The organism is uncultured Duncaniella sp. (genome assembly GCF_910577345.1).
GTDB lineage: Bacteria > Bacteroidota > Bacteroidia > Bacteroidales > Muribaculaceae > Duncaniella.
Genome location: NZ_CAJTMT010000018.1, coordinates 5,103 through 62,773, shown reverse-complemented (window position 1 = coordinate 62,773; position 57,671 = coordinate 5,103). Strand labels below are relative to the sequence as shown.

The window sequence follows — 57,671 nt, the reverse complement described above, 5'->3', positions numbered from 1 at the left end:
GATCTGCACTTCGGTGCGACCAATCTTCGTCTTGGGTACCACGGTTCCATTTTCTCGTCGAAGGTTAACCATGTCGTGACACACATCTTCTCCCACGCTTTTTCTATCGGTGTCAGCGGGGAGTGGCTTTCGGTCAATCCGCGTAAGCCCGTCTCTCCGAATGCCCGCATGATTCATGCGCTCTATTAATCCATCTCCAATCATTCCCCTCCCACTTTTATCAGCGACCGCTATGTCACTCCGCAATAATTCATCTCTCGTGCGCATTCTCGCGCTCATATTTGCCATTCTGCCCCTGACATCCTGTCATGAGGTCAGAGAGTATGCCGATGATCCAAAGGGCAATTTTGAAGCCCTGTGGACCATCATTGACGAACACTACTGTTTCCTTGACCAGAAAGGAATTGATTGGGATGCCGTCCATTCGACATACGCCAAGCGTATCGGTCCGGAAATGACACGCGAGGAATTGTTTCTCGTGTGTGCCGACATGCTTGACGAGCTTCGTGACGGTCATGTCAACCTCTCAGCTCCGTTCAACACCTCCTATTACCGCAAATGGTGGAGCGACTATCCCCAGAACTTCTCGGCGCGTCTCATAGAGGAGTCATATTTCAACTTCAACTATCGCCAGAGCTCCGGAATGCTTTTCGGTATTCTTCAGGACAACATCGGCTACATCTACTATTCCTCCTTCTCGAATCCAATCGGCGAGGGGAACCTCGACAATGTCCTCTATTTCCTCAAAAACACCCAGGGATTGATAATTGACGTGCGCGACAACGGCGGAGGCGATCTGACGAATGTAAAGACCCTTGTGAGCCGTTTCATCTCTGAGCCTACTGTCGTGGGTTACATATCGCATAAGACCGGTCCCGGGCACAATGACTTCTCAGAGCCATACGAAATCACCTACAATCCTGCTGACGTGGGCCGCATCCGCTGGGGCAAGCCTGTCGTTGTCCTCGCCAACCGCTCGACATTCTCCGCAGCCAACAATTTTGTGTCAATCATGAAACTCCTGCCGGGAGTAAAGGTAGTGGGAGCAACTACAGGTGGAGGATCCGGTATGCCATTCTCCTCGGAGCTTCCCTGCGGGTGGTCCGTCCGCTTCTCTGCCTGCTCGATGCTCGATGCAAACCGCGAGAGCACCGAATTCGGAGTCGAGCCAACTGAAGGCTGCGCCGTTGACATGGATCCCGCCTCCGCTCTCACCGGCCACGACACTATCCTCGACTTCGCCCTCACCCTCCTCCAGACCCCGCAGGAGTGATAGCTTCTTAAACTTTTATAATCCGATAGAATCGGATAGGTTTTCTCGCGGTTTTTGAGTATTTTTGCATTGATGATGCGTCATTATAATACTTGACAACCCATCTCCATATCACCAATCCAACCCACCACCTCTTTCCAATCTTATCAACCCGAAAAATGCAACAATTCGTTCATCTCCATGTCCATAGCCAGTATTCGCTTCTTGACGGCCAGGCATCGGTGACAGGGCTTGTCGACAAGGCCCTTGATCTCGGTATGCCGGGATTCGCCCTGACCGACCACGGCAACATGTTTGGCATCAAGGAATATTTCAACTACGTCAACAAACTCAAAGGCAAGTATAAAGGCAAGCTCGCCGACCTGAAGAAGAAAATCGAGGAAGCTCCCGAAGGGGAGGCCGACAAGGTGCGCGAGGAACTTGCCCCCGAAATTGCGAAAATCGAAAAGAAACTCGCCTTCAAACCAATATTCGGCTGCGAGATGTATGTTGCCAAGGGTTCTCTGACCGATCGCTCCGATAAGACCGACAAAGGCCGTCACCTCGTTGTCATCGCTAAGAACCTCAAGGGATATAAGAATCTCATTAAAATCGTGTCGCAGAGCCACACTGAGGGTTTCTACCACCATCCCCGTACCGATAAGGCTGCACTTGCAGCGCATCGCGAAGGACTCATCGTATGCTCCGCCTGTCTTGGTGGTGAGATTCCGCGTCTCATCGCCGAAGGCAATCTTGCCGAGGCAGAGAAGCAGGTTCTGTGGTTCAAGGAGACATTTGGAGAGGACTACTATATCGAACTTCAGCGCCACAAGACCTCTGTGCCCGGCGGAAACCGCGAGACTTTCATAGAGCAGGAGAAGGTCAACCCCGTACTCATCGACCTTGCGCGCAAGCATGGCATAAAGATAATAGCCACCAACGACTCCCACTTCATCAATGCCGAGGATGCGGAGGCCCATGACCGCCTCATCTGTATCTCGACCAACAACTATGTGGCCGACCCCGACCGTATGCGCTACACCAAGCAGGAGTGGTTCAAGTCGCAGGAGGAGATGGCAGCCATTTTCCCCGATCTTCCCGAGGCGCTCGAAAACACACTTGAAATCCTTGACAAGATTGAGATCTATTCCATCGACCATCCCCCCATCATGCCCTTCTTCGAGATTCCGGCAGATTTCGGAACAGAGGAGGAATACCGCAGCCGCATCACCGAGCAGCAGCTTTTCGACGAGTTCACGCAGGACGAGAACGGCAATGTGGTCCTCTCGCCCGAGGCCGCTCAGAAGAAAATCGACAAGCTCGGAGGCTACGACAAGCTCTACCGCATAAAATTCGAGGCTGACTACCTTTCGAAACTCGCCTATGAGGGTGCGGAGCGGCGCTACGGTTCTCCGCTGACTCCGGAGTTGGAGGAGCGCATCCGTTTCGAACTTTACATCATGAAGACGATGGGTTTCCCGGGCTACTTCCTCATTGTGCAGGACTTCATCAACGTGGCCCGTCACAAACTCGGCGTGAGCGTCGGTCCGGGTCGTGGTTCGGCTGCGGGTAGTGTCGTGGCCTACTGCCTCGGTATCACCCAGGTCGACCCTATCAAGTATGACCTACTTTTCGAACGTTTCCTCAACCCCGACCGTATCTCCCTCCCCGATATTGACGTGGACTTCGACGACGATGGTCGTGCCGATGTGCTCCACTATGTAACCGAGAAATACGGCGAGGACAATGTGGCCCACATCATCACCTTCGGTACTATGGCCGCGAAATCGGCCATCAAGGATGTGGCCCGTGTCGAGCAGCTTCCTCTCCCTGAGAGTAACCGCATCGCCAACCTCGTTCCCAAGCGAATGCCCGACGGCCCCGACGGCAAGACTCTCAAGACAAATCTTAAGAACTGCTACCAGTTCGTTCCGGAATTCGCAGCCGAGCTCAACTCCAACAACTATCTCATCCGCGAGACCCTTGAATATGCACGCCGTCTCGAAGGCAATGTGCGCAACACCGGCGTCCACGCCTGCGGTGTCATCATCTGTCGCGACCCGATTTCCGACTGGGTTCCGGTAGCGACTGCCGTCGACAAGAGTGTGGATTCCAAGGAGAACGACAAGATGATCGTGACCCAATACGAAGGTTCGATCATCGAGGACACCGGCCTCATCAAGATGGACTTCCTCGGACTCAAAACCCTCTCGATCATCAAGGAAGCCATATCCAATATCAAGCAGACCTGCGGAATCGATGTCGACATTGACAATATCGACATCAACGATCCGAAGACCTACGAGCTTTACAGCCAGGGAAACACCGTCGGTACCTTCCAGTTCGAGTCCGCCGGTATGCAGAAATACCTCCGCGAGCTCCAGCCCTCGACCTTCGAGGACCTCATAGCCATGAATGCCCTCTATCGTCCGGGCCCTATGGACTATATCCCCGACTTCATTGCCCGCAAGCACGGACGCAGCCCAATCACCTACGATATTCCTATCATGGAGAAATACCTGAAGGATACCTACGGTGTCACTGTCTATCAGGAACAGGTCATGCTCCTGTCGCGCTTGCTTGCCAACTTTACGCGCGGCCAGAGCGACACACTGCGTAAGGCGATGGGAAAGAAACTCATCGACAAGATGAACGAGCTGAAAGGTCTCTTCCTCAAAGGCGGACAGGCCAATGGCCACGACGCCAAGGTCCTCGAAAAGATCTGGGCCGACTGGGAAAAGTTTGCATCCTACGCCTTCAATAAATCTCACGCAACATGCTACTCCTGGGTAGCTTTCCAGACTGCCTGGCTCAAAGCAAACTATCCTTCGGAATACATGGCGGCCGTCCTCACGCGCAACCGTTCGGACATCAATAAGCTCACAGGCTTCATGGACGAGTGCAAGCGCATGAAGATTTCCGTTCTCGGACCCGACATCAACGAAAGTTTCGTTGAGTTCGGTGTCAACTCCCACGGCGACATCCGCTTCGGACTTGCTGCCATCAAGGGTGTGGGTGAGAATGTGGTCAAGGCTATCATCAACGAGCGCAAGACCAACGGTCCCTTCGACTCCATCTATGATTTCGTGGAGCGTGTCCCGTGTTCGGCCATCAACCGCCGCGTGTTCGAGAATCTTGTCTATGCCGGAGCTTTCGACGGTTTCGATGGTGTCAAGCGCGAGGATTTCTTCTATGAGAATCCCCGTGGAGAAGTCTACACCGAGACCCTCGTGCGCTACGGCCAGGCTTTCCAGAACGACAAACACAATGCCGCCATGTCGCTTTTCGGCGACGATGCCGATATGTCCACCGCCGGCCGTCCACCGCTAGTTCCGCAGAAAGATTGGCCCGATGCAGTGAAACTCGAACGTGAGCGTGAGCTTGTCGGGATGTATCTCTCGGCTCATCCCCTCGACCCCTACTACATGGAGTTGACCTACGGCACATGCACCATAAAGGGTTACAACGAGTTTGAGCCAGTCGAAGGTGTCGAGCTGACATTCGGTGGGATGGTCGTTGATTTCACCAGCCGGCCCGCCCGCAACGGCGGACAGTTCGGTATTCTGAAAATCGAGGACTACACCGGAAGTGCCGAATTCATGCTTTTCGAGCAGAACTACATCAATTTCCACAACTACGGTGTCCCCGGCACCCCGATTCTCATCAAGGGACGCTACGAAAAGCGTTTCCCCTCCTCGCCTGTGCGTTTCAACATCCTGAGCATGACTCTCCTCAACGACGTTAAGGGAAAACTTATCCATTCGATAACCATCGACCTCCCGTCCGACAAGATTACCCAACACGTCAAGGAACTCATCGAGGAAGAGATCAAGCGCGAACCCGAGGCCAACGGCGAACTGACATTCCGCATATTCGACCCCTCCATCAACCGCTCCCTCCACCTCCGCTCCAACCGTCGCATCCCCATCTCCCGCAAACTCGTCGACACCCTCGCCGAAGAAGACATCAATTTCAGCATCAATGACTGATATGTTATAAATCGATATAACCGGTTAAAGAATCAATGATTATACGACTTCTGATTACCATTGTATACATGACGGTCGTCCTATCAGCCCTTGCCTTCGATTTTGCAATCGAAGCAAGGGTTTCTAATCCTGCGCTTGAAGGCATGGAGGTGAAGCTGCGCAATGATTTCCATGGTTATATGGACTCAGGGAAAATCATTGATGGAAAGGTGGTGCTGAAAGGGAATACTTCCTATAACTCATACGCCACTATTCATTCGAAAGCTCCCGATAATCGTAACCTCAGTGTTGGGGTTGTCGTGAGGCCCGGTCTGACAGTCATCAATCTGGAGAATGACAGTGTGGTATCCGGAAGCCCGCTTAATGATAGTCTGCGCGCCTATAGAAATCAAGTTACAGGTATTCTTTATGAAGAAGTAATGCCTTTGCTGAAGGGGATTATCAAAGATAATGCCGACAATGGTATAGGAGAGGTAATGTTAGGCTTATACATGAATTATTGTTCTCCCGATGAATGGGATGAAGTCCATGCACTTATTAGTGAAGAGATGCGCACCAATCCGTCAATTTTCATGGCAAACTCTGTGTTTGGGCGTATGCGCGACACATGGATTGGAAAAAACTTTATCGACATTGAAGGAAAAGATCTTGATGGCAGAGATGTCCGCTTGTCTGATTATGTCGGTAAAGGTCGTTATGTTCTCATTGATTTTTGGGCGAGTTGGTGTGTCCCATGCATACATGAGGCCAAAGAACAGCTTATACCTCTCCATGAGAAGTATGCCGGAGACCCACGTTTCATGATACTTGGTCTATCTATTGAGAAAAGTGTTGAAAGAATTGCCGATGCGGTGTCACATAACTCATTGCCATGGCAACAGATGGTCGCTACCGGGAAGAATCCGATGGGTGTTTATGCGTTCTCATCCATTCCACAACTCATGCTAATCGCTCCTGACGGCACAATCATTTCGCGCAACATACCTACTCACCGTCTCCTTGATACTATTACGCGTCTTTTGGAAGAATAGCGGGAAATCGGTTGTTTTCTTGAAGTAGGCCGTTTTTCAGGCTGTAAAGTAATTTTAACCCAATTTTTGTTGCGGGATGGGTGTGGGATGAAGAATTCTGACTATCTTTGCGGGGCGGATTCGCACCCCTTGGGGTTCTGCCGCTTGAAAATGGATTGAAACAGTCTTAAATTTTGATTGAATCACTCTCAAAATTCTAAATTAATATATCTTTAAAATACTAACTATCATGACTTTCACTGATCAGAACGTTCACGACATCATCGCCTCAGGCAAACCCGTAGTAATCGACTTTTGGGCAACATGGTGCGGCCCCTGCCAGCGCATGACACCCATTGTTGAGGAACTCGCTGAAGAATATAAGGACACCGTTGTAATCGGCAAGTATAACATCGAGGAGGAAAACGACCTCACCACTCAGTATCGCATCATGTCAATCCCCACCATCCTCTTCTTCAAGAATGGTGAGCAGATCCGCGACCTCCGCCTCGCCGGTGCTCAGCCCAAGGAAAATCTCGAGAAGCAGATCAAAAAGCTCATCGAGCTTTAATTGGCTTATGGAGCCTTGATGGAAAGGCACATAAGGACAAAAAATCAGAAGGGACATAAGGATTTTCAGTCAATTGAATCGCTGAAAATTTCTTATGTCCCTTTTGGTTTTTTGCTCTTTATTTTCAGTAGCTTTGGTTTCTGTGGCAGGGTGATTCTTGACCGAAGAGATAGGAGGGACGGTAGCCTCCGAAGTCAATCACTATTTTCTCGAACACTATGCCCGGATCAAGCGGAGAGAGGGTGAGGAGCAGGGGACAGTCAGTGTTTGCTTCCGCAGAGTTGGCGTTACGGACAGCCGGGGAGACCGGTAGGGTGACAGTCTTTTCCACTACGCGGCGGGCTACGGTGGGATAGAAGATATCGTAGATATTCTCGGGCGCTTCGTTTAGGTCGGAGTTGAAATTGACTGTGATGCTTTCCCCTCCGTCAAAACCGACCTTGTAGCGATGGCCTTCGAGACGGGAGAATGCGAGAGTTGATTTGACAATGACATGTACTTTCACGCTGTCTACGTCGGCAGGAAGCGAGAGGGAATAGGAGAGCGAGGCACCATCAAGGGGTGCGGTGTAGGGCATTACTGCGAGAGCACCAAGAGTCCTGCCGACATCGGGGAGGAGCGTCCAGCGTCCGTTGCCCTTCTCCGGTTCGGTTGTGGAATAGATGTGAGGGGCCTCGATGATGACACAGCCATTGGAGGGAGAGAATTGATAGCCGGAGAGTGGGCGGATGGAGGAGCTGCCGGAGTTTTTGGAGTTTTCAGGCTTTTCGGGGTTTTCAGGCTTTTCGGACGAGTCGGACAGGTCAGACTTGTCCGACAGGTCTGAGATTGAGATGGGTATCCGGCGGATCTCCGGGAGGGTGTCGCGCTCGAATGAGTCATTCCATGAGGTGTAGCCGATGTGTTTTTGGGTCATCATGCCATCCCATTTGCCATTGGACATCACTTTGTTGTAGGTGTGCATGAGTTCGGCATCTCGGGCGAAGCAGCGCTCCGTGCGGTCGGCCCATTCGTTTGCCTCGGGAAGTCCGAGGCTATGAAGCCGGTGGTTCATGGCTTGGGAATAATACATCTCGTAGAGATTGCCCATCAGTTGCAGGGGGAACAATATGAGTTGCATGTAGGCATCTCGTGAATCTTCGGGCAGTGTGAGATACTGGCGGAGGGCTTCGGCTTCGAGACGTGCGTAATCGTCAGTGACGCGCTGCCATTCGCCATCTTCGAGCGAATAGGTGTTACGGTCAAGCATTTCCGGAGTGCCACGGCCATTGTATTTGCATAGTAGATTAAATATCCGCGCTGCTTCTGCTGCCTGACTTTCACCGAACTGCTGCGCGAAGAAGTCGCGGGGGTGGTCGAGGATGTCGGCTGCGCTGTGGCGGTGGGGATTCCATGCCATGTCAAGGAAGAGGGTGATGGGATATTCCATCGGCTTGAGGTCACCGACGTTGAGAATCCACAGGCGGTCCACACCGTAGTCGTAGGTGAGTGTCATCTGCTCCCACATATTCTGTATGGGTGTGCAGTTGAGGAGTTTGCTGTTGCGCGGAGCACCGACATAGTCGACGTGGTAATACATTCCCCAGCCTCCGGGATGCTTCCGCTCCTCATCGTTTGGCAGACGGCGCACGTTGCCCCAGTTGTCGTCACAGAGAAGGAGGGTTACATCGTCGGGCACACGCATCCCTGCATCGTAGTAGTCAAGTACCTCTTTGTAGAGCGCCCACACCTGCGGAGTTTCGGAGGCGGATCGGCCTGTCTCTTTCTTTATTATCTTACGCTGGTTGGCAATGACGGATTCGAGCAATTTCACGTCGGCTTCGGCACTCATGGCCTCGTCGCCATCACCTCGCATACCGATTGTCACCACATCTTCCGAGCCTTTCATGCGCCGTATGCCTTCGGCAAAGAAGCGGTCGAGGACAGTGCGGTTGGTCGAGTAGTTCCACGCACCATAGTCCTTGCGGTGACGTGCCCATTCCTGATGGTTGCGGGCCATAGGTTCGTGGTGTGAGGTGCCGATGATGATACCCATCTCGTCGGCTGTGCGGGCATTGTCCGGGTCGTCGGCATAGAAGGCCCATCCCCACATTGCCGGCCAAAGGAAGTTGCCGCGCAGACGGAGGAGGAGTTCAAATACGCGCGAGTAGAAGCGGTGGTCGCCGTAGCCGGTTCCGTAGGTGTTCTTCACCCAGCTTGTCAGACACGGAGCTTCGTCGTTGAGGAATATGCCACGGTAGCGGACGGCAGGTTCACCGGCTGTGTAGGTGCCGCGGGCGATTGAGAGGTCGGAGCGGTGACGGACCGGAACATCGGCCCAATCATACCACGGTGATACGCCAAGCTGCTCAGAAAGCTCATAGACACCGTAGATGGTTCCGCGGCGGTCGCTTCCGGCTATTACAAGGGCTTCATCCATTCCGGGGAAAGGATTGGAGATGGTGGTCATGACATATTTTTCGGTCTTGCCTTTAAGTTGTGAAGCATCTAATTTGCCTGCTTTGACGAGCTCCAGGATAAGCGGATTGTTGATGGTACCGACAATGATTTTGCTTTTACCATCAGGATTGCCGCTCACCTGAGCCTTGTTGCCGCATACACGGCCAAAGTCATCGGCAAGATTGTTGACGGCTATACCTACACCTTTTGCATCGTCAGAAGCCACGCAGATGCCTGTCGGGATGGAATTGGCGATGAGGGTAAAATTGTCGGGTGAAGGCGTTTCGGAAGTGATTCCCTTATGATCAAGGGCTGAGAGGGAGAATGGAGTGACGAAGAGGAGGGTACCGGCTATGCCATGTCGGAGCAGATGGATTGGACTGTGGGTCATGGTGGGCTGGATTGTGATTGGTAATTAGCTTAACGGCAATGCTTTGATTGCGATATGCAAAGATAATGCTTTGACATGGTTTTCACGGTTGATTATATGGCAAAATATGTTTGCTTATGTCGCAAATGAGTTTGTGGATGTAACATCCCCGAAGGTTGGGGATGTGTCACCCATACAACATACAATAAAAATATTGTAAAAGTGTATAAAATGCCCTCGAAAATCTATGTAAAAGTGTGGTTCTCTAAAAGTGTAGTTCTCTATAGGAAAAGCTTTCTTCTCAGTCGGTCAGGTCTATCTTCACCGGGCAGGCGTGGGGGTTGGAGATGATGAATTGGGCGTGGCCGTTGAAGGCGGGGATGGTGAAGGATGAGGGGGAGGTGCCGGTGGCGGGACGCTCTACGCCACGGAAGGCCGGGTCACCGTTGCCGGCTCCGAGTAAACGCATTCCGCAGGGGTTGACGTTTTCATCTGTCGAATTGTTCTGCTCTCCGAATGAGATGGTGACGGGATTGCAAGCATCGGGGACGAAACGGCCTTTGGAGTCAACGAGAGAGACGTTGATGACCTGCACTCCATCATGGGAGTAGGCATATTCAGGGATGGCCCTGACGGCCTTGCCTGTGGTCTCGATTCGCTCGGTCATCACCCGCTTGCCGTTGCGGTAGCCACGCGCCTCGACGCGTCCCGGTTTGTAGACGGTTTTCCATGAGAGATGTCCGTTGCGGGCCATCGGTTTGCGCCCGAGATTCTTGCCGTTGACAATCAGCTCAACCTCGTCCATGTTGGAATAGACCCAAAGGTCAATTTCCTCTCCTTCGTGACCACGGAGGTTCCAATGGGGGAAGATGTGGAGGACAGGTTCACCGGTCCACCATGATTTCAGATAGAAGGCCTCGTCCTTCGGGAAACCGCAATAGTCGAGCAGACCGAACTCCGAACCTGTGGCCGGATATTCGAGAGGATTCGGTTCGCCACGGTAGTCAAAGCCTGTCCAGTAAAAGAGTCCGGCGAGCCATGGGCGCTCGTCGTAGAACTTCCAACCGCGACTGATGCGGTTGATGCAACTGTCTTTTGAGTCAGGGATGCGGTTTAGGGAGGCCATACGGCCATTTTCACGGTCGTCGAAATAGATGCCGCGCGTTCCGCAGCCCGAAGTCTCCTCCGAACCGTAGGCACAGCGCTGAGGATAGTCGCGACGGTGCTGCTCGACGGGATTCTGGAGGATATAGTTGTAACCGGCAACATCTGCGGGAATAACCGGTGTGGGGCCTCCGCTTGTGGCGACGGTCATCGGGCGTGTCGGGTCGAGACGGTGGGCAATGTCGCGGAGTTCGCGGACGATGCGTTCGCCCTTGTCGTTCCACTCAACGCCCCACTCCTCGTTGCCGACACTCCAGAGGATAACGGAAGGATGGTTGCGGTCACGGTCAATCATTTTGGCGAGCTGACCGACATGGTAATCATTTATGCCAAGCAGACGGTTCTCCTCGACAACGAGTATACCGAGCGAGTCGCAGGCGGCAAGCACCTCTGGAGTCATGGGATTGTGGCTTGCGCGGTAGGCGTTAACTCCGTATTTCTTCAGTTCTTTCAGACGGTAGATATTCACCGCCTCGGGAATCCCGGCCCCGACACCTGCATGGTCCTGGTGCATGTTGACACCCTTCAGCTTGACGGGGCGGCCGTTGAGGATAAATCCACGGTCCGGGTCGAACTCCACGCGGCGGAAACCTGTGACAATTTCCTCGCTGTCGGTGTCACGGTCATCATTGAGAGTAAGGTGAAGTGTATAGAGGGCCGGATTGTCGATGTCCCATTCGGTGAGCGAGGAAGGTGAGAGTGTAAGATTCCATGCGGACTCACTTTCGGCTGCGGGAATGTCGGTCAATGAGATTGTCTTCTCTGCCACTTGTCTGCCGGAGGGGTCGGTAAGGGATGCGGTCAGAGTCCATTTCTCGGGCGCCGTAGGGGTTGAGGAATGGAGTTTATTGCTGACGCGGCCACTGACGTTGACTGTCGGCGTTCCTGCAGAGGCGGGATGGTAGGTGACAGCGACGGAATTGGGAGTGATATGGCGTGCAGGGCGTTTGTCGAGCCACACATGGCGATATATACCGCCCCCTTCGTAGAACCATCCCTCTTCGAGAGTGGCATCGGAGCGGACGGCAAGGACATTGTCACCGTCAAAGTTGACGTAGGGGGTGATGTCGTAGGTCTGTTGGGCATAGCCGCTCGGCTCGCCGCCGAGATAGAAGCCGTTGACCCACACTCGGCTATCGCGGAATATGCCGTCGAATGTCAGCGAGATGCGTTTGAGCGAGTCGGATGCGTTGATGGGCAGGTGTTTCCGATACCATCCGACAGAAGTGGCAGGATATTTGTAGCCCACGGTTTTGTAGCCGTGGCTGTGGCTTGCCTCACGGGCAAAGGGGAGGTCGACCACGAAATCATGAGGCAACTGCACTTCGGCCCACGCTGAATCGTTGAAGTTCACGGCGTAGGGACCGGCATTGTGGATTGATGCGGCTTTGGTTAGATAGTTGAAGTATTCTGTTCCCGTACCAAAATCCTTGGCCGGATCGGTATTACCGAAAGCAAAGCGCCAGTTGTCGTCGATATTTATCCGCTCAGCAGTTGCGGAAAGCGCACAGGTCAGGCAGGCGAGGATGAGATAGCGTTTCATGGTCGGAATGTAGGTATGTATTAGTCCTTTTGTATCAGATAGCCGGAATTTCTTCCGGGCCGGGCAAAATAATAGCCGTGGCTCAGTCGTCGTAGGTGACGGGGAGGACGCGGCTGATACTGTGGTCGAGTGATATGAGGGTTTCTGTGCCGACAACGCCGGGAATCATCTGAATCTTGTCGTTGAGGAGCTCCATGAGATGCTCGTTGTCGCGGGCAAAGAGTTTGATGAGCATTGAGTAGGGTCCGGTGGTGAAATGACATTCCACGACCTCGGGGATTTTTTCAAGTTCAGGGACGACTTCGCGATACATTGCGCCGCGCTCGAGGTTCACGCCGATGTAGGTGCATGTGCGGTAGCCCAACACTTTCGGGTCGACTAGGTAGCCGGAGCCGGTGATGACGTTGAGGTCGATCATGCGCTGGATGCGCTGATGGATTGCTGCACGCGACACACCACATTCCTGTGCCACATCCTTGGAGGCAATGCGGGCGTTGCGCATGATGATTTCGAGGATTTTCCTGTCTAAATTATCAATCTTTTCCATGTTTCCTTGCTCAAAAAAGTCTTTCCGTCAAGCAGGGTGATAAAGGCACTACGTCAAGCCTCCTCAAACTTCCAACCCTTTGCATCTGAAGCGCGCGGAAAGCATATTGTCAAATTTTAGTGGCAAATATACATAATTTTCGGCGATTAACAAACAAATTGTCAATAAATTGCCAATTATCGACAGGAAACTTCTCAGTTTTATTTCATTGACTGCATTTCGACGAGGCGCGTATAGTAGCCGTTGAGGGCGAGAAGCTCCTCGTGGGTTCCGCGTTCGACTATCTCGCCTTCGTGGAGCACGCAGATGAGGTCGGCGTTCTTGATGGTGGATAGGCGGTGGGCTATGACGAGGGTTGTGCGGTCCTGCATGAGGCGTTCGAGTGCCTCCTGAACAGATTTCTCACTCTCGCTGTCGAGGGCCGAGGTGGCTTCGTCAAGGATAAGGATGGGGGGATTCTTGAGGATGGCGCGGGCGATGGAGAGACGCTGACGCTGACCGCCTGACAGACGGCATCCGCGGTCGCCGATGTTAGTCTCGTAGCCCTGCTCGGTTGCGAGGATGAATTCGTGGGCGTTGGCAATCTTGGCAGCTTCGATGACCTGCTCCATTGAGGCGTTTTTCACGCCGAAGGCTATGTTGTTGAAGATAGTGTCGTTGAAGAGGATGGCTTCCTGATTGACATTGCCCATGTAGCTGCGGAGTTCATGGACGCGGAGATTGCGGATGTCGCAGCCGTCGACGGTGATGCTTCCCTTGTCGATGTCGTAGAAGCGGGGGAGGAGGTCGGCGAGGGTAGATTTTCCGCTTCCGCTCTGCCCGACAAGTGCGACGGTGCTTCCGGCAGGGATGTCGAGGTCGATTTCCTTGACCACGGGGAGGGTCGGGTCGTAGCCGAAGGTCACGTCTTTGTAGTGGATATGGCCTTTGAGGTCCTTGATTTCATCCGGTTTGGCGGGATCGGTGATGGGGTTGGTCGCGGCAAGGATAGCATCGACGCGCTCCATTGCGGCAAGACCTTTCTGGATGCTGTAGACGGCTTTAGAGAGGTCCTTGGCAGGATTGATGATGCTGTAGAAAATCACCATGTAGTAGATAAAGGAGGCGGCGTTCATACCGGAGGTGCCGGAGAGGATGAGCGCGCCACCGAAGCTGAGGACGATGGCCACGGTCAGTGTGCCGAGGAATTCGCTCATGGGGTGGGCGAGTGACTGACGGCGCTGGACTGAAGCGGTGATGTTGAAGAAACGCTGATTACCGTTGCGGAAGCGGTCCATCACCTTGTCCTCGGCATTGAATGCCTTGATGATGCGCAGACCGCCGAGGGTTTCCTCGATGTAGCTCATGATGGTGCCCCACTGCTGCTGTCCCTGGAGCGACTTGCGTTTGAGTCGCTTGCCGACACGGCCCATAACCATACCTGCGATGGGGAGGAGGAGAAGGACGAAGATTGTGAGCTGCCAGGAGATGACAATCATCATGCCGAGGCAGACGATAATCATCACGGGGTTTTTGAATAACATGTCGAGCGACGACATGATGGAGTTTTCAATCTCGGCCACGTCGCCTGTCATTCGGGCCATCACGTCGCCCTTGCGTTCGGAGGTGAAATATGATATCGGGAGGGAGATAATCTTGGCGTAGACGAAGTTGCGGATGTCGCGGACGATACCGGCGCGCATCGGGATGACGTAGTAGAGGCTGGCGTAGGTGGTACCGGTCTTCAAGGCTGTCATCACGACAAGGAGGGCTGAGAGGACCACGAGGGTGCCGATGGGGCCCCAGTCGGAGATGCACTCCTGGGTTGCCCAGTAGAAATTGTTGATAGCCACATCCTTGAATGAAGCCGAGCCTAAGGGCATGAAGCTGTAGGATGCTTCCTTGACCTTGAAAAGCATCTCCAGGATGGGGATGATGAGGGCGAAGGAAAATAGGGTCAGGAATGCGGCGAGGAAGTTGAAGAATATGTTGAGGAAGAGATATTTCTTGTAGGGGGGGACGAACCTCAGAAGGAGTTGGAAGAATTCTTTCATCAGCGGTGGGGCTATATTTGCGATTTAGGTGGGGAGGAGGGTGAGCGGGGTAGGGGGACAGTGGCGCGACAAGCGACGGTGGTATGGATGCCACCCCGGTTGCAGCGGTAACAACGAAAGCCTGCGCCGACTTTTTGAAGTTGAATTCAATGTGTCAGAGCAGGCTGTATGAGATATGACCGACCCGGATCGGCAGACTGATTATTCAGCGGGAGTCTCAGTTGCAGGGGCCTGTGCGGGAGCTTCAGCGGGAGCCTCGGCTGCGGGTGCGGTGGGAGCGGCAACGGGTGCAGCTTCGGGAGCGGCGGTGTTGAAGTCGCCGGGGACAACCTGCTCAGCGGGAGCGGCAGTCACGCGCGAAGCGTTAGCGTTGATTGCGCGGGGCATAGCGAATGTTGCAAGAATCGAGAGGAGGCAGATTGCTCCTGCGAGTGACCATGTGAGTTTCTCAATGAAACTGTTGGTGCGACGAACACCCATGATCTGGTTTGAACCTGCAAATGATGATGAAAGGCCACCGCCTTTGGACTTCTGAACGAGCACAACGCAGATAAGGAGTATCGAGCAGATGAGCGTCAGGATGATCAATACGATATACATAGTTAATTTGATGGTTTATTTTGTTCGCTTAGGCTCGAATTGAGCATCAATTTACGCAGAAAACGCAATTGGTCTGCAAAGTAAACACTTTTTTTTGGATTATTCAAACTCAAACTGTGAATTATTTCAAAAGCCTTGTCGTAACGGCGCCTGCGGATGTAGATTTTTGCAAGACTTTCACTCAGAGAGGTATCGGCCACCGGTTCTGTCACGACTGCGACGGGATGGTCGGCAGGGGGAGTGACGACGGTGGGAGCGGAATCCTCGGGCAGGTCGGATTTGTCGGGCAGGTCGGACCTGTCAGACTTGTCGGACTCGTCGGACTTGTCAGATTCGTCAGACTCGTCAGGCTGGTCCGATGGAGTGGAGGCTTGGTTGATGAAGGCTTCAATCAAGGTGTCCTGGAAGCTCTGGACCGGTGGGGTAGCGGACCGGGTGTCGGAGGCGTCGAGGGCGTCGAGGGCTTCGTGTTGTTCACGCTCCTCGCGGGCGAGAAGTGCGGAGTAGTCGGCGGTTGGGTGGAAAATGAGCCGTTCGAGCAAGGCATCTTCCTGCGGAGATGAGTGGCCGTAGGTTGAGAGGAAGGTGTCGATGACCTTTTCAGTCGTTACGGCAGCTTTTTTCTCGGCAGGGTAAAAGTTGCGCCATGTGTCGCGTTCCGGATCCGAAAGGGCTGCGAATGCGGCAGGGTCGGGAGCGTTGAGCGCAATCTGTCCCAAGAGTTTACGGCGTGTTTCGGAGGGCAACACGCTCCCTTCGCGCTGCATCATTGTGAGTGCGGGGAGTGTGAAAAAGGGATAATCTTTCATAAGCCGCTCCACGTCGGAAAGGCCGACCGGAATTTCAGGGTCGGCAAGCGCACGAAGGTAGCGGTTGAGAGCTTCATCCATTTTATGGGGGTGAGTTTTGAGTTGTTAGTTTTGAGTTGTCAGTTGTTAGTTGACAGTTTTGAGTTTTGAGTTGATAGTTTTGAGTTGATAGTTTTTAGCTTTTGACTTTTGACTTTGTGAGGGCTGGAGTTGTTGATGCGGCAGAAGTTATGGTGACGGTTAACTCACAACTCACAACTCACAACTCACAACTAAAAACCCACAACTATCTTACCAATCGCCGAGGGTGGCGTTGAAGATGAGGTCGACGAGTTCCTTGGAAATCTCGTTACAGAGCTGGTCCTGCACGTCCGTGAGCATTTCCGAACTGTCGAAGTCGCGGTAGGCACTGAAGGTCTGGTTGATGTCCTTGCCTTCAGCCTTGTTGTCAGTGTATGTGACCTTGACCTGGATGGTCAGTCGGGTGCGCGATGCGTAGGCATTCTCCGTGACGGCCTGAGGTGAGAGCTGATAGCCTGTAATCTCGCCTTCGAGCTGCAGGTCGGCGTTTGGAGTGTCGACGGTGCGGAGGCGGGTGTTTCGGGAAATATAGTCGAGAAGTTCGTTTTCAAACGTCTGTTGAAGAGGAGGGTAGACGAGCGCCGCACGGATGGGGAAGTTGGAGACATAGATGGTCTTGTAGACCGTGTAGTCAATCGCCGCACCATTGAGCTTGTAGCTGATGCGGCAGGCTGCCAATCCGCAGCAGAAGAGCAGGACGAGCAGAGAGCTGATTATATATTTGATGCGAAATGCTTTCATGGAAGTACAAAGTTACAACTTTCTTGAAAAAGTGCCAAAAAATACCTAACTTTGCAAGTCGTGAAAGCGCAAGTTAAGGATTATTATGAAATGAGCCTTGCGAGACGCTTGCGGGGTGGTTTTCACGATGCCATCCGAATATAGCAACTGCGGGATTTCGCGTCCCGATTACATCTCTCACACCATGAGTGAAACAGACACCAATCTCATAACTTCCCCCTACCGCCGTGGTGCCGACGACGGCTTTATTTTCGGCCTCTATCTGACGCTGATGTTTTTCGGACCTATTTTAGCTCCGAAAATGGCACTGTTCAGCTTGCTCTCGCTCCTGATGATGGTGGGGGTGCCGGTGGTGATTTTCTTTTTCATCCGGCGCTATGACCGTCAGTTGCAGGAGTGTGCCACATTCCCGATGATGTGGATGCTCGGAGTGGTCATCTTTGTGTGCGGAATGCTCATCGCGGGTGCGCTGATGGTCATCTACATGCAGTGGATAGCGCCCGACTTCGTTCTGACTCAGCTTCAAGGTGTGGTCGAGCTTGGACGGCAGGCTCCCGGGACGGCTCTCGCCGAGGCAGCCGACATTGCCTCGCAGATGATCGAGGCCAATTTCATCCCGTCGCCGATAGCTATCGTGTCGGAACTGATTATGGCTGCTATCGTGAGCGGTTCGCTGCTCTCGATTCTCATAAGCTCGTTTTTCGCGCTGAAACACAAGACATCGCGCCAGCGCCGCTCGAACAACTGAACAAAACTCTTCTCATCAAAACCAACCCAAGAACCAAAACAATCTACAAAGGACAACAATGGATATATCAGTGGTCGTTCCCCTCTACAACGAAGCCGAGTCGCTCCCGGAGCTTGCAGCCTGGATTGAGCGCGTCATGACTGACCACGACTTCTCGTATGAAGTAATTTTTGTCGACGACGGAAGCACGGATGATTCATGGAAAGTAATCAACAAGCTTTCCTCCAAGAATCTCGCCATCCACGGCATATCGTTCCGCCGCAACTATGGCAAGTCGCCGGCTCTCAACACCGGTTTCAAGGCCGCGCAGGGCGATGTGGTGATAACTATGGATGCTGACCTTCAGGATTCGCCGGATGAAATCCCCGATCTTTATCGTATGATCATGCGCGACGGTTATGACCTCGTGTCGGGCTGGAAGCGCAAGCGCTACGACCCCCTGTCGAAGACCATCCCGACCAAGCTTTTCAACGCTACGGCCCGCAAGGTGAGCGGAATCAAGAATCTGCATGATTTCAACTGCGGTCTGAAGGCCTACAGGCTTGAGGTCGTTAAGCACATCGAGGTCTATGGCGACATGCACCGCTATATTCCCTATCTTGCCAAGAATGCGGGATTTACCCGTATCGGCGAGAAGGAGGTGCATCATCAGGCACGCAAATACGGCACGACCAAGTTTGGCCTTGACCGTTTCGTGAACGGTTATCTTGACCTTGCCACTCTCTGGTTCACCGGAAAGTTCGGAGCGAAACCTATGCACTTCTTCGGCCTTCTTGGGTCGCTGATGTTTATCATCGGTTTCATTGCTGTGATGGTTGTCGGGTTTGGTAAGCTGTGGGCTATGGCTCACGGTGAGCCTTACCGTCTTGTGACCGATTCGCCTTATTTCTTCCTTGCGCTGACGATGATGCTTCTCGGAACGATGCTTTTCCTGACGGGGTTCATCGGTGAGCTGATTGTCCGCAATGCTCCGGGCCGTAATCACTACGAGATTAAGGAGCGTATCGGAGTCGAGGAATGATGAAATCCTCTTTGGTTCTGAAGGGTACAGAAGGACATAAGGTCAGAAGTGACAGAAGTTTTTTCGGTTATCTGATGTCAGTTGATGTTCACTTTCCCCTTTCCCTTTTCCATTTTGGATGAGCTGATGTAGAAATATTAATAAGAAAATAGATAAGCAAGTATATAAAAATAGATTAATAAGAATATGAAATCAAACGCATATCCTCAATTATACCGTCTTGCCGAGCAGCGTTATTCTTGCCGTGCATATTCGGACCGTAAGGTTGAACGTGACACTATCCTTACAGTGCTTGATGTGGCGCGCCTTGCTCCTTCGGCTTGCAACCGTCAGCCTTGGCTTTTCCTCGTGGCTGAGTCGGAAGAGAAGCGTGAGGCTATCCTTGGCAGCTACGACCGCGAGTGGGTTCGCACGGCTCCTTCGTTTATCGTTGCGTGTGGTCTGCACGATGAGGCATGGCACCGCGGATGTGATGGCAAGGATCATACGGATGTGGATGTGTCCATTGCAGTGGAACATCTCTGTCTGGCTGCCACATCGCTCGGTCTCGCAACATGCTGGATCTGCAATTTCGATCCGAAGACTCTCAGCGAGGCTTTCGAGTTGCCCGAAGGTGTGGAACCGGTTGCTGTCATCTCCATCGGCTATCCCGCTGATGGCACTGAAGCCCCTGCTAAAAAACGCAAGGAACTCGACGAGATAGTTAAGTTTTGTTGACAAAGCAGCTTTGTCAAAGTATAGAGGGTAAAGTATAGAGTATAGATAATAGTTTTGAGGGAGAGGCCGGCAAGTGTAGGATTCGCTGCTGATAACTCAAAACTCATAACTGACAACTCCCAACTCAAAACTCCCAACTCAAAACTGACAACTGACAACTCAAAACTAACAACTCAAAACTAAAAAACTCTGAAAACTTTCTTCCATATAATAGTCATTGCAGTGTGCTCATGGATTGTCGTGAGTGCTTGCAGTAATGTGGGCTGTACGGAGAATCAGAATTCCGTGCCGTTGGCAGGATTTTATTCCATGTCGACCAAACAGTCCATCATGCCCGATTCGATAGCTGTCGGGGGTGTTGATGCGCCCAACGATAGTCTGCTTCTCGGCCCCGGGACCCGTGCTTCGCAGGTCTATCTGCCTTTCCGCTCTACGCGGCCATCGACGGAGTTCTATATCCAGTACAAACAGAAGAGCCTCGACTACCCCTGGCTTGTCGATACTTTGAAATTCGACTACACGGCCACTCCATATTTCGCATCGGAGGATTGCGGTGCGATGTATCACTATCTCATCACGAGTTTCACCTATACACGCCATCTCATTGATTCCGTGGCGGTGATCGATTCACTCATCACCAACATCGACATTGAGTCGATTCAGATTTTCTTCCGCACTTCCGATCCTGACGAGGGTGATGACGGTTCGGGAGATGACAATACCGGCGGAGATAATGAGGGCGGTGACGGCGGAGATGACTCCGGAAACGGTGGTGAGCCCGCAGGTGACGGCGGCGAGGCTTGAACTGACAGGTTTGAAAAACGATAGAAATGATCAGAACCCTACATAATATATATTCCATACTCGCGCCGTCGGCAAGACTGCTGGCGCTGCTGATAGTGGCCGCGGTCGGTCTGCAGATGTCGGCCCAGCGACGTGTGACCCCCGTGCAGCCCTCCGCTCCCGGCACCACTCCTAACGTGGAGCGGGAGAAGAAGATTGACCGCAGCCGACTGGTGGAGATGCCGGATGCCAACGGAAATGTGGTGCTTGTCGACACTGTGACCGGCAAGGAGTTTGTCGACTCGACTCTGCTTGCTGCACCTCCGAAGATGGAGTATCCGTTGCTTCATGAAGTGATTGTCGGTGTGAATCTCTGGAACGCCCTGATGCGCGCCACCGGTGCCCACTATGGACTCGGTGACGTATGGGCTGAGGTGAGTCTCCACAACCGTTATTTCCCGTTTCTCGCAATCGGTTTCGATAACTGCAACGACACGCCCGACGATATGAATTTCACGTTCCGAACTCCGGTGTCGCCCTACGTCAAGATCGGTGCGTCGTATAATTTTTTCTATAATTCCAATCCTGATTATAAGTTGCAGGTGGGAATGCGCTACGGTTTCACGAACTATAAGTGGGGAGTGGATGACGTGACTGTCGATGAAGGATATTGGGGCGATCCGTCGCATTTCACAATTCCTGACCAGAAGTCGACGGCCGGTTACTTCGAGCTTACCTTCGGACTGAAGGTGAAGGTGTTCAAGTCGTGGTCGCTCGGATGGAATATCATCTACCATTCAATCCTCCACGAGACGAAGAGTGCGGTTGGTAAGCCGATGTTTATTCCCGGCTATGGCAAGCGCGGATCGACCATGACAGGAAGTTTTTCGCTAATGTATACCATTCCGCTAAACAAAAAGAAAGAGCCGGAGGTTAGTAGTTTATAGAGCGAGCTTGTCAGCTCGCTTAGTATAGAGTATAAAGTATAGAGTATAGATAATAGTTTTGAGTTTTTAGTTTTGAGTTTTTAGTTTTGAGTTTTTAGCCTTTGGCCTTTGGCTTTTAATTTTAGCTGATGGCATCCGGCAGATAACTGCTTGTGACCTGCAATTCAAGGCTGACCACCGCAACTCCCAACTGGCAACCCGCAACTGACAACTCAAAACTGGCAACCCACAACTCAAAACTAACAACTCACAACTCAAAACTCCTACCCCTCCCTAAAAACTCATCACATGATCGAAAGAATTGTAATCATTGATAATGTTGACCCGGTCAGTTTTTACGGTGTCAATAACTGCAATATGCAGCTTATACGCAATCTCTTCCCGAAGCTCCGGATGGCTGCTCGCGGGTCGGTGATCAAGGTCATCGGTGATGACCATGAGACTGCTGAGTTCGAGAAACGCATCAAGGAACTGGAGGAGTATTGTATCAAGTACAATAAGCTTACCGAAGAGGTGATTCTCGACATTGTCAAGGGTAAGTCGCCCGAGACTCCCAAGAATGATGATGTCATCATCTACGGTATCAACGGTAAGCCTATCAGTCCGCGCAACACCAATCAGGCTCTCATGGTGAAGGCCGTGCGAGAGAATGATCTTACCTTCGCGCTTGGCCCTGCGGGTACCGGCAAGACATATCTTGCGATAGCCCTCGCGGTGCGCGCGCTCAAAAATCGTGAGGTGCGCAAAATCATCCTTTCGCGTCCGGCTGTCGAGGCCGGCGAGAAGCTCGGTTTCCTTCCGGGTGACATGAAGGACAAGATTGACCCATATCTGCAACCGCTCTACGATGCGCTGGAGGATATGATTCCGGCGGTTAAGTTGAAGGAGTACATGGAGACCAACGTCATCCAGATAGCTCCCCTCGCGTTCATGCGTGGCCGTACGCTTAACGATGCGGTCATCGTTCTCGATGAGGCGCAGAACACCACCGTGCAGCAGATTAAGATGTTCCTCACCCGTCTTGGCATGAATGCCAAGATGATAATCACCGGCGATGCTACGCAGATTGACCTTCCCAGGTCAGTCACATCGGGTCTGATTCAAGCTCTGAAGGTGCTGAAGGATGTGCCCGGTATCGGCAGAATCGAGTTCGGAAAGAAGGACATCGTCCGCCATGCCCTCGTGCAACGCATCGTCGATGCCTACAACCTCTTCGACAAGGAGCAGCAGGAGGAAAAGAAAGAAAACACCCCTTCGGAGGAAGAATAAACCTCCCTTGCCACGTCCTCCGTCTATGCGATGGAAGGGCACATAAGGACAAAAGGGCATAAGAAACATAAGATTTTTTCAGCTATTTGTTTGGTTGAAAGTTTTCAGTCGAAATATTGACAGAAAAGATTTCAGCTTCACGATAAACTGAAAAAATCTTATGTTTCTTATGCCCTTTTGTCTTTATGTACCCTTCTTTGTGTACCCTTCTTTGTCTTGATGTGCCTTTCCCTCAAACACGAGGGCGTGGGATTAGAATTCGGAGAAGCAGTAGGGGAGGAGGGATTTGACGGAGGGGAAGATGAATATGCGTTCTTTGCCTGCGAGGAGGACCGGGACATCTTCTCCGGCGAGGGTCTCATATTCAAGGAGCACCTGACGGCAGGCTCCGCAGGGTGAGATGGGGGATTGGAGCTCATTCCCGTCAGTTCCGCGGGCTGCAATCGCTATGGCTGTGAAGCGTGCGTCGGGATAGGTCGAATGGGCATAGAAGGCGCTTGTGCGTTCGGCGCATGTGCCGGAGGGATAGGCGGCGTTTTCCTGGTTGGAGCCGCTGACAATCTCACCGTTGGAGAGTGCGATGGCTGCGCCGACGTGAAATTTGCTATAGGGGGCATAGCTGCGGTATGTGGCCTTGCGCGCTGTCGTGACGAGCTCTTGCCAGAGGGGGGAGAGTTCGTCGAAATGCGCTTCCTTGACGGGAATTACGATGTCGAAAGTTTTCATTGGTCAATTATATTGTTGGTAAGAATTCTTGCCGGTGGTTGCGAGATTGAGGAGGTTGCGGCAACCGTCTTCGAGAAGGTCGAGGACAAGCTCGAAGCCCTCGGAACCTTCATAGTATGGGTCGGGGACATAGTCGTAGCGGGCTCCTTTAGAGAAGAATGCAGCCATAGGGATAACCTTGCGTGCAGCCTCGACCGATGGAGCGAGCTGACGGAGATTGGAGGCATTGGAGGCATCCATAGCCACAATCAGGTCAAAGTCGTTGAAATCCTCGACGTCGACCTGACGTGCGCGGTGAGTAAGCTCCAATCCACGCTGACGGGCATGGACACGCATACGGCGGTCGGGGAGGTCGCCGATATGGTAACGGCCGGTTCCGGCAGAGTCAATGACCCAGTTGGCAGGCTTGTCTTCGCGCTCGACGAGGTCGCGCATGATACCTTCGGCTGCGGGTGAGCGGCAGATGTTGCCGAGGCATACGAAGAGTACGCGCAGTGGCCCTTCATCCTTGCGTGAGGCTATGAGTTCGCTGATATGTCGTTCGGTATTCTTGTCTGTCATGACGGTTGTTTGGTTTTGAAGGTGATTTACGGAGAGAGGTGGAGTCGGGAGATTTACAAAAGTAATAAATTTAACGCTTAAGTCCGAGGAAACGTTGAAAAAAGCGTCTCCGCAGCCGTTGTGGCTTGCAGAGACGCCTTCAGTTATAACTACTAACCTTCGGGTTGGCTTGAAGATGTCAGAGGGAGGTTTTCAGACTGCCTCTTAGTCTTCAAGATCCTTGGGGATGGCTACGATGCGGAGTTTGCAGTCGCGGATGAATTCAAGGATGTTGTCGCGTTCTGGAGTAGGTTCCACGTCGGCTTCGATACGCTGGAGGGCGTTGAACACCGATGTGCCTGTCTGATAGATGTGGCGATAACACTTTGCGATGTCGTCGATGCGCTCCTCCTTGATGCCCTGACGGCGGAGGATTGTCGCGTTCACACCGAAATATGCAGTCGGGTTGTGGGCCATGATGCAGAAGGGGGGCACGTTGCCGGTGATGCGGCAGCCACCCTTGACGAGCACCCAGTCGCCGATGCGGGAATTCTCATGCACGACCACGCTTGACGAGAGAATGGTACATTCGCCAATCTCGACATCGCCTGCGATGGACACGTTGTTGCCGATTACGTCCTTGCCCTTGAGGTGGGAGTCATGGCCGACATGGGAGTTGGCCATGAGGAAGGAACCGGAACCGATGCGTGTGCCGCCTTCGGTGTTGATGCCACGGTTGATGATGACATTCTCACGGATCACCACATTGTCACCGACGAAGCAGTAGGTGAAACCACCTTTCCAGCGGAAATCCTGAGGGTCGGCTCCGACGATGGCTCCTTGATAGACCTTGCAGTTTTTGCCGAGGCGGGTGCCGCGGATGATGCTTGCAAAGGGCATGATGACAGTGTTGTCGCCGATTTCCACGTCCTTGTCAATGTAGGCGAAGGGATGGATGGTGACGTTCTCGCCGATTTTGGCCGAGGGGTCGATATGTGCTTTGTCGCTAATCATGATGGTTGGTTTAAAGGTGTTAGCAGATTGTAAGAGTGTGTCTAAAAATAAATGTTAACACGAGGGCGACCAATCTTTGAGAGATTTTTTCTTAACGATAAGGGAGTGTGGCCTTTGCCACTCGACCGCAGAGTTAAGAAAAAAGCGCCAAAGAGTGGTCGTGCAGGGTTATCAATTATCAATTCACACATATTTAATTAATGATTCTAAATTTATCGATTACATAGAATATGTCTGTGAAAGTTACCTCAGCCTCCCGTCTTTCGGGTGTATTTTGTGCTTTGTCTCAGTCGTGTACATCAAGTACACTCCTTCAACTGCAGCACAAAATCCTCTCCGAAATACGGGACCCTCGTATTAACATTTCTTTTTGGACACACTCTAATTATCGGCCGCCGCCAAGGTTCTGGTAGAGGTTGATGATCGAACGGGCGGTGGTGAGGTTTGTAGTGATCTGTGCGGTCTGGGCAGCAAGAAGGTTCTTCTGGGCAGTGAGGACTTCGAGATAGGTTGTCGAACCGTCGAAGAGGAGGAGTTCGTTGGTGATTTCAACCGATTTTTCGAGATTCTCTACCTGAAGGGTGAGCCACTGTTGCTTCTGTACGCTCTTCTCATAGACGGTCATGGCGTCGCTCACATCGGCGGCAGCGCTCATGATGGTGTATTCGAAGTTGTTGAGGGCCTGCTGCTGCTGAGCCTTTGCCGCTTCAAGACGGGCGATGTTCTGACCGCGGGCGAAAAGGGGAGCGGTGAGGCTTCCTGCAAGCTGGATGAACCAGTCGCCGGGGTTCTGCACGAATGAGCCGAGGAGGTTGGTGAAACCACCGTTGGCAGTGATGTTGATGCTCGGGTAGAAGGCTGCACGGGCGGAAGCTGTCGAATAGAAGGCCGAGGCAAGCGACATTTCAGAGGCGCGGACATCAGGACGGACAGCAAGCTCGGCCATGGGGATGGCTGTGCGCTTCATGACCGGAACATTGATGGATGCCTCGGGGGAGATTGTCCACTTCTGTGGCATCTGATTGAGCAGGAGCGACATGGTGTTGTTGGCCTCGTGGAGCGACATTTCGATGTCGGTGATGGAAGCCTCGATGCTGTAGTACTGGGCAAGGCTCTGGACAACGGCATCCTCTCTCAGACGGCCGGCTTCCTTGAGGTTGCGCATCACCTGAACGCTCTCTTTCCAGAGTTCGGAGGTCTCGCGTGAAAGTTTGAGTTGTGCTTCAAGAGCTGCAATCGAGTAGTAGCACTGGGCGACACCTGCGATTATCTGCGAACGTACAGCCTGCTCATAGGCACGGGCCTGAAGCTCGGCAGCCTGTGCGCCACGCTTGGAGTTGAGGAGTTTGCCGAACACGTCGATTTCCCAGTTGACGGCGAGAGGGAGCTGGTAGGTCCAGTTGAAGTCGTTGCTTGCATACTTGGCGCCTGCGCCGTTGGGCGAGAATGTGAGCGAGGGGAGGTAGCTCAGTTTGGCACCCTTGAGCTGAGCGTGGGCGATGTCGACGTTGAGCTTGGCGTTGCGGAGGTCCTTGTTGGCAGCGAGAGCGCGGTCGATGAGGTCGACGAGAGCGGGATCGGTGAAGACTGCGCGCCACGAGAGATTGCCGAATGCAGTCGAATCGTCCTGAATCTTAAGAGCCTCGGCATACTCCTTGACGAGTTGACTGTCGATTTTCTTAGCGTCGTATTTTTGATAAATCCCGCAACCGCTGAGCGCTGTCACGCTCAGTCCGGCTGCAAGGATAAGTGAAAAATTCTTGATTTTCATTGAGTGGGATGTTAACTGATGAAAAACAGTTGGAGGATTGGTTTAGTGGGAGGGAGTGTACTGCTCGATTTCGTTCTCGATGCCTTCATTGTCGGTGTCTTCCCACTTGAGCGGAGTAATCTTCTCCTGAATCTTCTGGAAGATGACGAAGAGGGCAGGCACGATGAGCACCTGGAGAATCATACCGATGAGCATACCTCCGATTGAACCTGCACCGAGGGCGCGGTTACCGTTTGCACCTGCACCTGTCGCGAACATCATCGGGAGAAGACCGATAATCATCGCAAGCGAGGTCATGAGGATAGGACGGAGACGGGCGGTGGCACCCTGGATGGCGGCATTGACAATCGACATACCAGTGCGGCGGCGTTCAACAGCGAACTCAACGATAAGGATGGCGTTCTTGGCAAGAAGACCGATGAGCATGATGAGCGCGATCTGGAGGTAGATGTTGTTGGAGATGCCGAAGATCTGGGCGAAGATAAATGTGCCCATGAGACCGAAGGGAATCGAGAAGATAACGGCCCAGGGGAGGATGTAGCTCTCATACTGTGCCGAGAGGAGCAGGTAGACGAAGAGGAGACAGAGGCCGAAGATGACGGCTGTTGTCGAACCTGCGCCTGTCGAAGCCTCCTCACGGGTCATACCGGAGTACTCATAGCCGAAGCCGGCAGGAAGAGTCTCGGCAGCGACGCGCTCGATGACGGCAAGACAGTCACCGGAGGTGTAGCCGGGAGCGGGCTGACCGGTCACGGAGATTGACTGGAACATGTTGAATCGGTTGAGAAGGTCAGGACCGTAAATCTTGGTCAGGGTGACGAAGTTCGAGAGCGATGCCATCTCCTTGCCGTTGCGCACCTTGATTGACGAAAGTGTCTCGGGGCTTACGCGGGATTCGGGGTTGGCCTGCATCATCACACGGTAGATTTTACCGAAACGGTTGAAGTTGGAGACATACATACCGCCATAGTAACCCTGAAGCGTGGTGAGGATGTCCTTGGGCGAGAGACCTGCCTGCTTGGCCTTTGCAGCGTCGATGTCAATCATGTACTGCGGGAAGGTCGGGTTGAAGGTGGTGTAGGCCATCTGGACCTCAGGCTGCTGGTTGAGTTTTGCGAGGAAGCCCTGGACAACGGCAAAGAAGTCGTTGATGTCGCCGCCTGTCTTGTCCTGCATCTTGAGCTCGAAACCGTTGGTCATGGAGTAACCGGTAATCATAGGGGGAGCGAAGATCATCACACGTCCGTCCTTGATGGCCGATGTCATGCCGTAGAGCTTGCCGAGGATTGCGTCGGAAGTCTGAGTGGCTTCCTTACGGTCTTCCCAGTGTTTGAGCTTGAGGATGAATGTACCGTAGGTGGCACCCTGACCGGCGAGGAAGCTATAGCCTGAAATTTTCTGGCGATACTCGATTTCGGGTACCTGTGCGAGGATTTTGTCGAGTTGGTCAAGGACTTCGTCGGTGCGTTCCTGTGAAGTTCCCGGGGGCATGTCGACCATACAGAAGAGCGTACCGGTATCCTCGCTCGGAACGAGGGTGGATGTTGTGATGCTCATGAGCCATACGAGGATTGCGACAGCTGCGGCAACGATGGCAAATGAGGTGATCTTGTGGTTGATGAAGAATGTGGTGAGTTTGTTGTAGAGTTTCAACACGCGGTTGAAGCCCTTTTCAAATCCCTGGTGGAAACGCTTGTTGAAGATGCCGAGGATGGTGATGACGGCAACAACGGAAGCGATGATGAGCTGGACGGGGTGTTCGGTGTTGTACCAGCCGAGTACCATGAATGTGATGGTTGCGGCGAGGAAGGCAAATGTCACCAGCGGGGGCATGTTGAGGGTGAAACGACGTTTAGCCTGACCCTTGACAGCATCGGCTGCAGCCCCGTAGGCTTTGCCCATGCGGTCCTTGAGAGAGGAGTTGTCGTCGTGACCTTTGAGGAATACCGCACAAAGCGCCGGTGAGAGGGTCAAGGCGTTCAAGGCCGAAAGACCGATGGCGATTGCCATGGTGAGACCGAACTGACGGTAGAACACACCTGTTGTTCCCGACATGAACGACACGGGGATGAACACGAGCATCATGACGAGGGTAATCGAGATGATGGCACCGCCGATTTCGCCCATCGCATCGATTGATGCCTTTCGTGCGCTCTTGTATCCTACGTCAAGTTTGGCATGGACCGCCTCGACGACCACAATCGCGTCGTCGACCACAATCGCAATCGCCAAGACGAGAGCCGAGAGAGTGATGAGGTTGAGCGAGAACCCGATGAGGTTCATGAAGAAGAAGGTACCCACGAGAGCCACGGGGATGGCGATTGCGGGGATGATGGTGGAGCGGATATCCTGGAGGAATACATATACCACAAAGAACACGAGGATGAATGCCTCGATGAGGGTCTTGATAACCTCGTGGATTGAAGCGTCAAGGAAGTCGTTGTTGTTCATCGGGACTGCGATGGCGAGACCTGCGGGGAGGTCTTTCTTCATGCTGTCGACCACCTTGAGACAGTCGTTGATGATCTGGGTTGCGTTGGAGCCTGCTGTCTGGAAGACGATACAGCTTGTTGAGGCGTAGCCGTTGAGTGAGTTGGAGAAACCGTAGGTCACACGTCCGAGCTCGACATCTGCCACGTCGCCGAGGCGGAGTACCTCGCCGGTGGGCTTGGCCGAAACGACGATGTCCTCGAACTGTTCGGGGGTCACGAGACGGCCTTTATACTTCATTGTGTACTGGAAGCTCTGGTCGCCCTGTTCGCCGAAGGCACCGGGGGCAGCCTCGATGTTCTGCTCGGCGAGAGCGTAGGAGATGTCGGTCGGGATGAGTCCATACTGTGCCATCACCTCGGGCTTGAGCCAGATACGCATCGAGTAGTCGGCACCGAAGCTCATGACGTCGCCCACACCTGACACACGCTGCAACTGCGGAATCATGTTGATTTTGGCGTAGTTGTCGAGGAACTCCTGAGTGTAGTTGCCCGATTCATCGTAGAGAGCCACCATGAGGAGCATCGAGGTCTGACGCTTCTGGGTGAGCACACCTACCTGGGTAACTTCGGCCGGGAGGAGGTTCTGGGCCTTTGCCACACGGTTCTGGACGTCGACGGCTGCCATGTCGGGGTTGAAGCCCTGTTCGAAGTAGACAGTGATGTCAGCCGAGCCGGTGTTGGTTGCGGTTGATTCCATGTAGGTCATGCCTTCCGCACCGTTGATTGATTCTTCAAGAGGTGCAATCACGGAGTTGAGCACGGCCTGCGCGTTTGCACCGGTATAGGTGGTTGACACGCGGATTGTCGGCGGTGCGATGTCAGGGAACTGGGTCACGGGAAGTGCGAAAAGTCCGATAAGACCCAGAAGGACGATGAAGATTGAAATCACCGTCGACAGCACCGGCCTGTTGATGAAAGTATCTAATTTCATTACTGATTCTTTATTCGTTGTTCAGCCGGAGGTTGGAGGTTGGAACCGGCTGATAGAAATGTGAATGAATTAATGTTTTTTATTTTGCTGCGGGAGCCTGAGCGGCTTCAGCGGGAGCCGCATCGGTCTTGGGAGCGACGGGGTTGATGGTCATGCCGTCCTGAAGTTTGGTGCCGACACCTTCGATGGCGATGCGCTGGCCAGACTGGAGACCGGTGTTGACCACGAAGTTCTTGCCATCGTTGTTGGCTTCAACAGTGATAGGGGTTGAAACAACCTTGTTGGAGTCGTTGACAACATAGACGAAGCGACGGTCCTGAAGCTCGAATGTGGCCTTCTGGGGGATAACGATGACAGCTTCCTTGTTGTCGGGAAGGATTATCTGGCCTGTGGCACCGCTGCGGAGAACGCCGTTGGGGTTGTTGAAGAGGGCGCGGACGCTTGAAGAACCTGTAGCGTTGTCGATGACACCCGAAACGGTGGCAACCTTGCCGGTGTAGGGGTAAATCGAGCCGTCGCTCATGCGGAGCTGCACTTCGGGCATAGCCTTGATGGCGGCATCCATTGTACGCTCTCCTTCACCGACAAGGTTGAGGAGGTCGTTCTCGGTGAGCGAGAAGTAAGCGTAGACCTGAGAGTTGTCGCTGACAGTTGTGAGGGGCTGGGCCGAAGAGGGTGAGGCGAGCGAACCTTCACGGTTGGGGATTGTGCCGACAACGCCGTCGCTGGGAGCGGTCACAACTGTGTAGGCGAGGTTTTTCTGAGCGGATGCCAGAGCTGCCTTGGCGTTGGCGAGCTGAGCCTGTGCCTGTGCGAGAGAGTTCTGGGAGAGCTGATATTCGTATTCGCTGATGATGTTTTTGTCGAAGAGTTTCTTTTTGTTGTCGGCAGTCATTTTGGCTGTGTTGACAGCGGTCTGGGCATTGTTGACAGCGGCTTTGGCCTGGTCAACGGCAGCCTGGAATGTAACCTGGTCGAGAGTGAAGAGGACTTGTCCCTTGTGGACACGCTGTCCTTCGTCAACATGGACTTTGGTGATGAATCCTGTCACCTGGGGACGGATGTCGATGTCGGTCTTACCCTTGATGGTCGCCGGGAATGTAGATTGCAGATCAGCCGACTGTGGAGTCAGGGTAATTGTTGCGATTTCGGGTGCGGGGGCCTGCATTTGCTGCTGCTGTTTCGAGCATGAGGGAAACAAGGCCACGGCTGCGAGCATGATTCCAATGCCGCTTTTCGATAACGCGATGGATTTCATTGTCATTCTTTTCGTTACTAATTATACCTATTTTTATATTATTTTCGGGAATTTAATATGCAAAGTTACCAATGATTTGGGCAATAAGCGAAAAATGTAACAATAAAAAATGTAAAATTAGCGAAAAGCCCCTCATTTGTTCTGTTTTTGACCAATTGAAAGAGGACGGTGACATTGAATTTATGACGTTATTCCGTATAGTTAGCGCTTCTCTGAGCTGATTTACCCGAAGGCTTTTAAGCAGGGTGAAGGATTTTAAATGGGTGGCCGACGGCGATTTGTCGGCTTAGTAAATTCTCCTTACCTTTGCACCCCGAATCAAATAAATCAATCATCATGGCCACTTTCTTTCAGAAATTGCGCGGGCTGACGAAGATGCCGACGTTCCACGTCCTTCTTGCACTCAGTGCCGCCCATTGTCTTAATGATTTGCTCCAGTCGGTGATCACTGCGGTCTATCCCATGCTCAAGGCTGATCTGGGAATCAATTTTGCCGAAATCGGTCTCATCACGCTTGTCTATCAGCTTGCGGCTTCGATTTTTCAGCCGGTTGTGGGCTATGCCTTTGACCGCCGTCCCTTTGTGTGGAGTCTGCCGATGGGTATGTGTTCCACTGCCATCGGTATCGTGCTTTTTGCATTCTGCACCACCCTTACCGGTATTCTTGTCGCTGTTTTCATGGTCGGAATCGGTTCGGCCACACTCCATCCGGAGGCATCGCGCATCACTTCGCTTGCAGGCCGTCAGCGCAGGGGCTTTGCCCAGTCGGTCTTTCAGGTTGGCGGAAATTTCGGCGGTTCGATCGGTCCGCTGCTCGTCGCGCTTATTGTCGCACCCCACGACCGCCGCTATGTGGCTTTCTTCCTGATTTTCGCTTTCATCTGCTTCTGGGCCATGAGGCCAATCTGCCGTTGGTATGCAGGCTATCTCCGTGACCTCCGTTCGCGTGAGGTCCGCGAGGAGCATAAGGCTCATCTGCCTCTGTCGCGCGCATATACTATATTTACTATATGCGTAATTATCGTGCTGATTTTCTCGAAGTATATCTATATGGCGAGTCTGTCGAGCTACTATACTTTCTATCTTATCGACCGTTTCGGGGTGTCGGTGTCGCTTTCGCAGGTGTTTCTCTTTGTGTTTGTTGTCTCGACTGCAGCCGGTACCCTTGTCGGAGGCCCGGTCGGTGACCGTTACGGCCGCAAGGCTGTGATATGGGTGTCGATTCTCGGCACAGCTCCGTTCTCCTTGCTCATGCCTCATGTCGGTCTGGCAATGACGGTGGTGTTGAGCTTCTGTGCGGGCTTCATGCTGTCGTCGGCTTTCCCTGCCATACTTCTTTATGCCCAGGAACTTCTTCCGACCAAGCTCGGTATGATTTCGGGTCTGTTCTTCGGCTTTGCTTTCGGCGTGGGTGGTATCGCATCGGCTGTGCTTGGTGATTTTGCTGACCGATATGGCATCGAGGCCGTCTACAATTTCTGTGCCTACACTCCGCTGCTTGGCATCGTCGCTGCTTTCCTCCCGAATCTTAAGAAAAAATCGCTCCCGGCTTAATCTACTCAATGTAGAACTGCCGGAAGGCACATAAGAATAAAAGCACTGCCGGAAGGGTACATAAGGACAAAAGGCCAGAAGGGACATAAAATTTTTTCATCATTTCGAAGTTTTGTTATTCATATTCTTCGATTGACGGAAAAACTTATGTCCCTTCTGGTCTTTTGTCCTTATGTGCCCTTCTCTTATTTGCCCTTATATGCAATGGTTGGGGTTAGAAGAGGCGTTGCTGGCCGGTGAGTTCGTCGCGGATTTCGTCGTCGCTGCGTTCGGGCTCGATAGCTGGAGTGCCCGAGGGCTGATCGCCGGGATTGTCGCCGTTGCCATCGGTCGAGGCGGTGTTTTCAGAGCCGGATGTTTCGTCGTCATCATCGTTCTCGTCCGTGCTGACAGGTTCGAGTTCGGTGATGGTGTCTATTTCGAAGGTGGTTAGGCGCTTGCCTTTGGCCTTGAATGATTTGACAGCGATAAAGTCCTTGGCCACTACCTCCATAGCCGGACGGAATGAGTCGGCACCTCCGAAAGTCACCTCCACGCGCAATCCAGGCTCGTCGCTGAGCAGCAGGAGCTGCGATTTCTCGTTTTCGCCGAGATAGCGCTGCGTCTTGGCCGACGGTTCAAAGGTGAAGCGTTTGATATAGGGGAATTTCTGGTCGGCATCGTTGAGAATGGCGGTCCAGACTTTGTGGGGCGCGAATTTCTCGATGCGTAGGATATTGTCGGGGTAGTGGTTTGATGCGTCGAAAGTGGAAGTATAGTATTCGCCGTTCTTCTGTATGACCAATACAAGGTCGCCGCTGTTGAATTCGCCGAGATAGTCGCCGCGTCCGTCATAGTTGAGGCGCATGACATCCGGGTCGAACCACACGTCGCGTCCACCGAGGGTCGAGCGTCCGGCTGCTTTGAGCGAGAAGCGGTGTACTTCATTGCGGGTGACGATATTGCCCATGGCACTGCGCCCCTTGATGGCAAGTTCGGAGAAATCGACATCAAACTGAAGGGTTTTCAGGCGCAGTTTGGGTTTGAGGGTGACTTTGACAACCTCGGCTTCACCGTTATGATTGACAGTGAACCAGCAGACGCGGCTGCCCGGCTCACCGGGGGTCAGGTTGTACTCCTTGTCGCGGGTGATACCGGTGACGAAGAAGCGTTTCATGTAGTAAGTGCCACCCTTGCCGTTCTGGTAGATGACATTGTAGACAGTGCGCTTGTCGTTGCGCTTGAACACGTCGACATGTATGATTCCTTTGCCGACAAACATCTTTTCCTGCACCTTGACCACTTTGTAGCGGCCATCCTTGTAGAAGATGATTATGTCGTCGATTGAGGAACAGTTGCAGAGGTATTCATCCTTCTTGAGCGAGGTGCCGATGAAGCCTTCTTCCCGGTCGATGTAGAGTTTCTCGTTGGCTTCGGCTACGGAGGCTGCCTGGATGTTGTCGAAGTTGCGGATGACGGTCATGCGCGGGTAGGCATCGCCGTATTTGTATTTCAGATTCTCGTACCAGCCGATGGTGTAGGCGGTGAGGTTGTCGAGCTTAGAGTTGAGGTCGGCTATGCGCTCATGGTAGGCGGCTATCTGTTCCTCACACTTGGCCACGTTGAATTTCAGGATTCGGCCCATCTTTATCTCGAAGAGACGGGTGATGTCATCGTCGGTGATTTCGCGGATGAAGATGTCTTTGAATTTTTCGAGGCGGCCGCGGATGTGGGCTATCGCCTGTTCGCGGTTCTCGCTTTCCTCATAGCCCTTGTCCTTATAGATTCGTTCCTCGATGAAGATGCGTTCGAGTGATGCGAAGTGGAGCTGCTCGCGCACTTCTCCGAGCTGTATTTTGAGTTCGGCTTCAAGGATGTCGCGGGTGCGGTCTACGTTGTGGCGCAGGACGTCGCTTACGCCGATGAAATGGGGCTTGTTGTCGGAGATGACGCAACAGTTGGGTGAGATGGACACCTCGCAGTCGGTGAATGCATAGAGCGCGTCGATGGTCTTGTCGCTCGATGTTCCGGGCAGGAGGTAGACGATCACGTTGGCGGTCTGTGCGGTGTTGTCGACAACGGAGCGGATCTTTATCTTTCCGGCTTCCTGGGCCTTGACAATGGACTCGATGAGCGTCGCGGTCGTCTTGCCGTAAGGGATTTCAGTGATGGCGAGGGTCTTGTTGTCGATTTTCTCGATTTTGGCACGGATTTTCACCACGCCGCCACGTTCGCCGTCGTTGTAGCGCGACACATCAATCGAGCCTCCGGTGAAGAAGTCGGGGTAGAGGGTGAATTCCTCGCCACGGAGATAGGCGATGGCTGCGTCAATGATTTCGTTGAAGTTATGGGGGAGGATTTTTGATGAGAGACCTACGGCGATACCTTCGGCGCCTTTCGAGAGAAGGAGGGGGAATTTTACGGGGAGGGTTACTGGCTCTTTCTTTCGGCCGTCGTAGCTGAGGGTCCATTCGGTGACCTTGGGATTATAGACCACGTCGAGGGCGAATTGCGAGAGACGGGCTTCGATGTAACGGCCTGCGGCGGCACCTGCGCCTGTGAGCGTGTTACCCCAGTTTCCCTGTGTCTCGACGAGGAGTTCCTTCTGACCGAGTTGCACGAGGGCTTCGTAGATTGACGCGTCGCCGTGAGGGTGAAACTGCATGGTGTTGCCGACGATGTTGGCCACTTTGTTGAAGCGACCGTCGTCGAGAAGTTTCATCGAATGGAGTATGCGTCGCTGCACGGGTTTGAGGCCGTCCTCGATATTGGGGACGGCGCGCTCAAGAATCACATAGCTCGCATAGTCGAGGAACCAGCTCTGATACATGCCGCGCAACTGATGGCGGATTGTGTCGTTGGTCGTGTCGACTATAATCTTGGGGTCGAAGTTTTCGGAATGTCCGGGTGAATTGTTTTCCGGCACAAGGCCTTCGTTATCCTCCATGGCATCCGTAGGAAAGGTGTCCTCGCTCATAAATCATTGTTTTTCTATGGCAAAAGTACAAAAAAATCCTCGTTTTTCCTATAGTTTGATTTTTCGGCGGAAGGATGTCTTGTCGGTCGGCTGTCTGATTGTGGCAAATTGCTACGAAAAGGTGCTGTTTTCGCCCAAAAACCATCAAGTTTGCTTTAAAAATGACGATAATGCTAAAAAATATGTTAAAATCAAGCATTTTGTTGCTGAAAAATTTGTGGGGTATGCGGAAAGTGCTTAACTTTGCAATGTGTTTTTCATGGTATTAGATTTAAGGTTAACTAAGATTGGTTGTCGAGAGACAATCAATTCTTTTTTTATACCTACCCGAATGGAGTTTTGGCTTTTGGCTGTGGGATGAGTTAATTTTTTTGAATCTTGAGTCCGGGTGGCGGTTGAGGAGCGTTATAATTGTTATATTGCTGAGGATTGACTTTAACTGTTGGTGGAATGTGTTTAAACTATAAGTGAAGGATTTAATCCGTCAGTGAATTTTATGTAATCTATTAATGAAATGCTTTAACTTTTATGGAAATGCGCTATCTTTGCAAAAAGATGTGTGGTATTCACCGATTAACAACTAAAGATTATGACTCAGCTTGTATTGAATATTTCCGACCCCTCCGTGTTGCCCACACTGAAAAAAGTGGTCAAGGCTTTCAATGGTGTCTCCATCGCACCGGCCAAGAAGAAAGCCGTGGCTTTGGCCAAGAAGGAAAAGAAGGCTAAATGTGGCCTCGATGAAGCCCTCGAGGATGTGAGGGAGGGGAGGGTCTCAGGTCCTTTTGATTCTTTTGACGAACTTTTGGCGCATGTGATGAAATGAGCTATTCAGTCCTTACAACTAAAAGGTTTGACAAAGCTTTAAAGAAGTGTGTCAAACGTGGCCTTGATTTATCTAAATTGAAGACCGTTTATGAATTGCTTAAGGAATCCGGTTCTCTTCCTCCTCAGTATCGTCCTCATAAGCTCTCGGGTGACTATGATGGCTGCTGGGAGTGTCATATCCAGCCTGATTGGCTTCTGATATGGGAGCAGAACGATACTGAACTGGTGTTGCTGATGCTCGACACCGGCTCGCACAGCGATTTGTTCGGTTGATCAATCGCCAGGTTTGTTTTATTGGCGGATTTTATATTTCCGGTTTTTATTTCTATGCTGTTGCGGACGCTTTGAAAAGCGTCCCTACAGGGCGACCGCTTGTCTGTCAATTGGCTATGTTGGATGGGTGGGTGTATGAGAAAATAAATAAGGAGTCCGGTTTGTGCCGGACTCCTTATTTATTGGAGATTGTCTATTTTTTGATGGTTGTCCCGGAGGGATAACCTCGTTCTTGACAAGTGATATTACTTGTTGATGAACTTCTTGCCGTTCTGGATGAGGATGCCCTTGTAGTCTTTGGTCACACGCTGGCCGAGGACATTGTAGATGGGAGCATCGGGGTTGAGGGTGTCGTCAGCTATGATGCTGTCGATAGCAGAGTCGCCACCCTTTGCAGTGAATTCGAAACCATAGAGGCCAACCTGGCTCTTAGTGTTGAATACATAGTATGTTTTGTCAGCTTCTACGGGGAAGGTCAGATAACCGAGAATCTGACGATTCTGAGTGATGCCGTTAGTGTGTTGGATGACATAATCTTCGGGCATCTTGCCTACGTTGAGATATTTGGCATCGCCGTCGTCAACATTGCCTTCAAACACAAATCCGGTGTTCTGATAGAAAATCGCTACGTCGATGTCTGTGTTGGGGATAGGCTGTTTGGTTGCAGCGTCTACGATATAGGTGGGATTAGCATTCTTGTTTCCAAAAAATGCAATTTTAAGTGAACCGGCGGAAGCTACATCAAATTTCCAGTATGCGCCCTTTGCAGGCATGTCCATTCCGGGTTCCCAATAGGAGCCAAAAACGCGGTGAGCTGTTCCATTATCTGTTTCCTCATCGAATTCCCAATGGAGTGCTTCGGGATTGCCCTGACCCATGAGGTATTGAGAGAATTGAGGGGTGCATCCCTCAACAATGAGAGCGTCATTACCGTCTACAGAACCTTTAAGTTGCCATGCGCTGGCAGCGGTTTCGATCTTCTTGTCACCATTGGGGGTTGATTCACCGGTCATGGTAACGCCGTTAACCTTCACTACGATAGTCGAAGTTTTGAGTGAAGAAGGAATAGAAGTGTCAGGAGCATCAGCTGTGCCACCCCCATAGATACCTTGAGTCAGGGTTTCGAGAGTTGCGTTTTCAAGGTTATAGTCGGCTGCTTTCCAGATTTCCTGGGCGTTTACTGACCATGCCATGCAAGCCACGGCTGCGAGAGTAAAGATTTTCTTCATAAAAATAAAATTTAAGGATGAATGGTATTATATTTTGTAAAAGTTAGTCGGATAAAACCTCTATATTTTTCTTTGGGCTCCGGAGGACGCCTTTTTTATGAATCGTGGTAATTATTGTATTTTTGATGCGGGCAAAATTACAAAATATTTTGAAAATAAAACTCTTTTTCAGCTTTTATTTTCAATAGTTTCGAAATTTATATGATTTTATCTGATGACAGGGGACTTATTGTACCATTCGGATATTTGTCCGGCTTGCCTTGCCGGTCTTGTCAGCTTTCTCGGTCCTCTTGCTCCTCGCTGAGACTGGAGAGGAGGCCGGTGGTTGAATTCATGATATAGCCTGCGACGCGCACATCTTTTGCCATCAGTGGATGGTTGCGGATGAGGTCGACGGTTTCAGCAACGGCATCGGCTGTGTTGGTGAAGCCGTGAAGCCAACTGTTGAGGTCTATGCCACAGTGGCGCATGAGTGAGATATGTTCTTCGTCAATACCGCGTTCGCGCATGAGGTGGAGCATCTCCTCGGCATCCATGCCCTGCACTCCGCATCCGGTGTGGCCGATGACCATGACTTCATTGACTCCAAGCTCGTAGACAGCCACAAGCAGCGAACGCATGGTGGAGTCGAAGGGGTTGGTGATTGTGCCTCCGGCATTCTTTATCATCTTGACATCTCCGTTCCTGAGTCCGAGGGCTGCGGGGAGGAGTTCGACCAGGCGGGTGTCCATACATGTCACGATTGCAATGCGCTTGTCGGGATACTTTGAGGTCTCGAAGCGGCGATAGCCTTCAGAGGCCACGAATTCGCGGTTGAATTTGATAATTTCGTCAATCATAGTTGTAAGTGATAAGATTCTATTTGCTTGTCAGCCCTATCGGACGCTTTGGTCAAATAGGGCTGACGGGAGATAGTCAATATGTTTAACGGATGTATCAGAGGAAAATTGTCACGAACATGTAGAGGCAGTGGGCGATTACGGCAGCGAAGATGCCTCCGATTGTGTGAGCGAGGATTGCCTTGGTTGTGAGTTCGCGATAGCCGAGCGAGTCGAGCATGGCGGTGTGGGTGCTGAGATAGCCGCTCCAACACATTCCTATGGCGGTGAATACGGCTATGGCGTTTCCGTCAATCCATCCCTGCGAAATGAAGTTGGGGACAAGGCTGAGGGCGGCTCCGACGGCACCGAGGGCTGTGATGGGGAAGGCAACGAGGTGCGGGTCTGTGAAACCGAAAAGCCATTCAAACACGATGTTGATTTTCTGGGCAAGCCACGGGAGGAGTTCCACGCCTTCGTAGGCGCCGCCGGTATATTCGCCTGATGCCGATGCACCGAAAGTGAGGATCATCACGAGAGTGGAGATGATGAGCACACCAGGGATGATGGCGATGCCGACATCGACACCTGTGCGTCCGCCGTCAAGGAGGGCGTTGAGAATACGGATGGGGAGCGATTTTGTTTCTGCTTTCTCAGCCTCTTCTTCGGCGATTTCATCGTCTATCACATTCTCAGTCTCGAAATTCGGATAGGCTTTTATGACGAAGCGCTGCATGAGTCGGGTCGACACGATGCAACCGCAGGCCGCACCTATGAGGCCGATGAATGGAGCGAGATAGTAGCCCTGTCCGACCATGAAGACCATCACAAGCAGTCCCATGCCGAAGGCTGTTCCGAAGTTGGTCAGTGAGATGTATTGGAATTTCTTGAAGTAACGGCTGAAACGCTTGTCCTGAGAGAGCGATATGATGGCGGGGTTGTCGCTCAGGAAGGTCATGACCGCACCGAGCGAGGCCACGCCCGGCAGACGGAACAGAGGACCCATGAGGGGGCGCAGAAGCTTTTCGAGCAGGCTGACAACGCCGAATTCCACAAACAGGCGTCCGATCGCACCGGTGACAACGCAGATACCCATGAGGTAGAAAACGGTGTTGATGAGGAGGTCATGCGCGGTGTGCATGATGGTGTTGAGCATGTTGGGAAGTCCCATGACCGAGCCGAGATAGTAGAACAATCCCGTTACTATCAGTAGACAGGGCACACCGGTCGGGATATAGCGCGAGATTCCTCCACTGCGCTTCTCCGGTTTGGCAGGAGCGGCTTGTGGCTGCGGTTCGTTGACATTCATAGGTGTTTCCATGGGTGGGTTGTGTTTGTCGTGGTTGATTCAGATGATATTATTTGCGTTTGAGCGAGAGGATGTTCATTGTCCACTTGACTCCGAGGTCAAAAAGGACTGTCTTGTCTTGCATGACATCGGCAGTATTGGCGTTTGTGCCTGTAGAGTAGTAGCAATTCGCATGTACGCGCAGGGTATGGTTGGAGTTGGCGAGCGGGAAGTATTCGAGTCCTCCGCCGACCATAGTCATTTTGGTGCCGGAAAGGACACAGAGGTCGGCATCTGTCGTAGTGGCGTTGCGGTCGTAGGTTCCCTTGACGTGGAGGTTCCATTTAGCCGTCGGACGATAAGAGAGTTCAGCCATGACGGACCAGTCTTTGAAGAAGAAGGCCTGACGTGAGGCCGCGCGGTTCATGAGGTCAAGTTCGAGTGCTACCTTCCCGAATGAGAAGCGGTTGCCAAGGGCAAGATAAGAGATGTAGCGGTCAGGAGCATACTCGATGAGGTTGGCCGACCAGAGCGATGAGTATATGCCGTGGGTTGAGCTCCACATCAGGTTGTAGGCATACATGTCGCGGTAGTCAGAGCGGAAGAAAGGACTTTCGCAGAACTGAAACGACAGACGGTCGGAATCAGTAAGCCTGTAGGCTGCCGAAGCTCCAATCTGGTAGCATGGGATGTTGTTCCAGAACACCGAGCAGCCATAGAGGTCGATGGGCGCGCGGTCATATTCCCAACCGCCGATGGCCACAACCTGCTTTCCCGCCGAAAGTGACCAGCGGTTGATGTCGTAGTTGAGATAGACCCAGTCGGTCGCGTCGAAGAAAGAACCGTCGTTGTGGTTCTTGTTGAGGCGCTGTCGCCATGAATAGGACAGGTTGCCGGTGATGTTTCCGTCGACGCGTATGACGAGATACTTGCCTTCGAAACCGGTGTTGTCACTGACGGTGTGACCGTCATTCCAGTCACGTTGGTAGTCAAGACGGGCATCCACGTCGAGACGTATGATCTCGTCGCGGTTGTCGGCCCCCATAGCCGAAGCAGTGCACAAGGCCATGAGCATGGCTGTGCAGAAAATGGATTTCATAAGAAAATAAGGTTAACTATATGTGATTATCAGGGTAATCAGTGAAATCGTGGTAAGGATGAAATGGGGAGAAAGAGGAGAGAGGGCGGTGATAGAGGGATGATTAGAATGCGGCGGGTTTCATGGTGAGGCCTGTGGTTTCCTGAAGGCCGAAAAGGAGGTTCATGGTGTGGACAGCGTTGCCGGCTCCACCTTTGAGAAGGTTGTCGATGACGGCTGTGATGAGCACTTTACCGTCGATTTTGTCGAGATGGATGATACATTTGTTGGTGTTGACCACATCCTTGAGGTCAGGAATCTTCGAGGTGATGAAGGTGAAGTTGTGGTCAGAGAAATAGTCCGAATACAGTTTGATGATTTCGGGAAGTTCAAGGGAGCAGTCGAGATAGCTGACAGCCATGATGCCGCGCGAGAAGCAGCCGCGCATCGGGAGGATATGTATCTTGGAGTTGAAGCTTTGCTGCATTTCCTTGATGGCCTGAAGAATCTCGGGCATCTGGGTGTGGGCGAAAGGACGGTAGACGACCATGTTGTCGTTGCGCCATGCATAGTGGGTCGTCGGACGATGTTCGGCACCTTCGCTTGTGGCTCCCGTGATGACTGTCGTGTGGATGTCGGAGTTGAGCAGGAGGTTCTTGGCGAGAGGCATGAGCGAAAGCTCGACTGCCATAGCAACACAGCCTGGATTGGCCACATGCTTGGCTCCGCGCACCATTGGCTTGCGGTTGAGTTCCGACAGGCCATAGACAAAGTCATGCGTCCCGTCCTCGATGCGGTGGTCGCGTGCGAGGTCGATGATTTTCAGGTCTTCGGGGATGGTGTGGGTTTCGATGAACTCCTTGGTCTTCCCGGCGGGACGGCAGCAGAAGAGCACGTCGATGTTCTTCAGATCGAAATTGCTTGAGAAGTTCATGTCAATCTCGCCGTGGAGTCCTTGATGGACATCGACGATGCGCTGCCCTCCGACCGTGCGGGAGTGGACCCATTTGAGCTCCACATCAGGGTGATTTATGAGTATGCGGATGAGTTCGCCGGCTGCATAGCCCGAACCTCCGATGATTCCTACTTTTATCATGGCAAAGGAGATGGTGGTGGTTTTAAGGTGAAGGATGGATGATTTATGGTGTAAGCGCAAAAGGACATCAGGAGAGAAGACGGCATACATTGCATATCATGTATGTCCGTGCATTCCGGTCCTTATGTCCTTTTGCGTCTGTCATTGTCTGTTGATGTCTGTTCAGGCTTCGGGGAGCTTGATGGCTTCGATGCCCTTTTCGATGCGTCGGATGGTCTCGTCGCGTCCGATGAGCTCGGTTATGTCGAAGATATGCGGACCTTTACATTCGCCGACGAGGGTCAGACGGAAGGCATTCATGACATTGCCGAGATGGTAGCCTTTGGATGCCACCCAGTCGAGGACAATCGGTTCGGCAGCCTTGGATCCGAAATCGGGGAGCGAGCGGAGCACTTCGATGAGTTCGGTAAGGATGGCGGGTGTCTCCTCTTTCCAGCGCTTTTTGATGTCCTTCTCGGCGTAGGTTTCAGGTGCATTGAAGAAGAATTTTGCCTGATCCCAAAGCTCTGCGACGAAGTTCACGCGGCCCTTGACGAGTGAGATGACCTTTGCAATGTATTCGTCGGAGAAGTCAGCATCGTTGACACCGTGGGCCTTCAGTACTGGACGGAAGAGGCCGACGAGTTCTGCATCGGGTGTCATCTGGATGTATTCGTGATTGAACCAGCGGCCCTTGTCGAAGGCGAACTTGGCGCCGGAGCGGGAGCAGTGGTCAAAGGAAAATTTGGAGATAAGCTCGTCCATCGACATGATTTCGGTGTCGTCGCCGGGGTTCCAGCCGAGGAGGGCGAGGAAGTTTATGACAGCTTCAGGAAGATAGCCCGACTCACGGTAGCCTGATGAGATGGCACCGGTCTTGGGGTCGGTCCATTCGAGGGGGAATACGGGGAATCCGAGGCGGTCGCCGTCGCGCTTTGAGAGTTTGCCTTTGCCGTCGGGTTTGAGCAGGAGTGGCAGGTGGACGAAGTCGGGACGAGTGTCGGCCCAGCCGAAAGCTTCGTAGAGAAGCACATGGAGGGGAGCCGAGGGGAGCCATTCCTCACCACGGATGACGTGGGATACTTCCATCAGATGGTCGTCGACAATATTGGCGAGATGGTAGGTGGGGAGGTCGTCGGCGCTCTTGTAGAGAACTTTGTCGTCAAGAATCGACGAGTTGATGGTCACCTTTCCACGGAGAAGGTCGTTGACCTCCACGTCGCGTCCGGGTTCGATAAGGAAGCGGACAACGTATGGGGTGCCTGCGTCCATGAGGGCCTTCACTTCCTCGGCGGGGAGCGAGAGGGAGTTGCGCATGTTCATGCGTGTCGAGGCGTCATACTGGAAGTTGGGAGTGGCGGCGCGTGCAGCCTCAAGCTCTTCGGGGGTGTCGAAAGCGATGTAGGCGCGTCCGGCATCGAGGAGCTGCTTGACGTATGTACGGTAGATGTCGCGGCGCTCGCTCTGCTTGTAAGGGCCGTAGGCTCCGCCTTCGCGTACACCTTCATCAATCTTGATTCCGAGCCATGCGAGGGCCTCGTTGATATAATCCTCTGCTCCGGGGACGAAGCGGTTCGAGTCAGTATCCTCGATGCGGAGAATCATGTCGCCGCCGTTGCGACGGGCGAAAAGATAGTTGAAGAGAGCGGTGCGCACACCACCGATATGAAGCGGCCCCGTAGGGGAGGGGGCAAAACGTACTCTGACTTTGCGGTCCATATACAATATATATAACTATTATGTCGATAAGTGACGGATTTATTTATCTGACGACAAAATTATGAAAAATTTTTGCGAGATGCAAAAAGGCCGAGGAGGAGTTCTTTGATAATAAATGGAAAAGTTGTAAATTTGTCCACGAAACCATAAATTATACCCTTGAAAAATGGAGACTTCACAGCCCTACGTCCCGGAACCGGCCATCCGCCGTCTGCCATGGTATCTCGCCTGTGTGTCGCGTCTGAGAGCGCAAGGGGTGGAATATGTCTCGTCGACAGCCATTTCCCATCAGCTCAATGTCGATGCCTCGCAGATAGCGAAGGATCTGTCGTATCTCAACATCAAGGGTAAGACCCGCATCGGCTACGAAGTCAAGGAGCTGGAGCAGGGATTGCTCGATTTCCTCGGTTTCCATCGTGAGCACAATGCCGTCATGATGGGTGTCGGTAGCCTCGGCGCCGCTCTTATGGCCGATTCCGGCCTCTCGCGCTACGGCTTGAATATCGTGGCAGGCTTTGACGTAAATCCCGATGTGGTCGGGACCACTCTTGGCGGCAAACCCATCTATCATCTTTCAGAACTCCCGGCGCGCCTCAAGGAACTCGATGCCGAGATTGCTGTCATTGCCGTCCCGGTCGAAAGCGCGGCAGAGGTTGCCGAACTTTGTGTGCAGTCCGGGATAAAGGCGCTCTGGAATTTCACACCTTTCCACATCAAGACATCCCCCGGGGTGGCAATACAGAACACTTCGATTTATGCGCATCTCGCGGTGATGTATAACCGAATGCCAAAATGAAAATTATCCGTCTGATTTCGCTCTCCCCCGCGCTTGACATTGACATCCATCCCGATTCGGCCATGATTCTTCCGGGCCGACCTTTTTTCATGCCCGAATGGGGCGATAATTGGGTGGCGAAGATGCATCCCGCCGTAAGGATAGGCCGTCTCGGCAAGAATATAGCCCGGAAATTCGCTGCCCGTTACTATGATGGTGTCACTATGGCTTTTCGTGTGACATTGGCTGATGCAGCGGGACTGGAGGGTGTGCTTTCAGGTATGGATTCCTCGCTTATTCATGGCGAATGGCTTCCGGCTGAGTGCGCTTCAAGAGAATTGAGTGTGGGAGTAAATTGTGAGGCGTTTGCTGTAGGACCATTTGCAGACACGGTTGATGAGGTCATTGCCAAGGTGAGTGAATACATGACTCTGAAGATGGGTGATGTGATTCTCCTGCCTGCCGTCGGTCAACCGGTGAATCTTAAGGAGGGCCTGCGGGTTGAGGTCAGTGTTGACTCGACACCCGTAATGGAACTGAGGGTGGTCTGATGTTCAAATGGATTTTTTCATAGTGTTAATACAAAAAAAACATGCTGCATGAAGGCCGGCCTTCATGCAGCATGTTTTTTTTGTATCAGGCAGTTGCAAATGTTTAGCGGACGGAGACTTTTGCAGTCCTGGTGCCGACTTTGACAATGTAGAGTCCTGCGGGGAGTTCGATATGGCGCGATGAACCTCCGTAGACACGGACGCCTGTCAGCGAATAGACTGCGGCGGGGAGGTCTGAGCCTGAGATTGTGATGGCCGAGCCTCCTGAAATGACAGCGCTTCCGTCGGCGATTATGTCATCAATACCGGAGTCGTCCGGTGTGCCGGCTGTGAAGCAGATGTTGCGTCCCTCCTTGCGTATGTTGGTCAGGGGGTAGCCCGGGTCAACATGTCCCCATGACTGGAAGCGGGGTGTGGGTAGCATTGAGTTGGCGGTGTATTCGGTGACATTGGCTGCGCCGGGGAAGGGATCATTTACACTTGCGTTGATGCTGGTGCGGCTGACGGCTTCGACGAGGTCTACGTTCTGGTGCACGCGGTTGTTGTTGACCTCGTTCTGGAACCAAAGATTCTCATCGTAGTCAATGTGCCAGACGAGCATTCCGTTTCCTGCAAGATAGGAGTCCCAACCTTCGTTCTGACGGTTCTCGAAGAGGAAGAATTCATTGTCGACCTCAGTCTGCACAAGGTAGGCGGAATTTGAATCGGACAGCGGTTCGAGTGTGAGATGTGCCGGTGAGTCGATGACTTTCGGTTTCATCCAGCCGAGCGACATGCGCTCGAATGAGGAGTAGAGCGGAGGTGTGCGGGAGTTGTTGAGGTAGCAGCCGATGTCGAGGATGCTCCATGTCGACGGAGTGTTGATAGGAATCTCGCTGTCGCCGGTGTAGTAGAGGTCGGGAAGACCCATGACATGGGAGAACTCATGGCAGAAAGTTCCGAGGCCGTCGGGATAATTGGTGTAGATGAGCTCGTTGGAGCAGGCATAATGGTTGAGGAGAAGACCGTCGTAATAGTTGTCTTTTTTCTCGGACGCTGCGAGGTCGGGGTAGTAATATTTCTGATAGTTGTAGCCGCTCTGCACGTCGTAGGAATGAGGCCAGATGCAGTCAGCATCCGAGGCATTACCGGTCGATTCACCGAATCCGGCATAGATGATGTAGACATTATCCATGACTCCGTCACCATCGCAATCGTAGGGGGAGAAATCGAAACCTTGAGCTTCAAGGATGTTGCAGGCATGGATCGGGAGTTTGTAGGAGTTGGCGTCGTTGTATGGAGAGTTGCCTCCGTAATATGCCTGAGTGTTGGGGAGGGTGATAGGACCGTAGACATCGAACTGAGGGGCGAACACTCCGCAGGATGAGGCTTTGAAGTAGTCGCGGGCCGAGCCGGTGCCATTGTAGGAATTGAATCCTTCCTTGTTGAGCATGTCGGTGAAGTAGCCTTTGGCTCCCGAAAGGGTAAATTTCACGTCGCTGTATTCGGCGAGGATTACAAGACCGCGTGGTGAGCCGGTGGTCGGGAAAGTGGTGGTGCTCATCGACTCCGGTGCGCGAGATGGTGCACGCATGGCAGGGGCGCTGATGCGTGAGGGGGCAGCCATGGCAGCTTTGGCTACGATGGCGTCTGCGTCAAGTGTCAGGAGTAACTTTTTTGTCTCAGCCGATCTATAGGCGGGGTCTGATGCGGGTATGCCGGTGCTGACAAGTCTGCCTTCAGTGTCATTTTTTGCGAAGCAGAGAGTCTGACCGTCAAGTACGAGGGGATGACCGTCGTCAGTGATGAAGTAGTGGAAGCGCTCGTCGCCTACGGTGCGGTAGGTGACGGTAGTGCCGTCGGGGAGCGTTGCAGTGTGTTTGGCGGGGCGTGCCGGAGCGGCCCCGAGGCTGAGTGCCGAAAGCAGCACTGTGGCCATAACTGTGTGTATTCGTGGTAAAATCATAGGGTAAAATTATAAATTTTAAACGTAAAAATAAAAAGATTCGTCTAAATTTGCTGATAATATCTGTCAATCGTATATTTGTAATGGTAATCCGCAAAATCATATCTACCATGAAGCATATTCGTCCATTTTCTTTTGCCGTTCTGTCGGGAATTTTGCTGGCTACAGCAGCATGTTCGGAGAACGATGATCCTGTCATTGCAGTTTTCTCCGATTTCAGTTACCGTGTCACAATGCCTGACGGCGATGAGGTCGCAAGCTCCGACTGGGCACCTGTGCTTCCGGGCTGCTATCCGGATCCGTCGGTGGTGAGGGTGGACGATGACTACTATATGGTAAATTCCTCATTTGCGTTCTTCCCGGGTGTCCCTATCTGGCACAGCACTGACCTTCGGAATTGGGAACGGCTCGGCTACGTCCTTAACAGGCGTGAACAGCTCGACCTTCCCGATAGTCTCCGTATCTCCGGTGGTATCTATGCGCCTGATATTTCCTACAATCCTGTAAATGAGACCTTCTATATGATTACGACTCTTGTCGACAATGGAGGGACATTCTATGTCACCACCAAGGATCCGAAGTCAGGGCGTTGGAGCGATCCTGTATGGTTGCCGGAAGTCGGAGGAATCGACCCGAGTATCCTGTTTGACACTGATGGGAAGGCATATATTGTCAACAATGACAGTCCTGAAGGTGAAACCCTTTATGATGGTCACCGGGCTATCCATATCCATGATTTCGATTGGGAAAACAATCGTGTGACAGGTGAGTCGGAAATGATTGTCAACGGCGGGGTGAATCTTGCTGAGAAACCTGTGTGGGTTGAAGGCCCGCATCTATATAATATAGGTGGTAAATATTTCCTGATGTGCGCCGAAGGGGGTACGGGTCCGCAGCACAGCGAGGTCATATTTGAGTCAACGAGTCCGAAGGGGCCGTTCAAACCGTGTAGGATAAATCCGATACTCACGCAGCGTGGTCTTGATCCTTCGCGCCCTGACCCTGTGACATGTACCGGACATGCAGATCTTGTCGAAGATAAGGATGGCAAATGGTGGGCCGTCTATCTCGGTGTGCGCCCCTACGATGATAAGGGCAATGATATAATGGGTCGTGAGACGTTTATGCATCGCGTTGAGTGGAAATCGGGTCAACCTGTCATCACGGGACGCGATGAGATGTTGACCGGTCGTCCGCAGCGGGAGTTTGAATCCGAGCTCTGGTCCGACGGACAGTTGTCGCCTTTCGCGTTTTTCGTGCGTAATCCCCGTGGCGATTTCTACGGGATAAGTGCTGAGGGCGGTCTGAATCTCGTTGCTTCTGAAGTGGCTCTTGCCGACCGGAAGTCCCCTTCGGCAATCGGTATGTGGGCCACGGAGAAGGCTTTTGAGGTGGAGGCGACTCTCGATGAGTTTTCTCCTGTCACTTCAGCAGACATTGCCGGCCTTCTGCTTTTCCAGGACGATGATTGTAATGTCGTGTTCGGAAAGACGGTGAATTCCTACGGTGATAATGTGGTGAGAGTGATTGCCCGCAGTAAGAATGATAGGCGAAAGGAATTCGAGGCGCCGTTGGCGGATGCTTCTTCCCCGTTAAAACTCAAGATTGCTGCTGATGGAAATGGCTCATATTCATTCGCTTTTGCTGAGGGCGAGGGTGAATGGCAGAATATGTCGCAGACTGTTGCTGCCTCCATGCTCAGCACTGCGACGGCTGGAAATTTCACGGGAACGATGATTGGAGTCTATGCCTCTTCTGCTGAAAAGTAGAAATTCCACAAAACACCGAATGAAAATTCAACAAATCACCGAATGGAAATTCAACAAATCACCGAATAGAAATTCAACAAATCACCGAATAGAAATTCCACAAATCACCGAATGAAAATTCCACAAACCACCGAATGGAAATTCCACAAAACACCGAATGAAAATTCCACAAATCACCGAATGAAAATTCCATAAATCACCGAATGAAAATTCCATAAATCACCGAATAGTCAAAAAAAATCCTTATATTTGCATTCAAAATCAATGATATGGATGCTTATAGACCCAGAGTGATTGAGGCTCTGCTCAAACGGAAGTTGAGAAGTGCCGGTGCAATATTGGTGGAAGGCGCGAAGTGGTGTGGAAAATCCACCACTGCCGCCCAGTTTGCCAACAGCCACGTCTATCTTGCCAATCCTGCGACATACAGGCAAAACATGACGCTTGCAGAGGTCAATCCATCCGCCTTGCTCGAAGGAGAGACACCGCGGTTGATTGATGAGTGGCAGCTTGCGCCGGAATTGTGGGATGCGGTGAGGGGAGAGGTTGATATGCGCGGACGAAAGGGTCAGTTCATACTAACCGGCTCTGCCGTGCCACCATCCAACGATAAGATTCACCATACCGGGACAGGACGGTTCGCATGGTTGACCATGCGGCCGATGAGCCTCTATGAATCCGGCGATTCCTCCGGAGAGGTCAGTCTGGAAAGCCTGTTTGCAGCTCCGGATATGATTTCCGGAAACCGTGAGATGAACTTGGACGAGCTTTCCTATCTGATATGCCGTGGTGGTTGGCCGTCTGCTGTCGGCCTTGACAGAGAGGATGCTCTTGAAGAAGCCTACGACTATTTTGATGCTGTCGTAAAAACCGATATTTCCCGGGTAGATGGTGTGACACGTTCGGTGGCAAGGACACAGTTGTTCATGCGGGCCTACGCGCGCAGTCAAGGAAGTCAGACTGCATTGACCAAACTCCGTGCCGACATGTTGCCAAATGACAGCGCTACCCTCGATGTCGACACCGTGTCGTCATATCACAATGCGCTGAAAAAAATATTTGTGGTGGAGGACATGCCGTCGTGGAATCCCAACCTGCGTTCGAAAAGTGCCATCCGCACATCAGACACGCGCTACTTTGTCGACCCGTCCATTGCCACTTCCGCACTCGGTTGCGGACCAGATGAGCTGAAGGGCGATCTTGAAACACTCGGGCTCATCTTCGAGACCCTTTGCGTGAGGGACCTTCGCGTGTATTCACAGCCTCTTAACGGAGAGGTCTACCATTATCGTGATAGTTCCGGCCTTGAATGTGATGCCGTGGTTCATCTGCGCAACGGCCATTACGGTCTCGTCGAGATAAAACTTGGTGGGGAGACTGCTATCGAAAGCGCTGTCAAGACCCTCAACAAGCTTGAATCCAATATTGACACCGACAAGATGAAAGCTCCGTCCTTCAAAATGGTTCTCATCGGTGTCGGGCAGTATGCCTATCGCCGGAAGGATGGAATTTATGTCGTCCCGGTGAGCTGTTTGAAAAATTAGACGAAAACGACAGATTTAATGTTAAATTAAGAATAAAAACGTTAATATAGCAATTTTTCATAAAAAAATGCGCGTCTTTTGAAAATAATCACTAAATTAGCACACTAAATTCTATTTACCTATCCCTTCTCGCTGTGTGGGACGGCTGCGGCCTTTTCCAAAAAAGCTCGGCGAGCATTTTTTATCACCTTAAATAACTGTTATGGAACCGCGTGACACTTCAATGCAACCCGACGCATTGGATAAAACCCTGAACGAAGGCGCCGCACAGTCGGCTGCTGATTCTACAAACATTTCCAATCCCACTATCGAAACGGAGGCAGCGGGGGCTGTTTCCGCTGCAGTTGACGTTGAGACACCCGCTGTCGCTACGCCTGAAGAAATTACTGTCGAGGCTCAGGCTGAGGTTGCTGAAGAACCGGCAGCCGCAAAGCCACAGGCAAGCAAGGAGGAGATTCTGGCTGCGTTGAAAGTTCTTTCGGAGAAAGAGCCGGCAGAAATCACAAATGAGGAAGTGTCGCGTCTGAAACAACAGTTCTACGCCATCCGCAACGAAGAGCAGCGCGCCGAGCGTGAGACATTCGTCGAGGCAGGCAATCAGCCTGAAGCATTCGAGCCGAAGGCCGACGAGACAGAGGAAGCCTTCAAGGCCCTCCTTTCGACCGTCAAGGAGAAGAAGGCCGAGCAGCGCGCTGCAATCGAGGCCGAACAGCAGAAGAACTATGAGCGCAAGCAGGAAATCATCGCGAAGATTATCGAAATGAGCGGTGATGTCGACAATGCAAACCGCTTCTTCCAGCAGGTGCGCGACCTCCAGAACGATTTTAAGGAAATCGGCGAAGTGCCTGCTCCCGTGGCTGCCGACCTCTGGAAGAGCTATCAGGATGCCGTTGAGAAATTTTATGACCAGCTTAAAATCAATAAGGAACTGCGCGACTACGATTTCAAGAAGAACCTTTCGGAAAAGGAACTCCTCGTCGCTGAGGCCGAGAAGCTTCGCGAGGAAGAGGATGTCATCGCAGCCTTCCGCCGTCTGCAGGAACTCCACGAGCAGTGGCGTTCGATCGGTCCTGTCCCCAAAGAGGTACGCGAGGAAATCTGGGGGCGTTTCAAGGACATCTCAGCCGACATCAACAAGCGTTATCAGACATTCTTCGAGGAGCGCAAGGCCCGCGAACGTGAGAACGAGGCTGCCAAGGAGGCTCTTTGCGAACGCATCGAGGCTTATGAATTCGACAAGCTGTCGACCTACGCAGCATGGGATGAGATGACTAAGCTCATCATCGCCGCTCAGGAGGACTGGAAGAAGGTCGGCTATGCATCGCGCAAGTCAAACAACGCACTTTTCGCCCGTTTCCGCGAGACCTGCGACAAATTCTTTGCCGCCAAGGCTGAATTCTTCCGTGGAATGAAGGACACTCTTTCGCGCAACCTCGAAAAGAAAATAGCCCTTTGCGAACGTGCAGAGGCCCTCAAAGACAGCACCGAATGGCGCAAGACTGCCGATGAACTCGCAGCATTGCAGAAGGAGTGGAAGACAATCGGTGCTGTGGCCAAGAAACATTCCGACCAGGTTTGGCACCGTTTCCTCGCCGCTTGCGACTATTTCTTCGAGCAGAAGAAAAAGAACAATTCAGGCACCCGCCGCACCGAGCGTGCCAACCTCGAACAGAAAAACGAGATTATCGACAAGCTCAAAGCCATTGACGTTACCGCCATGGACCGCGAGGAAGCCATCAAGAAGGTCAAAGACCTTCAGGCCGAATGGCAGAGCGTAGGTCATGTGCCCTTCAGCGAGAAGGACAATGTCTATGAGGCATACCGCGGAGTGGTCAACGAGCTTTACCAGAAACTCGACATCTCGCAGCGCGGCTCGCGCATGGCTTCCTTTGAGAACACCATCAAGGAAATCGGCAACGACGAAAATCGTCTCTACCGCGAGCGTGAGCGACTTATGCGCGCCTACGAGCAGCGTCGCGGCGAACTCCAGACCTACGAGAACAACATGGGCTTCCTCAGCGCCAAGTCCAAGAATGCCGATTCGATGCTCCGCGACATGGAGCGCCGCGTTCAGCGCCTCAAAGACGACATCGCTGACCTCGAAAAGAAAATCGCCGTCATCGACAGTAAACTCTAATAAGAAAAAACGGTGTCAAATCACCGTTGATTCAATTTAGGTATACAAAAGCACAAAAGTGCAGAAGTGACAAAAGTTTAAAGCAGTCAGTAAATGGCCTGCTTGAGTGAAATCAACTTAAAACTTTTGTCGTTTCCGCACTTTTGTGCTTTTGTATACCTTTCGATGTTTTTGAAATGTATATGGAGAAAAGCTCCCCGTTTGAGATTTTATCAGCTATGTTTACAATATTTAAGGATTGAAACCGATTATATAAATAGGTATGGTCTGCGATTGCGGCTGTGCTGAATATTGTAAGCGACGATGGGCAAAACGAACAGACACGGACGGTATTTTCATCGGGCTCTCACTTTGGTTGACTTCCTAATCCTCAACGGAGTCTTCTTTGTCGTGACGGTCCTCAACCCCGCTGTGCCCGAAATCCACACCCGTCTCATCTGGGTCCTGCTCAATGCCGCCTATATCCCTGTGGCGCGCTATGTGGGGCGAATCCATAAGGTGAGGGCGATGCTCATGGAACGAATAACCTTCTCGGCGCTCCAGGCAGTGTGTCTTCACGCGCTTGCATTCATCTTCCTGCTTTATTTCCTGAAACTTGATGCGATTCCGTGGAAGATATTCGCCGAATTCTATTCTGCGACTGCCTTGATGCTGATTCTATGGTGGGTCGGGTCGCACTATCTGCTGAAGTCCTACCGTCGTGGCGGACGCAGCTATTCCTGCATAGTCATTGTCGGTTGCAATTCCACCGCCGAGCGCCTCTATGCCGAGATGCAGTCGGACCCCGGTTTCGGCTACCGCTGCCAGGGATTTTTCGACATCTACTGTCCTCCCGGTTTTGAACATCGCGACAAGTATGTAGGCGACCTTTCCGAACTGGAGGAGTTTGTCAAGGAAAACCATACCGACGAGATTTTCTATGCCCTCTCCGGCGAACACCGTGAGGCTGTCCAGCTAATCCTCGGTGTCTGCGAGAAGCAGATGATAAAGTTTCACTATGTCCCGCAGATATCGCCCTATCTAACCCGCAAGTTCCGCCTCGATTCCGTCGGGCAGATGCCGGTGCTCGAAGTGCGTACCAATCCGCTTGAACATACGGCCAACCGTGTGCTCAAACGTTCGTTCGACATAGCCTTCTCAGGCACTTTCCTCCTCTTCTCGCCGATTATCTTCATTCCGCTTGCCATAGCCATAAAGCTCAGCTCGCCCGGACCGGTGTTCTTCAAGCAGACCCGCACAGGCTATATGGGCCGTGATTTCCTCTGCTGGAAGTTCCGCACAATGAGGGTCAACGCCCAGGCCGACACTCTCCAGGCCACTAAAAACGACCCGCGCAAGACAAAACTCGGCGATTTCATGCGCCGCACAAGCCTCGACGAGCTTCCGCAGTTCATCAATGTGTTCAAGGGCGACATGTCGATTGTCGGTCCGCGTCCCCACATGCTCAAACACACTGAGGACTACCGCCGTCTTATCAGCCAGTACATGGTGCGCCATCTCATCAAGCCCGGCATCACGGGGTGGGCGCAAGTGCGCGGCTACCGCGGTCAGACCGAGGAACTGTGGCAGATGGAGCGGCGAGTGGAGCATGATATATGGTATATCGAGCACTGGTCCTTCCTGCTTGACCTCAAGATTATCGTGCGCACCGTCATGAACGCTTTCGGCGGAGAGGAACAGGCTTTCTGATTCATCGAAAAAATGTCTGATACACTTGATATACGGGAGCGGGCAATAGCGCTGCTCCGACGCTTTTACGGTTACAGTCAGTTCCGCCCCCTGCAGCTCGACATCATCACGTCGGCAGCCGAGGGGCGCGACAGTGTCGTGCTCATGCCCACAGGTGGAGGTAAGTCGATATGCTATCAGATTCCGGCCCTCCTTGCCGACGGTGGCGTGACGATAGTCGTCTCGCCGCTCATCGCTCTCATGAAGGACCAGGTGACGGCTCTGACGGCCAACGGTATTCCGGCTGCTGCAGTCAATTCGATGCAGACCGAGGCAGAGAACCATAGCATCCTCGAACAGCTCTTCACCGGACGGGTGAAGATTCTCTATATCTCACCCGAACGTCTGCTGATGGAGATCGACCGCTGGTCGCGCGATCTACCTGTCAGCCTTATCGCTATCGACGAGGCACATTGCATCTCGCAGTGGGGCCATGACTTCCGCCCGACCTACACTCAGCTCTCGCGCTTGAAAGAGGTGTTTCCGAAGGTGCCTATAATGGCACTGACCGCCACTGCCGACCGCCTGACGCGCGACGACATCGCCAAACAGCTCTGTCTGCGTGACCCTGCTCTTTTCATCGGTTCTTTCGACCGCCCCAACATATCACTGAGGGTGATGAATAATCCCGGCAAGAGTCAGCGGCTGCGCTATATCTCCACCCTCATCGAGCGCTACCGCCACGATTCGGGCATTGTCTACTGCCTCAGCCGCAAGGCTGCCGAGTCGATGAACAATGATTTGCTTGCGCTTGGCTACAAATCCGTTGTCTATCACGCCGGGCTTTCAATCACCGAGCGCAATCTCGCGCAGGACCGTTTCATTAACGGCGACGTGCAGGTGGTCTGCGCTACGGTCGCTTTCGGAATGGGTATCGACAAGAGCAATATCCGCTGGGTGGTCCACAACAACATGCCCCGCAATATCGAAAGCTACTATCAGGAAATCGGGCGCGCGGGCCGCGACGGGGTGAAGGCGGAAGCAATCATGTTTTACTCCTATTCCGACATCATAACTCTCCAGAGCTTCGTTGACGAGAGCGGACAGCAGGCCATCAACAATGAAAAGCTCAAGCGTATGCAGGAATATGCGGAGTCGTCGCTCTGCCGCCGCCGAATCCTGTTGAGCTATTTCAACGAGACGATGGACCATGACTGCGGCAACTGCGACGTGTGTCTGAATCCCCCCGAACGTATGGACGGAACCGTGATTGCCCTTAAGGCCATGAGTGCCATCATCAGGGTCAACGGTGCGGTGGGATTCTCGATGCTCATCGACATTCTCCGTGGAGCTGCCAAACATGATCTCATCGAGCGCGGTTATCATCTCATAAAGACCTACGGCGCCGGACGCGACCTCAGTTACCATGAATGGAACTCCTACCTCTCGCAGTTGATTCAGTTGGGATTGATCGACATCGCCTATAATGAAAGCAACCATCTAAAGGTGACCGAATACGGTGCGTCAGTCCTCCGTGACCGCACTCCTGTCACTCTTGCTAAATTCAAGGAGTTCGAGCGCCGCAAGCCCGGGTCGCGTAAGAAAGAGTACATACAGGAGCCGGAGCTCAAACCGGCGGAGCGCCTGCTTGCCGAACTGAAGGAGGTGCGCGTGAAGCTGGCAAGAAAGGAACAGGTGCCACCCTACATCATATTCTCCGACAAGACGCTGCTTGAGATGGTGCGCGTCGAGCCGACCGATATGGATGCATTCTCGAAGGTGGAAGGTGTCGGCGAGAAGAAGACAGTCAAGTACTGGAAACCGTTTGTCACGGCCATCCGCAAGTTCAAGGGAATAGCCGAGTCGCTTGGCACAGGCTTGTCACACGACGAGACCCTCCTGCTTCTCAATGCCGGCTACGATGTTGCCGGTATCGCCGAGACCAAGGGCATCAAGCCCCGCACGGTCTACACCCACATAGTCTCACTGATAAGGCAGGACAAACTGACCGACTTCTCGACTGTTATAACCAGAGAGCAATACACGCGAGTCATGACCCTCGCCCGCGAGAATCCGGACAAGATGTGGGATATACTTGAAAAAGAGATGCCCGACGGCCTCCCCAACGTGGCTCTCGCAATCAGCGATTTCCTCCTTAGACAGAAAGAGAAAAAATGACAGCGAAAAATCATAAAGACTATGAGTTCTGAAAACGAAGACGACAAGATGAAATGGGAGACACTCAGCAGTGAGTATCTCTACCGCCGTCCGTGGCTGACCGCCCGCAAGGACGTGGTCCGTCTGCCCAACGGCACAATCCATAATGAATACTATGTGCTTGAATATCCGACATGGATCAATGTCATAGCCCTGACGCCGGAAGGTAAGTTCGTGATGGTGAAGCAGTATCGCCACGGTCTTGGAATTGTCGGCACGGAGCTTTGCGCAGGTGTGGCCGAAGAGGGTGAGGAGCCGCTTGAAGCCGCCAAACGCGAACTTCTTGAAGAGACCGGCTTCGGAGGTGGGGAATGGGAGCTGAATATGGTCCTTTCGGCAAATCCAAGCAGTCAGAACAATCTCAGCTACAGCTACATTGCTCGTGGAGTGGTTCCCATGACTGAGCAGCATCTCGATGAGACCGAGGATATAAAGGTTGAGATTCTTTCGGAAGATGAGGTGTGGGATCTCCTCATCAACGACCGCATGAAGCAGGCTCTCATGGCTGCTCCCCTCTGGAAATACTTCGCCCTCACCGGAAAAATCCGCCACTAAGTTCCCTTCCCGGAACTTCCCGAATTCAGCCTGAGAAGGGCACATAAGGACATAAGTTCAGAAGGAACATAGATTTTTTCAGTCAACCGGATAGTTAACAAACTCTTTTATAGTTAATAAAACGTCCGGATAGTTGAAAAAACTTATGTTCCTTCTGACCTTATGTCCTTATGTGCCCTTCCATCTGACGCGTGGCAGGCGGGGTAGGGAAAAATCCGCCACTAAGTTTCCTTCCCGGAAGGGAGGATAATATACTGCCCGAATTCAGTCTGAGAAGGGCACATAAGGACATAAGTTCAGAAGGAACATAGATTTTTTCAGTCAAC

At 52.4% G+C, this 57,671-nt stretch carries 44 protein-coding genes and 1 pseudogene (1 of these 45 only partly in view); 24 read left to right on the top strand and 21 right to left on the bottom strand.

Features of this window, described 5'->3' with window-relative positions; genetic code table 11:
* From QZ310_RS09125 to trxA, 5 genes are all read left to right on the top strand, one after another.
* Positions 1-189 carry the end of a DUF3316 domain-containing protein gene (locus QZ310_RS09125; RefSeq protein WP_297072195.1) on the top strand. The gene continues 819 nt to the left of window position 1, outside the view, so only the last 189 of its 1,008 coding nucleotides appear in the window; the start codon falls outside the window, past its left edge; it ends in the stop codon at positions 187-189.
* Positions 190-232: 43 nt separating this feature from the next.
* A complete protein-coding gene (locus tag QZ310_RS09120) occupies positions 233-1,273 on the top strand; it encodes a S41 family peptidase (protein WP_297072194.1) in 1,041 nt (346 codons plus the stop codon).
* A gap of 158 nt (positions 1,274-1,431) precedes the next feature.
* Positions 1,432-5,241 carry a DNA polymerase III subunit alpha gene (dnaE, locus tag QZ310_RS09115; protein ID WP_297072193.1) on the top strand — a complete coding sequence of 1,270 codons (3,810 nt, stop codon included), beginning with the start codon at positions 1,432-1,434 and terminating at the stop codon, positions 5,239-5,241.
* A gap of 35 nt (positions 5,242-5,276) precedes the next feature.
* Complete coding sequence (locus tag QZ310_RS09110; RefSeq protein ID WP_297072192.1) at positions 5,277-6,272, top strand: TlpA disulfide reductase family protein; 996 nt, start codon at positions 5,277-5,279, stop codon at positions 6,270-6,272.
* Between the two features lie 229 nt (positions 6,273-6,501).
* A complete protein-coding gene (trxA, locus tag QZ310_RS09105) occupies positions 6,502-6,822 on the top strand; it encodes a thioredoxin (RefSeq protein WP_297072191.1) in 321 nt (106 codons plus the stop codon).
* Between the two features lie 124 nt (positions 6,823-6,946).
* Here trxA and QZ310_RS09100 read toward each other — a convergent pair whose 3' ends face one another.
* The 7 genes from QZ310_RS09100 to QZ310_RS09070 all read right to left on the bottom strand — a co-directional run bounded on the left by QZ310_RS09100 (position 6,947) and on the right by QZ310_RS09070 (position 17,149).
* Positions 6,947-9,652, bottom strand: a complete 2,706-nt coding sequence (locus QZ310_RS09100) for a glycosyl hydrolase 115 family protein (RefSeq protein WP_297072190.1) — start codon at positions 9,650-9,652, stop codon at positions 6,947-6,949.
* A 280-nt stretch (positions 9,653-9,932) separates the two neighbouring features.
* On the bottom strand, positions 9,933-12,338 hold the full coding sequence (locus QZ310_RS09095) for a glycoside hydrolase family 2 TIM barrel-domain containing protein (protein ID WP_297072189.1): 2,406 nt from the start codon (positions 12,336-12,338) through the stop codon (positions 9,933-9,935).
* 82 nt (positions 12,339-12,420) lie between these two features.
* Complete coding sequence (locus tag QZ310_RS09090) at positions 12,421-12,885, bottom strand: Lrp/AsnC ligand binding domain-containing protein (RefSeq protein WP_297072188.1); 465 nt, start codon at positions 12,883-12,885, stop codon at positions 12,421-12,423.
* 200 nt (positions 12,886-13,085) lie between these two features.
* A complete protein-coding gene (locus QZ310_RS09085; protein ID WP_297072187.1) occupies positions 13,086-14,918 on the bottom strand; it encodes an ABC transporter ATP-binding protein in 1,833 nt (610 codons plus the stop codon).
* Positions 14,919-15,119: 201 nt separating this feature from the next.
* On the bottom strand, positions 15,120-15,518 hold the full coding sequence (secG, locus tag QZ310_RS09080; protein ID WP_297072186.1) for a preprotein translocase subunit SecG: 399 nt from the start codon (positions 15,516-15,518) through the stop codon (positions 15,120-15,122).
* Between the two features lie 2 nt (positions 15,519-15,520).
* Positions 15,521-16,408 carry a hypothetical protein gene (locus QZ310_RS09075; protein ID WP_297072185.1) on the bottom strand — a complete coding sequence of 296 codons (888 nt, stop codon included), beginning with the start codon at positions 16,406-16,408 and terminating at the stop codon, positions 15,521-15,523.
* Between the two features lie 210 nt (positions 16,409-16,618).
* The gene (locus tag QZ310_RS09070; RefSeq protein WP_297072184.1) at positions 16,619-17,149 is read right to left on the bottom strand and encodes an LptE family protein; all 531 of its coding nucleotides are present in this window, start codon (positions 17,147-17,149) and stop codon (positions 16,619-16,621) included.
* A 184-nt stretch (positions 17,150-17,333) separates the two neighbouring features.
* On the opposite strand from QZ310_RS09070, the gene QZ310_RS09065 reads away from it, so the two are divergent.
* From QZ310_RS09065 to QZ310_RS09040, 6 genes are all read left to right on the top strand, one after another.
* On the top strand, positions 17,334-17,897 hold the full coding sequence (locus tag QZ310_RS09065; protein ID WP_297072183.1) for a DUF4199 domain-containing protein: 564 nt from the start codon (positions 17,334-17,336) through the stop codon (positions 17,895-17,897).
* 58 nt (positions 17,898-17,955) lie between these two features.
* Positions 17,956-18,918, top strand: a complete 963-nt coding sequence (locus tag QZ310_RS09060; protein WP_297072182.1) for a glycosyltransferase family 2 protein — start codon at positions 17,956-17,958, stop codon at positions 18,916-18,918.
* A gap of 186 nt (positions 18,919-19,104) precedes the next feature.
* Positions 19,105-19,635 carry a nitroreductase family protein gene (locus tag QZ310_RS09055; protein ID WP_297072181.1) on the top strand — a complete coding sequence of 177 codons (531 nt, stop codon included), beginning with the start codon at positions 19,105-19,107 and terminating at the stop codon, positions 19,633-19,635.
* 240 nt (positions 19,636-19,875) lie between these two features.
* Entirely contained in the window at positions 19,876-20,439 is a 564-nt protein-coding gene (locus tag QZ310_RS09050; protein WP_297072180.1) for a DUF6452 family protein, read from the top strand.
* A gap of 26 nt (positions 20,440-20,465) precedes the next feature.
* On the top strand, positions 20,466-21,365 hold the full coding sequence (locus tag QZ310_RS09045; RefSeq protein ID WP_297072179.1) for a DUF6048 family protein: 900 nt from the start codon (positions 20,466-20,468) through the stop codon (positions 21,363-21,365).
* A 288-nt stretch (positions 21,366-21,653) separates the two neighbouring features.
* Positions 21,654-22,634 (top strand): PhoH family protein, encoded by a 981-nt coding sequence (locus QZ310_RS09040; protein ID WP_297072178.1) that lies wholly within the window; start codon positions 21,654-21,656, stop codon positions 22,632-22,634.
* 252 nt (positions 22,635-22,886) lie between these two features.
* Here QZ310_RS09040 and QZ310_RS09035 read toward each other — a convergent pair whose 3' ends face one another.
* The 6 genes from QZ310_RS09035 to QZ310_RS09010 all read right to left on the bottom strand — a co-directional run bounded on the left by QZ310_RS09035 (position 22,887) and on the right by QZ310_RS09010 (position 31,372).
* Positions 22,887-23,360, bottom strand: a complete 474-nt coding sequence (locus tag QZ310_RS09035) for a cytidine deaminase (RefSeq protein ID WP_297072177.1) — start codon at positions 23,358-23,360, stop codon at positions 22,887-22,889.
* Positions 23,361-23,363: 3 nt separating this feature from the next.
* A complete protein-coding gene (locus QZ310_RS09030) occupies positions 23,364-23,921 on the bottom strand; it encodes a low molecular weight protein-tyrosine-phosphatase (RefSeq protein ID WP_297072176.1) in 558 nt (185 codons plus the stop codon).
* A gap of 204 nt (positions 23,922-24,125) precedes the next feature.
* Positions 24,126-24,914, bottom strand: coding sequence for an acyl-ACP--UDP-N-acetylglucosamine O-acyltransferase (lpxA, locus tag QZ310_RS09025; protein ID WP_297072175.1), 789 nt, complete (start codon positions 24,912-24,914; stop codon positions 24,126-24,128).
* Between the two features lie 385 nt (positions 24,915-25,299).
* Positions 25,300-26,685, bottom strand: a complete 1,386-nt coding sequence (locus tag QZ310_RS09020; protein WP_297072174.1) for a TolC family protein — start codon at positions 26,683-26,685, stop codon at positions 25,300-25,302.
* Positions 26,686-26,727: 42 nt separating this feature from the next.
* Positions 26,728-30,108, bottom strand: coding sequence for an efflux RND transporter permease subunit (locus QZ310_RS09015; protein ID WP_297072173.1), 3,381 nt, complete (start codon positions 30,106-30,108; stop codon positions 26,728-26,730).
* 79 nt (positions 30,109-30,187) lie between these two features.
* Positions 30,188-31,372 (bottom strand): efflux RND transporter periplasmic adaptor subunit, encoded by a 1,185-nt coding sequence (locus QZ310_RS09010; RefSeq protein WP_297072172.1) that lies wholly within the window; start codon positions 31,370-31,372, stop codon positions 30,188-30,190.
* 330 nt (positions 31,373-31,702) lie between these two features.
* Here QZ310_RS09010 and QZ310_RS09005 point away from each other — a divergent pair, with 330 nt between their 5' ends.
* A complete protein-coding gene (locus tag QZ310_RS09005; protein ID WP_297072171.1) occupies positions 31,703-32,920 on the top strand; it encodes an MFS transporter in 1,218 nt (405 codons plus the stop codon).
* A 214-nt stretch (positions 32,921-33,134) separates the two neighbouring features.
* On the opposite strand, the gene QZ310_RS09000 is transcribed toward QZ310_RS09005, so the two are convergent.
* Complete coding sequence (locus QZ310_RS09000) at positions 33,135-35,876, bottom strand: DNA gyrase/topoisomerase IV subunit A (protein ID WP_297072170.1); 2,742 nt, start codon at positions 35,874-35,876, stop codon at positions 33,135-33,137.
* A gap of 16 nt (positions 35,877-35,892) precedes the next feature.
* Here QZ310_RS09000 and QZ310_RS08995 point away from each other — a divergent pair, with 16 nt between their 5' ends.
* The 3 genes from QZ310_RS08995 (at position 35,893) to QZ310_RS08985 (ending at position 36,977) form a co-directional block, all read left to right on the top strand.
* Positions 35,893-36,117 (top strand): hypothetical protein, encoded by a 225-nt coding sequence (locus tag QZ310_RS08995; RefSeq protein ID WP_297072169.1) that lies wholly within the window; start codon positions 35,893-35,895, stop codon positions 36,115-36,117.
* Positions 36,118-36,465: 348 nt separating this feature from the next.
* A complete protein-coding gene (locus QZ310_RS08990; RefSeq protein ID WP_297072168.1) occupies positions 36,466-36,702 on the top strand; it encodes a hypothetical protein in 237 nt (78 codons plus the stop codon).
* Positions 36,699-36,977 carry a type II toxin-antitoxin system YafQ family toxin gene (locus QZ310_RS08985; RefSeq protein WP_297072167.1) on the top strand — a complete coding sequence of 93 codons (279 nt, stop codon included), beginning with the start codon at positions 36,699-36,701 and terminating at the stop codon, positions 36,975-36,977. Before QZ310_RS08990 ends, QZ310_RS08985 begins: the two co-directional genes overlap by 4 nt.
* A 245-nt stretch (positions 36,978-37,222) precedes the next feature.
* Here the strand turns inward: QZ310_RS08985 and QZ310_RS08980 are convergent, their stop codons facing one another.
* The 6 genes from QZ310_RS08980 to gltX all read right to left on the bottom strand — a co-directional run bounded on the left by QZ310_RS08980 (position 37,223) and on the right by gltX (position 44,184).
* Entirely contained in the window at positions 37,223-38,206 is a 984-nt protein-coding gene (locus QZ310_RS08980; protein WP_297072166.1) for a hypothetical protein, read from the bottom strand.
* Positions 38,207-38,478: 272 nt separating this feature from the next.
* The gene (locus tag QZ310_RS08975; protein WP_297072165.1) at positions 38,479-39,045 is read right to left on the bottom strand and encodes a carbonic anhydrase; all 567 of its coding nucleotides are present in this window, start codon (positions 39,043-39,045) and stop codon (positions 38,479-38,481) included.
* Between the two features lie 97 nt (positions 39,046-39,142).
* Entirely contained in the window at positions 39,143-40,345 is a 1,203-nt protein-coding gene (locus QZ310_RS08970; protein ID WP_297072164.1) for a nucleoside recognition domain-containing protein, read from the bottom strand.
* A gap of 37 nt (positions 40,346-40,382) precedes the next feature.
* Entirely contained in the window at positions 40,383-41,411 is a 1,029-nt protein-coding gene (locus QZ310_RS08965; RefSeq protein ID WP_297072163.1) for a porin, read from the bottom strand.
* A 103-nt stretch (positions 41,412-41,514) separates the two neighbouring features.
* Positions 41,515-42,486, bottom strand: a complete 972-nt coding sequence (gene argC / locus QZ310_RS08960; RefSeq protein ID WP_297072162.1) for an N-acetyl-gamma-glutamyl-phosphate reductase — start codon at positions 42,484-42,486, stop codon at positions 41,515-41,517.
* Between the two features lie 162 nt (positions 42,487-42,648).
* Positions 42,649-44,184 carry a glutamate--tRNA ligase gene (gltX, locus tag QZ310_RS08955; RefSeq protein ID WP_297072161.1) on the bottom strand — a complete coding sequence of 512 codons (1,536 nt, stop codon included), beginning with the start codon at positions 44,182-44,184 and terminating at the stop codon, positions 42,649-42,651.
* Between the two features lie 166 nt (positions 44,185-44,350).
* Here gltX and QZ310_RS08950 point away from each other — a divergent pair, with 166 nt between their 5' ends.
* Complete coding sequence (locus tag QZ310_RS08950) at positions 44,351-44,980, top strand: redox-sensing transcriptional repressor Rex (protein ID WP_297072160.1); 630 nt, start codon at positions 44,351-44,353, stop codon at positions 44,978-44,980.
* Positions 44,977-45,510 (top strand): fumarylacetoacetate hydrolase family protein, encoded by a 534-nt coding sequence (locus QZ310_RS08945; RefSeq protein WP_297072159.1) that lies wholly within the window; start codon positions 44,977-44,979, stop codon positions 45,508-45,510. Before QZ310_RS08950 ends, QZ310_RS08945 begins: the two co-directional genes overlap by 4 nt.
* Before the next feature lie 103 nt (positions 45,511-45,613).
* Here QZ310_RS08945 and QZ310_RS08940 read toward each other — a convergent pair whose 3' ends face one another.
* Positions 45,614-47,428: a M6 family metalloprotease domain-containing protein gene (locus QZ310_RS08940; RefSeq protein WP_297072158.1), complete on the bottom strand. Its 1,815-nt coding sequence runs from the start codon at positions 47,426-47,428 to the stop codon at positions 45,614-45,616.
* Positions 47,429-47,565: 137 nt separating this feature from the next.
* Between QZ310_RS08940 and QZ310_RS08935 the strand changes: the two genes are divergently transcribed.
* The 7 genes and pseudogenes from QZ310_RS08935 (at position 47,566) to QZ310_RS08905 (ending at position 57,345) form a co-directional block, all read left to right on the top strand.
* Positions 47,566-49,224: a glycoside hydrolase family 43 protein gene (locus QZ310_RS08935; RefSeq protein WP_297072157.1), complete on the top strand. Its 1,659-nt coding sequence runs from the start codon at positions 47,566-47,568 to the stop codon at positions 49,222-49,224.
* Between the two features lie 269 nt (positions 49,225-49,493).
* Complete coding sequence (locus QZ310_RS08930) at positions 49,494-50,768, top strand: DUF4143 domain-containing protein (protein ID WP_297072156.1); 1,275 nt, start codon at positions 49,494-49,496, stop codon at positions 50,766-50,768.
* A 202-nt stretch (positions 50,769-50,970) separates the two neighbouring features.
* Positions 50,971-52,905 (top strand): DUF349 domain-containing protein, encoded by a 1,935-nt coding sequence (locus QZ310_RS08925; protein WP_297072155.1) that lies wholly within the window; start codon positions 50,971-50,973, stop codon positions 52,903-52,905.
* A gap of 351 nt (positions 52,906-53,256) precedes the next feature.
* Positions 53,257-54,594 (top strand): undecaprenyl-phosphate glucose phosphotransferase, encoded by a 1,338-nt coding sequence (locus QZ310_RS08920; RefSeq protein ID WP_297072154.1) that lies wholly within the window; start codon positions 53,257-53,259, stop codon positions 54,592-54,594.
* Positions 54,595-54,606: 12 nt separating this feature from the next.
* A pseudogene (recQ, locus tag QZ310_RS08915) lies at positions 54,607-56,418 on the top strand (DNA helicase RecQ); the annotation flags it as partial.
* Between the two features lie 33 nt (positions 56,419-56,451).
* Complete coding sequence (locus QZ310_RS08910; protein WP_297072196.1) at positions 56,452-56,751, top strand: helix-turn-helix domain-containing protein; 300 nt, start codon at positions 56,452-56,454, stop codon at positions 56,749-56,751.
* A gap of 21 nt (positions 56,752-56,772) precedes the next feature.
* A complete protein-coding gene (locus QZ310_RS08905) occupies positions 56,773-57,345 on the top strand; it encodes an NUDIX hydrolase (RefSeq protein ID WP_297072153.1) in 573 nt (190 codons plus the stop codon).
* The last annotated feature ends 326 nt before the right edge of the window (positions 57,346-57,671 follow it).

What these genes read in the sequence shown, in the direction of transcription:
- QZ310_RS08995 (WP_297072169.1), top strand. Translation starts at nt 35,893, where the DNA reads ATGGCAAAAGTACAAAAAAATCCTCGTTTTTCCTATAGTTTGATTTTT.
- QZ310_RS08905 (WP_297072153.1), top strand. Translation starts at nt 56,773, where the DNA reads ATGAGTTCTGAAAACGAAGACGACAAGATGAAATGGGAGACACTCAGC.
- QZ310_RS09060 (WP_297072182.1), top strand. Translation starts at nt 17,956, where the DNA reads ATGGATATATCAGTGGTCGTTCCCCTCTACAACGAAGCCGAGTCGCTC.
- QZ310_RS08935 (WP_297072157.1), top strand. Translation starts at nt 47,566, where the DNA reads ATGAAGCATATTCGTCCATTTTCTTTTGCCGTTCTGTCGGGAATTTTG.
- lpxA (WP_297072175.1), bottom strand. Translation starts at nt 24,914, where the DNA reads ATGATTAGCGACAAAGCACATATCGACCCCTCGGCCAAAATCGGCGAG.
- QZ310_RS08950 (WP_297072160.1), top strand. Translation starts at nt 44,351, where the DNA reads ATGGAGACTTCACAGCCCTACGTCCCGGAACCGGCCATCCGCCGTCTG.
- QZ310_RS08985 (WP_297072167.1), top strand. Translation starts at nt 36,699, where the DNA reads ATGAGCTATTCAGTCCTTACAACTAAAAGGTTTGACAAAGCTTTAAAG.
- QZ310_RS08925 (WP_297072155.1), top strand. Translation starts at nt 50,971, where the DNA reads ATGGAACCGCGTGACACTTCAATGCAACCCGACGCATTGGATAAAACC.
- QZ310_RS09010 (WP_297072172.1), bottom strand. Translation starts at nt 31,372, where the DNA reads ATGACAATGAAATCCATCGCGTTATCGAAAAGCGGCATTGGAATCATG.
- QZ310_RS08930 (WP_297072156.1), top strand. Translation starts at nt 49,494, where the DNA reads ATGGATGCTTATAGACCCAGAGTGATTGAGGCTCTGCTCAAACGGAAG.
- secG (WP_297072186.1), bottom strand. Translation starts at nt 15,518, where the DNA reads ATGTATATCGTATTGATCATCCTGACGCTCATCTGCTCGATACTCCTT.
- QZ310_RS09000 (WP_297072170.1), bottom strand. Translation starts at nt 35,876, where the DNA reads ATGAGCGAGGACACCTTTCCTACGGATGCCATGGAGGATAACGAAGGC.
- QZ310_RS09015 (WP_297072173.1), bottom strand. Translation starts at nt 30,108, where the DNA reads ATGAAATTAGATACTTTCATCAACAGGCCGGTGCTGTCGACGGTGATT.
- QZ310_RS09030 (WP_297072176.1), bottom strand. Translation starts at nt 23,921, where the DNA reads ATGACAGACAAGAATACCGAACGACATATCAGCGAACTCATAGCCTCA.
- QZ310_RS09065 (WP_297072183.1), top strand. Translation starts at nt 17,334, where the DNA reads ATGAGTGAAACAGACACCAATCTCATAACTTCCCCCTACCGCCGTGGT.
- QZ310_RS09085 (WP_297072187.1), bottom strand. Translation starts at nt 14,918, where the DNA reads ATGAAAGAATTCTTCCAACTCCTTCTGAGGTTCGTCCCCCCCTACAAG.
- QZ310_RS08975 (WP_297072165.1), bottom strand. Translation starts at nt 39,045, where the DNA reads ATGATTGACGAAATTATCAAATTCAACCGCGAATTCGTGGCCTCTGAA.
- gltX (WP_297072161.1), bottom strand. Translation starts at nt 44,184, where the DNA reads ATGGACCGCAAAGTCAGAGTACGTTTTGCCCCCTCCCCTACGGGGCCG.
- QZ310_RS09120 (WP_297072194.1), top strand. Translation starts at nt 233, where the DNA reads ATGTCACTCCGCAATAATTCATCTCTCGTGCGCATTCTCGCGCTCATA.
- QZ310_RS08980 (WP_297072166.1), bottom strand. Translation starts at nt 38,206, where the DNA reads ATGAAGAAAATCTTTACTCTCGCAGCCGTGGCTTGCATGGCATGGTCA.
- QZ310_RS09055 (WP_297072181.1), top strand. Translation starts at nt 19,105, where the DNA reads ATGAAATCAAACGCATATCCTCAATTATACCGTCTTGCCGAGCAGCGT.
- QZ310_RS09005 (WP_297072171.1), top strand. Translation starts at nt 31,703, where the DNA reads ATGGCCACTTTCTTTCAGAAATTGCGCGGGCTGACGAAGATGCCGACG.
- QZ310_RS09110 (WP_297072192.1), top strand. Translation starts at nt 5,277, where the DNA reads ATGATTATACGACTTCTGATTACCATTGTATACATGACGGTCGTCCTA.
- QZ310_RS09090 (WP_297072188.1), bottom strand. Translation starts at nt 12,885, where the DNA reads ATGGAAAAGATTGATAATTTAGACAGGAAAATCCTCGAAATCATCATG.
- QZ310_RS08970 (WP_297072164.1), bottom strand. Translation starts at nt 40,345, where the DNA reads ATGGAAACACCTATGAATGTCAACGAACCGCAGCCACAAGCCGCTCCT.
- QZ310_RS09020 (WP_297072174.1), bottom strand. Translation starts at nt 26,685, where the DNA reads ATGAAAATCAAGAATTTTTCACTTATCCTTGCAGCCGGACTGAGCGTG.
- QZ310_RS09075 (WP_297072185.1), bottom strand. Translation starts at nt 16,408, where the DNA reads ATGGATGAAGCTCTCAACCGCTACCTTCGTGCGCTTGCCGACCCTGAA.
- QZ310_RS09040 (WP_297072178.1), top strand. Translation starts at nt 21,654, where the DNA reads ATGATCGAAAGAATTGTAATCATTGATAATGTTGACCCGGTCAGTTTT.
- QZ310_RS09035 (WP_297072177.1), bottom strand. Translation starts at nt 23,360, where the DNA reads ATGAAAACTTTCGACATCGTAATTCCCGTCAAGGAAGCGCATTTCGAC.
- QZ310_RS08965 (WP_297072163.1), bottom strand. Translation starts at nt 41,411, where the DNA reads ATGAAATCCATTTTCTGCACAGCCATGCTCATGGCCTTGTGCACTGCT.
- QZ310_RS08945 (WP_297072159.1), top strand. Translation starts at nt 44,977, where the DNA reads ATGAAAATTATCCGTCTGATTTCGCTCTCCCCCGCGCTTGACATTGAC.
- QZ310_RS08940 (WP_297072158.1), bottom strand. Translation starts at nt 47,428, where the DNA reads ATGGCCACAGTGCTGCTTTCGGCACTCAGCCTCGGGGCCGCTCCGGCA.
- QZ310_RS08990 (WP_297072168.1), top strand. Translation starts at nt 36,466, where the DNA reads ATGACTCAGCTTGTATTGAATATTTCCGACCCCTCCGTGTTGCCCACA.
- QZ310_RS09100 (WP_297072190.1), bottom strand. Translation starts at nt 9,652, where the DNA reads ATGACCCACAGTCCAATCCATCTGCTCCGACATGGCATAGCCGGTACC.
- dnaE (WP_297072193.1), top strand. Translation starts at nt 1,432, where the DNA reads ATGCAACAATTCGTTCATCTCCATGTCCATAGCCAGTATTCGCTTCTT.
- QZ310_RS09070 (WP_297072184.1), bottom strand. Translation starts at nt 17,149, where the DNA reads ATGAAAGCATTTCGCATCAAATATATAATCAGCTCTCTGCTCGTCCTG.
- argC (WP_297072162.1), bottom strand. Translation starts at nt 42,486, where the DNA reads ATGATAAAAGTAGGAATCATCGGAGGTTCGGGCTATGCAGCCGGCGAA.
- trxA (WP_297072191.1), top strand. Translation starts at nt 6,502, where the DNA reads ATGACTTTCACTGATCAGAACGTTCACGACATCATCGCCTCAGGCAAA.
- QZ310_RS09095 (WP_297072189.1), bottom strand. Translation starts at nt 12,338, where the DNA reads ATGAAACGCTATCTCATCCTCGCCTGCCTGACCTGTGCGCTTTCCGCA.
- QZ310_RS09045 (WP_297072179.1), top strand. Translation starts at nt 20,466, where the DNA reads ATGATCAGAACCCTACATAATATATATTCCATACTCGCGCCGTCGGCA.